We start from the raw sequence: 55,432 nt of genomic DNA, 5'->3' as shown, positions 1-55,432 counted from the left end.
CATATTCCACGTAGGCCCACAGCGCCTCGTCGGTCCAGCCCTTGAAGATACCGCGGCCGCGCAAGCCGGCGTAGGCGGCTGCGCGATCGGGCCACTGGCTGCGGCGCAGGCGCGCCTTCTTCGCCAGGCTGCCGCGCAATTGCAGGCCGAGGGTCTCGGAAAGTGCCATCACGCCGATCATCGCCGGGGTGAACAGTACCGGGTCGAGCAGCACGGCGCGGGCGAACAGGGTGGGATGGCGGGCCAGGACGAGGCTGCTGAGGACGCCGCCGAAGCTGTGCCCGCAGGCCAGTCGCTGGACATCTCCATAGGGACCGCGCCCGGCCTCGAAGGCCTCCACCGCCATCTCGGCGTTGCGGTTCCAGCCGTGGAAGCGGCCGCCGTGGTCGCTTTCGCCGTGGCCCTGGATGTCGCACAGCCAGAGGTCGAAATCCTCCGCCAACAGACGCAGCATCGGTTCGTAGGTGCGGCCGCAGAAGCCGTTGCCATGGAGGAAATGCAGCAACGGCTTGCCGCTCGGTTCGCTGCGCCAGCCGCGCAGGGTGAAACCGGCCGAGCAGGAATGGGACCAGGGGGATAGCGACATGGGCGGACTCCTCGTACGGCGCGCAGTGTAACCGGGCGCCGTGCTATCGTCGCCGCTTCCCGCCGCCGTTTCGATCCGCCGATGTCCTTGTCCCGTCCGCTGCGCCTGTTCCTGCTGTTGCTGCCGCTGCTCGGCGGCCTGCTGCTGTCCATGGACTGGGCGGGTCGCCAGGCGCGGCAGCAGGCGCTACGCGCCGAGGGCGAACAGGTGCGCAAGCAGCTGGACCTCTACGCCGGCTCGCTGCAGACCCTGATCGAACGCTTCCGCAGCCTGCCGGCGGTACTGGCGCTGGATCCGGACCTGCGCGCGGCGCTGGCCGGGCCGATCGACGGCGAGTTGCAGCAGCGCCTCAACCTCAAGCTGGAAAGCATCAACCTGGCCGCCCGCTCCTCCACCCTGGAGCTGCTCGACCGTACCGGGCTGGCCGTGGCGGCGAGCAACTGGAACCTGCCGACCAGCTACGTGGGCCACAACTACGGTTTCCGTCCCTATTTCCGCCAGACCATCGCCCAAGGCTCCGGACGTTTCTATGCGGTCGGGGTGATCAGCGGGATTCCCGGTTATTTCCTGTCCCACGCGGTGCGCGCCGAGGACGGCAGCTTCCTGGGCGCAATCGTGGTCAAGCTGGAGTTTCCCGATCTGGAACGGCAGTGGAACCAGACCCCCGACCTGGTCCTGGCCAGCGACGCCAAGGGCATCGTGTTCCTCGCCAACCACGCCGGTTGGCGCTACCGCGAACTGGAACCGCTGGATACCGTGGACCGCTTCGAACTGGCGGAGACCCGGCAATACGATCGCCAGCCCCTGACACCCCTGCGCCACCAGACCTTGCGCAGCTACGGCGAAGACCGCCGTCTGGCGCGGGTGGAAAGCGCCGACGGCGAGAAGGACTACCTCTGGCAATCGCTGGACCTGCCCAACGACGGCTGGACCCTCCACTTGCTGCGCGACACCGCGAGCATCCAGGACGACGTCGCCACCGCGCGCCTGGCCGCCGCCGGCACCTGGCTGGCGCTGGTCTTCCTCGGCTTGTTCCTGCACCAGCGCTGGCGTATCGCCCGCCTGCGGCAACGTAGCCGGGAGGAGCTGGAGCGCCTGGTCGAGCAGCGCACCGCCGACCTGCGTACCGCGCAGGACGGCCTGGTGCAGGCGGCCAAGCTGGCCGCCCTGGGGCAGATGTCGGCAGCCCTGGCCCATGAGATCAACCAGCCGCTCACCGCCCAGCGCATGCAACTGGCCAGCCTGCGCCTCCTGCTCGACGCCGGACGCCACGACGAGGCGCGCCAGGCGTTGCCGCGCATCGACCAGATGCTCGAACGCATGGCCGCGCTCACCGGCCACCTGAAGACCTTCGCGCGCAAGAGCGCCGGCGGCCTGCGCGAGCGTATCGAGTTGGGTCACGTGGTCGAACAGGCGCAGCAGTTGTTGCTGCCGCGAATCCGCGCCGAACGGGTGGAGATCGAGCAGGCGCTGCTCTGGCCGGCCTGGGTGATGGGTGACGCGATCCGCCTGGAACAGGTGCTGGTCAACCTGCTGCGCAACGCCCTGGATGCCGTTGCCGGCCAGGAGCGGCCATGGATCCGCCTGGCCCTGCAACGGCTTGGTGGCGACTGGGTGCTGAGCGTCGCCGACAACGGCGGCGGGATTCCCGCCGAGCACCTGGGCAGCGTCTTCGATCCGTTCTTCACCACCAAGCCGGTGGGAGAGGGACTCGGCCTCGGCCTGGCGGTATCCTATGGGATCGTCCACGAACTCGGCGGCCGCCTGCAGGTCGCCAATGCCGAAGCGGGAGCGGTGTTCAGCCTGATCCTGCCGGCGGCCCCCGATGACACGAGCGTAACGACATGAGCGACCAGGTGATCTTCGTCGACGACGAAGCGACGATCCGCGAAGCGGTGCAGCAATGGCTGGAGCTGTCCGGCTTCGAGGTGCGCCTGTGCCTGCGCGCCGAGGAGTGCCTGGGAGCGTTGGACAAGTCCTTCGCCGGGGTGGTCATCAGCGATGTGCGCATGCCCGGCATGGACGGCCTGCAACTGCTCGCCAACCTGCAGGCGGTCGATCGCGACCTGCCGGTGATCATGGTCACCGGGCACGGCGACGTGCCGATGGCGGTGGAGGCCATGCGCCAGGGTGCCTACGACTTCATCGAGAAACCCTTCACGCCCGAGCGCCTGCTCGGCAGTTTGCGGCGCGCGCTGGAAAAGCGCCGCCTGGTGCTGGAGAACCGGCGCCTGAAGGAGCAGGCCAGTCTCAAGGACCAGGTCGATGCGCGTCTGCTCGGCGTGTCCAAGCCGATGGAAGCGTTGCGCCGGCAGGTTCTGGCCCTGGCGCCGACCCCGGTGAACGTCCTGATCCGTGGCGAGACCGGCAGCGGCAAGGAACTGGTTGCCCGCTGCCTGCACGACTTCGGGCCGCGCGCCGACAAGCCGTTCGTGGCGCTGAACTGCGCGGCGATTCCCGAGCAACTGTTCGAGAGCGAGCTGTTCGGTCATGAGAGCGGCGCCTTCACCGGCGCGCAGGGCAAGCGCATCGGCAAGCTCGAGCATGCCCATGGCGGCACCCTGTTCCTCGACGAGATCGAAAGCATGCCGTTGGCGCAGCAGGTCAAGCTGCTGCGCGTCCTGCAGGAGCAGCAACTGGAGCGGCTCGGCTCGAACCAGAGCATCCACGTCGACCTGCGGGTGATTGCCGCGACCAAGCCCGACCTGCTGGCCGAAGCACGTGCCGGACGCTTCCGCGAGGACCTGGTGTATCGCCTGAACGTCGCCGAGCTGCGCCTGCCGCCGATCCGCGAGCGTCGCGAGGACATCCCGCTGCTCTTCGAACATTTCGCCAGCGTTGCCAGCCAGCGCCTCGGCCGCGAGCCGCAGCCCGCCGCGCCGGCGGAACTGGCGCGGCTGATGGCCCACGACTGGCCTGGCAATGTACGCGAGCTGGCCAACGCCGCCGAGCGTCATGTCCTCGGCCTGGAGCGTGGGGACGCGGAGGAAGGCGGCGGCCTTACCTCGGGGCTGGCGGAACGCATGGAAGCCTTCGAGGCGGAGTGCCTGCGCCAGGCGCTCGGCCAGTGCCGCGGGGATATCAAGGCGGTGATGGAGTTGCTGCAACTGCCGCGCCGGACACTCAACGAAAAGATGCTGCGGCATGGCCTCAGCCGCAGCGATTTCGTCGGCGAAGAGCCGGCTTGAACCAGCCCTCGCGAGGCGTCAGAGATCCTTCGCCAACTCCGTTGGCGCCTGGCGCCCGCCGCGTTGCAGCAACGCCAGGTAGACCAGCCCCACCGCGATCCAGGCCAGTCCGAGCAACTGTGCGTCGAGGCTCATGCTGTACAGCACGTAGGCGATGATCGCCAGGCCCACCAGCGGGAACAGTAGATGCCGCAACCACTGGCCGGAGCGCTGGCGGCGGTAGTAGTGGTTGATCACGCTCAGGTGCAGCAGGCAGAAGCCGGTGAGGGCACCGAAGTTCACCAGTGAGGTGAGCACGTCCGGTGCGTCGAGGAAGGCCCAGCCGATTCCCAGCGACAGCACCGCCACCAGGTACAGGCTGACGTGCGGCGTCTGGTAGCGCGGATGGACCCTGGCCAGCGCGCGCGGCAGTCTGCCGTCGCGGGCCATCGAGTAGAGCAGGCGCGAGACCGCTGCCTGCGAGGTGATCGACACCGTGACACCCCAGGCCAGCGCGGTGGCTACCGCGGTCAGCATCGACAGCCACTGGCCACCGGCCGCTTCGGCGATCTCGTAGAAGGCGGTGTCCGCCGACTTGAAGTTCATCCCGGCGGCGAGGTCGGTGGCCAGCCAGGTCTGCGCGATGAAGATGCCGCCCATGATGAACAGCGCGATCAGCGCGGCGCGGCCGATCTGCCGGGCGGGATCGCCCTTGACCTCCTCGGCGAGGGTGGAGATGGCGTCGAAGCCGAGGAACGACAGTACGGCGATCGAGGCGGCCTTCATTACCAGGCCGAGATCGAAGGCTTCCGGGCGATACAGCGGTTCGAGGGTCAGCCGGCCGTTGCCCAGGCCGCCTTCCAGCGCCTGGTAGCCGACCACCAGGAAGATCGCCAGCACCACCAGCTCTCCGATCAGGAACAACAGGTTGGCGCGGGCGGCGAAGGTGATGCCGCGCAGGTTGACCAGGGTCGCCGAGACCAGGAACAGCAGCATCCAGGCCAGCTTGGGGATCGCCGGGAACAAGTGGTTCAGCGCCAGCGCGCTGAACACGTAGAGCAGCGGCGGGATCAGCAGGTAGTCGAGCAGCAGCACCCAGCCGGCGATGAAGCCGACATGGGGGTGGATGCCGCGCTGGGCGTAGGAATACACCGAGCCGGCAATCGGAAAGGCCTTGGCCATGGCTCCGTAGCTGAGGGCGGTGAAGAGCATCGCCAGCATGCCCACCAGGTAGGCCATCGGCACCATGCCGTGGGCGTCGGCATGGACCCAGCCGTAGACCCCGAACGGGGCGATGGGGATCATGAAGATCATCCCGTAGATGATCAGGTCGCTCAGGGACAGGCTGCGGCGCAGCTGTTGCCGGTATCCGAACTGTTCGATGGCCATGACGGGCTCCTCGGGAAAAGGCAGCGTATTGTCGTTATCGGCGCCGCACGCGAAGCGGGCCTCTTTCTCGTTGTTGGCGACCGGCGGCGCCGGTCATCGCATCAGAGCCAGGGATACAGACGCTCGGCCCAGGCGTACACCGCATCCGGCGTGCGCAATCCATCGTTGCGGATCTCCAGCAGCACCGCTTCCAGACCGCGTGCGTCGCCATGCACCGGAACGGTAGTGTCTTCCGCCGGGTCGATCGCATAGGGCTGGTTGCCGGCGACTTCCAGGCCGTGTCGGCGCAAACCGTCGAGGATGCGCCTGGCGTAGGCGCCGGCGTTGCGATAAAGCACCCCGGCAACCAGCGGGCGGGGTCTGCCGTGGTACACCGGGGTAAAACTGTGCACGCCGACCACGCGGGTCGGCACGCCGGCGGCCTGGCGCTCGTCGAGCAGTTGCGTCAGGCGCTGGTGGAACGGATGGAACAGGCAATCCTGGCGATAGCGGCGCACCGTCTCGGACAGCTCGCGGTTGCCGGGAACGGGGTAGACCTCGCTGTGCGGCGGAATGCTGTCGGGCGCCTCCAGCGGTCGGTTCAGGTCGATCAGCAGACGCGAGTAGCCGGCCGCCAGCAATGGCGCGTCGAGTCGCCGGGAAAGCTCTTCGGCCAGCGCCAGGGCGCCGATATCCCAGGCGATGTGTTCTTCCGCCGCGGCCTGGTCCAGGCCGAGGCGCTGCAACTCCAGCGGAATGTGCCGGCTGGCATGCTCGCAGACCAGGACCACCGGGCTGCGCCCTTGGGGATTGAGCAGGTGGTAGGGCGGCAGCTGGTAGATGCCGAGTTCGGGGTTGTCAGTAGAGCTCGGCATAGTGGCGGCACAGGTCGTCGTCGGAAAGGCCCGCCGTCAGCGCCAGTTCGTGGCGCTTCATGGCGAGGTAGGTGTCCAGCAGCGGCTTTGGCAGCTCGGCACAGAGCGCCTCGTCGCGTTGCAGGCAGTCGAGCGCATCGCCGAGGGTCGCCGGCAGGGCCTGGATGCCGCGGGCCTGGCGCTCTTCGTCGCTGAGGCCGTGCGGATCGACATCGGCCAGGGCGCGCAGCGGCAGGCGTCGTTCGATGCCCAGGCGGCCGGCGATCAGCACCGCGGCCATCGCCAGGTGCGGACAGGCGGTGGCGTCCATCGGCCGGAATTCCAGGTTGTACTGCTTGCCCAGCGGCTTGCCGCCGACGCTCACCACCGGGCAGATGCGCAGCGCCGCTTCGCGGTTGCGCAGTCCCAGGCAGGCGTAGGCGGCGCTCCAGTGGTGGGGTTTCAGGCGCAGGTAGGAGGCGGCGGTAGGAGCGGTCAGCGCGCACAGCGCTGGCAGGTGCGCGAGCACGCCGGCGGCCCAGTGCTCGCCGAGTTCGGAGAGATCGTTGGGTCGACCGGGCTCGTACAGCAGCGGGCTGCCGTCGGCATGTTGCAGGCTCAGGTGCAGGTGCACCCCGTTGGTCACCGCGCCGGGTGCCGGCAGCGGTGCGAAGCAGGTACGCAGGCCCATCTGCCGCGCCACTTCGCGAGTGACCTCGCGGACGTTCACCGCGCGGTCGGCGGCGGCCACGCCCTGCGCCGGGCGGCAGGTGACCTCGTACTGGCGCTGGCCGTATTCGGGGAGGAACATCTCCGGCTCGGTGCCAGCCTGGGCCAGGGCGCTGACCAGCCAGCCGGGGAACTGCCCGGCGGCACGCTGGGCCTGCAGCGAAAACGCCGCGGCCGGACGCTCACCGGGCAGGCCGAGCAGGCTGAATTCGTGTTCGAACGCCGCGATGACCTGCAGGCCGCTGTCGCGATAGCGTTCCACCTCGGCCCGCAGCAGGCTGCGCGGGCAGGCCGGCCACGGCGTGCCGTCGGTTTCCACCAGGTTGCCGTGCAGGTAGTCGAGCGCCGGCGCAGCGGCGTCGGGACCCTGCTCGACGCGCACCCGGCTGTTCGGGTCGGGCAGCAGGCGCAGGTCGCCGTGGCTGCCCCAGGGGCTGCTCTCGTCGATCAGGTCCTGCGGGGTCAGCGAGCTGTTCGCCGGTACCCAGCCGCAACCGCTGGCCAATTGCTCCTCCAGGGTCGCCAGGGGCAGCGAACGCCCGCGGGTGATGCCGGCCAGGTCGGTGGTGACGAAGCTGACCAGGCGTACCGGCTGCAGGCGGTTCACAGGTTGCTCCGGCCGAGGGCGGCGATGCGTTGCAGGACGGTCTCGGTGTCGCTGATCCAGCAGTAGCCCTTGATCGCTTCCAGGCAGGCCTGGTGGCGTTCCGGGGTATGGGTGGCGCAGGCATCCTCGACCAGGGTGACCAGGTAACCGCGGTCGGCGGCATCGCGCACGGCCATGTCCACGCACTGGTCGGTGACCACCCCGCAGACGATCAGGTGGCGGGTGCCGAGGTTGCGCAGTACGTAGTCGATGGCGGTGGAGTTGAAAACGCCGGAAGAAGTCTTCGGCAGCACGATCTCGTTGGCGGTCGGCTCCAGGGCGTCGATCACCCTGGCGTCCGGGCTGCCCTTGGGCAGGTGCATCTCCGACAGCTTGTGATCCAGCGAGCGGTCGCGACCATCGGCGGTGAGGCTCTCGATGACGGTGTGCAGGACGTTCTCGTCCACTGCGCGCATGGCCCTGAGCAGGCGCTGCTGGTTGGGGATCACCTGGTTCTGCACGCGCTCGTAGAAGTAACCGGCTGCCTGCGGATCGACGTGCGGGTCGCGCCCCGGCTCGACCCAGGCACGCTGCATGTCGACGAACAGGATGGCGGTCTGCCGGCGGCCGAATGGCAGGTCGCGCGGCGAGTGGTGGGGCAGACTGAACATCGGGTCATTCCTCCAGAATATGACTGCTGAACGCGTTGCGGAGCTGGTCGATGCCCTCCAGGCGTTCGTCGAGCGGCGCGCCCATGCGCGCCACCAGGGTCGCTACCAGTGCCTCGACCTGGGCCATGGCCGGCACCAGCGAGTCGAAGGGCGAGGCGGATTCCACTGGCGAACTGACGATCAGGTCGGCGTGTTCGCGCAGCGGCGAGGCGTAGATGTCGGTGAACAGCACCAGCCGTGTGCCGCGTGCCTTGGCGGCTTGGGCCACGTGCTGGGCCTGGCTCTGGTAGCGGCGATAGTCGAACAGGACCAGCAGGTCCTGGCGGCCGAGGTCGTAGAGCTGGTCGGGGAGCAGGGCGCCGTCGTCGAGCAATCGGCACTGCGGGCGCAGCAGGCGCAGATGGGTGACCAGGTAGCCGGCGAGGAAACGGCTGAAGCGTCCGCCGTGGCAGTGCACGCGCAGGCGGCTGTCGAGCAGCCAGTCGGCGAGGCGCTGGATGTCATCGGGGCGGGTCAGGCCGAGGGTCTGTTGCAGGCTCTGGCCAGCCTGGTCGAGGTAGCGCGCCCAGGTGTCGTCGCGGCCCATCCGCTCGCGGCGTTCGGCGAGCAGGGTGCGCGGCGAGCGCAGGCGGTCGTCGACGTCGGCCAGCAGCGCTTCCTGGAAGTCGCCGTAGCCGGCGAAGCCGAGCTTTTTCACCAGGCGCATGATCGTCGGGTCGCTGACTCCGGCGTGCCGGGCCAGGCGCGTCATCGGACCGAGGCCGAGGCGCGGGTAGTCATCGAGCAGGGCACGCACCACCTTGCGCTCCGCGGGCGTCAGTTCGGCGGGCGGGGAGGCCAGGCGTTGTTTTAGTTCTTGCATGGGGCATCCTCGAAGGTGGGTCGATTGTGTAGTGAATTTTTCAGATTGTTCAATATGTGACGGAATGTTTTTTTCACTACATTTCCCGCAAACGGCCGAATGACCTCTGTTGTGGTACGGCAGGCAGACGTACGGCGGGGACGGAAACGAAAAAGCCCGGTCGAAGACCGGGCTTTTTCCAGGGGCGGTTACGCGGCTTGGCTCAGAACGCCGGTACCACCGCGCCTTTGTATTTCTCCTGGATGAACTGCTTGACCTCGGCGCTGTGCAGGGCCTTGGCCAGCTTCTGCATGGCGTCGCTGTCCTTGTTGTCCGGCCGCGCGACGAGGATGTTCACGTAGGGCGAGTCGCTGCCTTCGATGGCCAGCGCATCCTTGGTCGGGTTCAGCTTGGCTTCCAGGGCGTAGTTGGTATTGATCAGCGCCATGTCGACCTGGGTCAGCACGCGCGGCAGGGTCGCGGCTTCCAGTTCGCGGATCTTGATGTTCTTCGGATTGTCGACGATGTCCTTCGGCGTGGCGGTGATGCTCTTGTTGTCCTTGAGCTTGATCACCCCGGCCTTGTCCAGCAGGAGCAGGGCGCGGCCGCCGTTGGTGGCGTCGTTGGGGATCACCACGGTAGCGCCGGAAGGCAGTTCGTCGAGCTTCTTGTACTTGCTCGAGTAGGCGCCCAGCGGCTCGATGTGTACGCCGGTCACGGCGACCAGGTCGGTGCCCTTGGCCTTGTTGAACTCATCGAGGTACGGCTGGTGCTGGAAGAAGTTGGCGTCCAGGCGCTTTTCCGAGACCTGCACGTTCGGCTGCACGTAGTCGGTGAACTCCTTGATCTTCAGGTCCACGCCTTCCTTGGCCAGCAGCGGCTTGACCACGTTGAGGATCTCCGCGTGCGGCACCGGGGTGGCCGCGACGGTGAGGGACTCGGCGGCCTGGGCGGCGGTGAGGCCGAGCGCCGCGACAGCGGAGAAAGCAGCAAGCAGTTTTTTCATCTTCAACTCCTTTCGAGGTGTTCCTGGCGGCTGTGGATAACCGCGGCGCTCAGGGTTTTGGGCTTGGCCGGCAAGCTTACTTGCGCGAGAAGTGCACCACCAGCTTGTCGCCCACGGTTTGCAGAATCTGGACGAGGATCAGCAGCATCACCACGGTGACCACCATCACGTCGGTCTGGAAGCGCTGATAGCCGAAGCGGATCGCCAGGTCGCCCAGCCCGCCGGCGCCGACCACTCCGGCCATCGCGGTGTACGAGACCAGGGTGATGGCGGTGACGGTGATGGCGGCGATGATGCCCGGCCGGGCTTCCGGCAGCAGGGCGTTCCAGATGATCTGCCGGGTGCTGGCGCCCATCGCCTGGGTTGCCTCGATGATGCCCTTGTCGACCTCGCGCAGCGCGGTTTCCACCAGGCGCGCGAAGAACGGCGTGGCGCCCACCACCAGCGGCGGGATGGCCCCGGCGACGCCCAGCGAGGTACCGGTGATCAGTACGGTCAGCGGGATCATCACGATCAGCAGGATGATGAACGGCAACGAACGGAGGATGTTCACCACTAGCGAGAGCAGGGTGTAGACCGCCTTCTGCTCGAACATCTGCCGTGGCCCGGTAAGGAACAGCAGGACGCCGAGGGGCAGGCCGAGGACCACTGTGAACAGCAGCGAACCGCCGAGCATCCAGAAGGTGTCGACGCTGGCCAGCCAGATTTCGTACCAGTCGATGTTGGCGAAGCTCATGGTTTCGAAGAAGTCCATCAGCGCAGTACCTCCACATGTACGTCAGCGGCGTTCAACTGGCTCATGGCGGCTTCCAGGTCACCGCCGACCAGGGCCAGGGTCAACTGGCCGTAGGGCGTGTCCTTGATGCGGTCGATGCGTCCGGAAAGGATGCTGTAGTCGACCCCGGTCTGCCGCGCCACGGTGCCCAGCAGCGGCGCATAGGTGGCTTCGCCGCGGAAGGTCAGGCGCAGGATGAGACCCGGCACGTGGGCGAAATCGTCGTGGCGCTCGTCCTCGTCGACTCGTTCGGCCTCGAACACGAAGCGGCGGGTGGTCGGGTGCTGCGGATGGAGGAAGACATCGGCGACATCGCCCTGCTCGACGATGGCGCCGCCGTCCATGACCGCGACCTGGTCGCAGACACGGCGGATCACGTCCATCTCGTGGGTGATGAGGACGATGGTCAGCTTCAGCTCGCGATTGATTTCCGCCAGCAGTTGCAGGACCGAGGCGGTGGTCTGCGGATCGAGGGCGCTGGTGGCCTCGTCGCAGAGCAGGATGCTCGGCCGGCAGGCCAGGGCGCGAGCGATGCCGACGCGCTGTTTCTGTCCGCCGGAGAGCTGGGCCGGATACTTGCGCGCGTGGTCGGACAGGCCGACCCGCGCGAGCAGCTCGGAGACCCGCGCATCGACTTCGGCACGGCTGAAGCCGCCGGCCAGGCGCAGGGGCATGGCGATGTTGTCGGCGACGGTCTTCGAGGACAGCAGGTTGAAGTGCTGGAAGATCATCCCGACGCGCTGGCGGAAACGGCGCAGGCCTTCGGCGTCGAGGGCGGTGACGTCTTCGCCCTCGACCAGGATGCGGCCGCCGCTGGGCTCCTCGAGGCGGTTGATCAGGCGCAGCAGGGTGCTCTTGCCGGCACCGGAATGGCCGATCAGGCCGAAAATCTGCCCGGCCTGGATGTTCAGGCGGGTCGGTTGCAAGGCGGGGATTTCCCGACCGGCAACTCGATAGGTCTTGTGGACGTCGTGGAATTCGATCACTGGGCGAACCTTGTGGGTGCGGCGATGCTGTTACGGCTGGAGCACGGGCTTGGCGGGAAGCATGGGCGGTCAGCTAAACCGAGCATTTTACCTTGCTTTCTTATGCATTATTAATATTTATTGGTGATGAAAAATCATTGAAATGGAATAAGCGTCTGGTGCGCTCCCGACAAGCGCTTTCTGCTGCGGCCGGGGCAGGACCGGTCTCAATTCCGGGGGGTAAGTATCAATCGGGTTGGCTTGTCGGCCTGTACGACATGGCTGAGATGCAGGTCGAAATCGGGTGAGAGCTTCTTCACCCGCGCCAGGAGCTGGTCGGAAACCAGCGGATAGTCGCTGTCCCGGCGCACTTCGATATGCACCCTGCAACGGTAGGCGACGACATCCGCGGCCACCGCGTCGAGCACCGCACCGAGGCCGCCCTGGCCGGTGCCGTCGAGCATCGGCAGGGGCACGGCGCTGCTGGCCGCTTGCGGATCGATCAGGTGGGGAGCGCCGGGCAGCGGCTTCAGCTCGCCGCCGGGCGGCGTCTGGATGATCTGCTGCATCTGCTGCTGGGCCGCCTGCTGCATGCGTCGGGCCTGCTCGGCGCGGGCGGGATCGACCTTGGCGCGGTTGATCGCACCGTCCAGCCCGGCGGTCAGCGCCGGCGCTTTGGGCATCAGTCCGCGGGCATGGCCGAGGGCGCTGGTGGCGGTGTTGAGGTCTCCTTGACGCAGCGCGGTTTCCCCGCGCTGCATGTAGGCCTCGGCCAACTGGCGGCGGAACGCTTCGACGCGCTCGTCGCCGGCGGCTGCGCTGCGCAGGGCCAGCCATTGTTGCTCGGCCTGTTCGAGCTTGCCGGCGGCCAGGGTTTGCTGCAGTTCGGCATAGGGATCGGCGGGCTGCGCCTGGGGCGCGACCACCGGCGTCGGTTGCGACGACGCATTGCCCTGGCAGGCGCTGACCAGCAGCGCCGCCGCCAGGACGGACAGCAGGCGAAAGAAGGACGACATCATTCCTGCGGGTTCTCGTTTGGTCAAAAAATCGCCAGATTCTACACCGTGCGGCGGGGCAGGACAAAACTCAGCAGGAACAGGCCGGCGGCGCTGACCACGATTGAGGGGCCGGCGGGGGTATCCTTGAACCAGGACAGGGCCAGGCCGGCGCACACCGCGACCAGTCCCAGCAGGCTGGCGCCGACCGCCATCTGCTCGGGACTGCGGGCATGGCGCTGGGCGGCGGCGGCGGGAATGATCAGCAGCGAGGTGATCAGCAGTACGCCGACGATCTTCATCGCCACGGCGATGACGATGGCGATCAGCAACATCAGCGCCAGGCGGATCGCTCCGACCGGCAGGCCTTCCACCTTCGCCAGTTCCTCGTGCACGGTGATCGCCAGCAGCGGCCGCCAGAGGAAGCAGATCAGTGCCAGGACCAGCGCGCTGCCGGCGATTATCCACAGCAGGTCGCTGGCGCTTACCGCCAGCAGATCGCCGAACAGGTAAGCCATCAGGTCGACCCGCACTTCCTTCATGAAGCTCAGGGTGACCAGGCCCAGCGACAGGGTGCTGTGGGCGAGGATGCCCAGCAGGGTGTCGGCGGCCAGCGGCTGGCGCTGCTGCAGGGTCACCAGCAGCACTGCGAGCAGCACGCAGCCGACGGTCACAGCCAGGGTCGGGCTGACATCGAGGAGGAAACCCAGGGCTACCCCGAGCAGTGCGGCGTGGGACAGGGTATCGCCGAAATAGGCCATCCGCCGCCAGACCACGAAGGAGCCCAGGGGGCCAGCCACCAGGGCCAGGGCGAGGCCGGCGAGGAGGGCGTTGAGCAGGAAGTCAGCCATGGTTGCAGTCGGGGCCGTGCTTGTGGACAGGAGTGAAGCGGGTGCCTGGAGGCAAGGCGCCGGGACCGGCCTTGACCACCTCGCCGTGGAGGTCGTGGGCGTGGTCGTGATGGTGGTGGTAGATCGCCAGGCTGCGAGCGTCCTGGCCGAACAGCTCGACGAAGGCCGGGTCGCCGCTGACCTGCTCGGGGTGCCCTGAGCAGCAGACATGGCGGTTCAGGCAGACCACCTGGTCGGTGGCGCTCATCACCAGGTGCAGGTCGTGGGAGACCATCAGCACACCGCAGCCGTAGCGGTCGCGCAGTTTGCCGATGAGGCGGTAGAGTTCGGCCTGGCCGGCGACGTCGACGCCCTGCACCGGCTCGTCGAGCACCAGTAGCTCGGGCTTGCGCAGCAGAGCGCGGGCCAGCAGCACGCGTTGCAGTTCGCCACCGGAAATGCTTTGCAGCGGGCGCTCCAGCACGTGCGCCGCGCCGACCTCGCGCAACGCCGCCAGCGCCTGCTCGCGCCTGACCCCGGGTACCAGGCGGAGGAAGCGCAGTACGCTGAGCGGCAGGGTGGCGTCGACGTGGAGTTTCTGCGGCATGTAGCCGATGGTCAGCCGCGGCCGTCGCCAGACCTCGCCGACGTGCGGCTTGAGCAGGCCGAGCACGCTGCGTACCAGGGTGGTCTTGCCGGCGCCGTTGGGGCCGATCAGGGTGACGATCTGGCCGGGCTCGATGGCCAGGTCGACATCGCTCAGCACCGCCTGGCCGTTGAAGGACACGCCGACCTGGGTCAGCCGCACCAGCGCGTTGTCCATCAGGCGTCCTTCTGGTCCCGGCAGGTGCCGCAGAGGCCGACCACCTCGACGGTCTGGCTTTCAACGGCGAAGCCGACGCTGTTCGCTCCGGCGACGATGGCCCGGCTGATATCCGGCTGTTCCAGCTCGATCGCGGTGTGGCAGGTGCGGCAGATGAGGAACTGGCCCTGGTGGCTGTGCTCCGGGTTGTTGCAGCCGACGAACGCGTTGAGCGAGGCGATGCGGTGCACCAGGCCGTTCTCCTGGAGGAAGTCCAGCGCGCGGTAGACGGTCGGCGGCGCGGCGCGGCGGCCGTCGGTTTCGCTGAGCACCGCGAGGATATCGTAGGCCCCCAGCGGCTTGTGGCTCTGCCAGACCAGCTCCAGCACGCGCCGCCGCAATTCGGTCAGGCGTACGCCCTGGCGCGCGCACAGCGCATCGGCCTCGGCCAGCGCGGTGCTGACGCACTGGCTGTGGTCATGGGGCTGGCAGGCCAGCGGGGTCTTGGGCGCAATCTTGTACATGGGCTGCGACGCTCGAGGGTAGAGACGTTATTATATTACCCGCTAACCACCTTTCATGTGAGTGCCGCCGTGACCCTGCGTCCCTTTGCCCTGCTGTCCGCCTGCTTCGCCCTGTTCCTGCTGGCTTCGCCGGCGCGCGCCGAGGTCAGCGTGCTGACCAGCATCAAACCGCTGCAACTGGTCGCCGCGGCCATCCAGGACGGCGTCGGCCAGCCGGACGTACTGCTGCCGTCGGGCGCCTCGCCGCACCAGTACGCCCTGCGTCCTTCCGACGTACGGCGGCTGCGCGAGGTGCAATTGTTCTACTGGATCGGCCCGGACCTGGAGAACTTCCTGCCCAAGGTGCTCGCCGGCCGCCAGGGCGCCAGCGTCGCGGTGCAGGACCTGCCGGGCATGCACCTGCGCAAGTTCGTCAATTTCGAGGAAGAGGAGCATGCCGGGCACGACGAGCACGACCATGACCATCGTCCCGGCATGCTCGACGCCCACCTCTGGCTGTTGCCGGCCAACGCCCGCACCATCGCCGCGCGGATGGCCGAGGACCTGGCCCAGGTCGACCCGGCCAACGCCGGGCGCTACCGGGCCAACCTGAAGGCCTTCGAGGAGCGCCTCGGCGGGCTCGACGGCAAACTCCGCGAACGCCTGGGCAAGCTTGCCGGCAAGCCTTTCTTCGTCTTCCATGAAGCCTTCGACTATTTCGAGGAAGCCTACGGATTGCGCCATACCGGCGTGTTCGCGGTATCCGCGGAGGTCCAGCCGGGAGCACGCCATGTCGCCGCCATGCGCGCCCAGCTGAAGGCCGCCGGTCCGGCCTGCATCTTCAGCGAGCCGCCGCTTCGACCGCGGCTGGCCGACACCCTCAGCGAAGGCCTGCCGGTGCGCCTGGCCGAACTGGACGACCTGGGCGTGAACGTGAGCGTGGACGCCAACGGCTATGAGAATCTTCTGAACAACCTGGCAGGCGAATTTGCCGGCTGTCTGGAAAAGCTCTGAAAACCCGTGACCGATGGCCGCGCCCTCTTGCGCGCGGCGTCCCGATGACTAAGGTTGTCTGTTGCTGCCTGACACAAGATATTGATTCCCGTCAGGTACGGATAACTAGATGTTGCGTACGGTGGCCGGCTTCGGACGCCCCAACAACCATCGGGAGGTTAATCAGCGGATGGCCAAGACAGACGCACGCAGTCCCCGCACCGAACGCGGGACCATCGCCCTGCAGGACGCGTCGCAGGATATCTGGGACAAGAAGTACCGGCTCAAGAGCAAGGACGGTACGCCGGTGGATGCCAGCGTCGACGGTACCTGGCAACGCGTCGCCCGCGCCCTTGCCGATGTCGAGGAAAAGGCCTCCCGCGAACACTGGTACGGGCGCTTCCTCTGGGCCCTGCGCAACGGTGCCATCCCGGCCGGCCGGATCATCTCCAACGCCGGCGCCCTGGGGCACAAGCCGGCCACCTCGACTATCAACTGCACCGTGTCCGGAACCATCCAGGACTCCATGGACAACATCCTCGAGAAAGTCCACGAGGCCGGCCTGACGCTCAAGGCCGGCTGCGGCATCGGCTATGAGTTCAGCACCCTGCGCCCGCGCGGCGCCTACGTTTCCGGTGCCGGTGCCTACACCAGCGGGCCGCTGTCGTTCATGGACATCTACGACAAGATGTGCTTCACCGTCAGCTCCGCCGGCGGCCGCCGCGGCGCGCAGATGGGCACCTTCGATGTCAGCCACCCGGACGTCCGCGAATTCATCCGCGCCAAGCGCGAGGACGGGCGCTTGCGCCAGTTCAACCTGAGCCTGCTGATCACCGACCAGTTCATGCAGGCGGTGGAACAGGACGCCGACTGGCCGCTGGTATTCCCGGTGCACGTGAAGGAGCGCGACGAGATCGACCTCGACGACCCCAACGCGGTGGTCTGGCGCGAATGGCCGATCCAGGACGACTACGTCCAGCGCGCCGACGGGCTGGTCGCCTGCAAGGTCTACGGCCAGGTCCGCGCCCGCCACCTGTGGGACATGATCATGGTCTCCACCTACGACTATGCGGAGCCGGGCTTCATCCTCATCGACCGGGTCAACGAACTGAACAACAACTGGTGGTGCGAGGCGATCCGCGCCACCAACCCCTGCGGCGAGCAGCCTCTGCCGCCGTACGGCTCGTGTCTGCTCGGCTCGGTCAACCTCACCTGCTTCGTCGAGCAGCCATTTGGCGACGAGGCGCGCTTCGACTGGGACCGTTTCCGCGAAGTGGTGCGGGTGTTTACCCGGATGCTCGACAACGTGGTGGAAATCAACGGCCTGCCGCTGGAACAGCAACGCCAGGAAATCCTTGGCAAGCGCCGGCATGGCATGGGCTTCCTCGGCCTGGGCTCGACCCTGACCCTGCTCAAGCTGCGCTACGGCAGTCCCGAGGCCTGCGTATTCACCGAGGAAGTGGCGCGGGAAATGGCCCTGGTGGGCTGGGAAGTGGCCCTGGAGCTGGCCAGGGAGAAGGGCCCGGCGCCGATCCTGGCGCAGGACTACGAAGTCACTGCGGAAATGCTTCGCAAGCGTCCGGAAATGGCCGCCGATGGCTATAAGGCCGGCGACCGCATCCGCGGCAGCGTGCTTCACGCCAAGTATTCCCGCTACATGCAGCGGGTCGCCGAACATGCTCCGGAACTGATCGAGGCGTTGGCTGAAACCGGCGCGCGCTTCACCCACCACAGCTCCATCGCGCCGACCGGGACCATCAGCCTGAGCCTGGCCAACAATGCCTCCAACGGTATCGAGCCGAGCTTCGCCCACCATTATTCGCGCAACCTTATCCGCGAAGGCCGCAAGACCAAGGAAAAGGTCGAGGTCTACAGCTACGAGCTGCTGGCATACCGGACCCTGGTCAACGCCCAGGCCCTGCCGGACAGCGACGACCCGGCGCGACGCCTGCCGGACTACTTCATCACCGCCGACAGCGTCACCCCGGCGCAGCACGTGGACATCCAGGCGGCGGCGCAGAAGTGGGTCGATTCGTCGATCTCCAAGACCGCCAACGTGCCCACCGACTACCCGTTCGAGGACTTCAAGGACATCTACCGCTACGCCTGGCACCAGGGACTCAAGGGCTGCACCACCTTCCGCTTCAATCCCGAGGCGTTCCAGGGCGTGCTGGTCAAGGAGTCCGACCTGGAGAAGACCCGCTACCGCTTCGAACTGGAGGACGGCAGCGTGGTGGAGTTCAAGGGCAACGAGCAGGTCGAGTACGACGGTGAGATCCATACCGCCGCCAACCTCTTCGACGCCTTGAAAGAAGGCTATTACGGCAAGTACTGAGGCCGGGGGAATCGATATGTCAGCAGTCAAGATCACGCAGAAGATCAAGGGCTTCAAGGTCGTCAACGAAGCCGAGGAGCAGGCCCTTGCCGCCGCCGCGGAAGCCGCGTCGGTGGTGCAGATGGACGAGACCCTGGAGCGCCCGGATACCCTGATCGGCGCCACCTACAAGATCAAGTCGCCGCTGTTCGAGCACGCGCTCTACGTGACCATCAACGACATGGTCCTCAATGCGGGCACGGCGCACGAGCAGCGGCGTCCCTTCGAGATCTTCATCAACTCGAAGAACATGGATCATTTCCAGTGGATCGTCGCACTTACCCGCATCATGTCCGCGGTTTTCCGCAAGGGCGGCGACTGTACCTTCCTTGTCGAGGAGCTCAAGGCGGTATTCGACCCGCGCGGGGGCTACCTGAAGAAAGGCGGCATCTACATGCCTTCCATCGTCGCCGAGATCGGCGGCGTGCTGGAGCGCCACCTGACGGCCATCGGCTTGTTGCGTGGCCCTGAACTGGACGAGGAACAGCGCCTTTTCCTCGCGGAAAAACGCGCCGCCTACGAGGCCGCCCAGGGCACCAGCAAGGTCGAGCCGGGCGAAGGCTTCCCCGCCGGCGCGCAACTGTGCGGCAAGTGCAACAGCATGGCGGTGGTACAGATGGACGGCTGCGCCACCTGCCTCAACTGCGGACACTCGAAATGTGGGTGAGCACTTGAAAAACGCATGCGTTTTTCAATGCGAACGACCGGCCAGGATGGCCGGGCTGGGGGTGGGCTGAACGACGAAGCCTCGACAGGATGTCAGCTCGGCCTTACCCAAGACGCCGAACCGCATGCGTTTTGAAGGGCGAACGACCGGCCAGGATGGCCGGGCCGGGGGTGGGCTGAACGACGAGGCCTCGACAGGATGTCGGCTCGGCCTCACCCAAGACGCCGAACCGCATGCGTTTTGAAGGGCGAACGACCGGCCAGGATGGCCGGGCCGGGGTGGGCTGAACGACGAAGCCTCGACAGGATGTCGGCTCGGCTTCACCCCAGACGCCAAACCGCATGCGTTTTGAAGGGCGAACGACCGGCCAGGATGGCCGGGCCGGGGGTGGGCTGAACGACGAAGCCTCGACAGGATGTCGGCTCGGCCTCACTCCAAGACGCCGAACCGCATGGTTTTTGAAGGGCGAACGGCCGCAGGACGGCCGTGCTCCTGTGGTTCCTGCCTACAACGCAAACGGCAAATGAATCTCCACGTTCTGCCGTTGCGCCAGGCGCATCTCGAACTCCGCCGGATCATGGATCAGCACGTCCTGTCCGGCGAACGCCTCGGCGGCGATCAGTCGCGACAGCCAGAAGCGCACGCAGGCGACCCGCAGCATGCTCGGCCAGTGCTCGGCTTCCAGCGCGGTGAACGGCCGGCGGTTGGCGTAGGCGGCGAGCAGGGCGCGGGCGCGGGCCGGGTCCAGGCTGCCGTCGGTATTGGAGCACCAGTCGTTCAGGGTGATCGCCAGGTCGTAGAGCATCCAGCCGGAGCAGGCGTTGTAGAAGTCGATCAGGCCGGCCAGGTGCGGGCCGTCGAACAGCACGTTGTCGCGGAACAGGTCGGCATGCAGGTTGGCGCGCGGCAGCGCTGGACGCTCGGCATCCAGCGCGGCGATCTCCGCCAGGGCCGGGGCGAGCAGGGCGCGGGCCTGTTCCGGTAGTCGCGGGGCGAGGTTGGCACCTTGTTCCAGCATCCAGGGCAGGCCACGGTCGCTCGGGCGTTCGAGGATGCGCCCGCGGGTGGCGGCGTGAAGGTGGCCGAGCAGATCGCCCACTTCCTGGCAGTGGTGGGCGTTCGGCTGCCGCTCGTGGCGGCCGGCCAGGCGCGGTTGCAGCAGCGCCGGCTTGCCTTCGAGACGGCGCAGGGCCTCGCCGTCGCGGGTGCGCAGGGCGTAGGGCACCGGCAGGCCGTCCTCGTGGAGCACGTCGAGCAGTTCGATGAAGAACGGCAGGTCCTGCACCGGGCCGCGCTCGACCAGGGTCAGGACGAACTCGCCGTGTTCCAGGCTGACGAAGAAGTTGCTGTTCTCGGAGCCTTCGGCGATGCCACGGAAATCCCGCAGGCGGCCCAGGTCGTAGGGGGCGAGGAAGGCTTCCAGGGTCGAGCGTTCGAGTGGGGTGAACACCGACATGTCAGCGCGGCCTCGCCAGGTTGGAAATGCACATCACCAGCTGAAGATCTCCCATTGTGGAATCAGCTTGTCCGGCTGGTCGGAGCGAATGAAGTTGCCATCGCTGCCGTCGGCGCGGACCAGGAAATAGGGTTTGCCATGCTTGGGAACCACCTTGATGGCGTAGAGGAAGCCATTCACGCGGTATTCCTGGATGGTCTTGTCGCCCTCCTGGCGGATGGTTACGTCGGGCTCGCCGGAGGGCGCGTCGTCGTCCGCCGCCATCGCGACGAGCGGGGCGAACGCCAGCAGTCCGGCGAGCATCAAGCGGTTCAGCGTACGCATGGTAACCTTGCTCCTTTATCGAATCGTCCAGGGTTCATTCTACACGCCCTGGTCTCCGGAAAAGGTTGATTCCCCTCATGAGCCAAGCGCCCCTCGTCCTGGTGGACGGTTCCTCGTACCTGTACCGCGCCTTCCATGCCCTGCCGCCGCTGACCACCTCGACCGGCAAGCCCACCGGTGCGGTGAAGGGCGTGCTGAACATGCTCCTGAGCCTGCGCAAGCAGTACCCGGACAGCCCGTTCGCGGTGGTCTTCGACGCCAAGGGCCCGACCTTCCGCGACGAGCTGTTCGCCGAGTACAAGGCCAACCGGCCGTCGATGCCCGACGACCTGCGGGTCCAGGTCGAGCCGCTGCATGCCAGCGTCCGCGCCCTCGGCCTGCCGCTGCTGTGCGTGGAGGGGGTCGAGGCCGACGACGTGATCGGCACCCTGGCGCGCAGCAGCGCCGCGGCTGACCGCCCGGTGGTGATTTCCACCGGCGACAAGGACATGGCGCAACTGGTCGACGGGCACATTACGCTGGTCAACACCATGACCGGTAGCCGCCTCGACGTGGATGGCGTGAAAGAGAAATTCGGCGTCGGTCCTGAGCTGATCATCGATTTCCTCGCCCTGATGGGCGACAAGGTCGACAACATCCCCGGCGTTCCGGGTGTCGGCGAGAAAACCGCGCTGGGCCTGCTGACCGGTGTCGGTGGCGGCCTGGAGGTGCTCTACGCCAGCCTGGACAAGGTGCCCGAGCTACCGATCCGCGGCGCCAAGGGCTTGCCGGCGAAGCTCGAGGAAAATCGCGAGCAGGCGTTCCTGTCCTATCAACTGGCGACCATCAAGACCGACGTCGAACTGGACGTGGAGATCGACAAGCTGTATCCCGGCGAGCCGCAGCGCGAAGCGCTGATCGCCCTGTACCGCGAGCTGGAGTTCAAGAACTGGCTGGACGACCTCCTGCGCGAGGCCAAGGAGGCCGGCGAGAACGGCGAGGCGGAAACGCCTATCCAGGCCGAGGTCGACTACGACGTGGTGCTCGACCAGGCCGGATTCGACGCCTGGCTGAAGAAGCTGGAGGAGGCCGAGCTGATCGCCTTCGATACCGAGACCACCAGCATCGACGCCCAGCAGGCGCAGGTGGTGGGGGTGTCCTTCGCCGTGAAGGAGGGCGAGGCCGCCTACGTGCCGCTGGCCCACAGCTACATGGGCGTTCCCGAGCAACTGGACCGTGACGCGGTGCTGCGTGCGTTGAAACCGCTGCTGGAGGATCCGAAGAAGCTCAAGGTCGGCCAGCATGCCAAGTACGACATCAATGTCCTGGCCAATGCCAGCACCCCCATCGCGCTGCGGGGCGTAGCCTACGACACCATGCTCGAGTCCTATGTGCTGGACTCCACCGCCACTCGCCACGACATGGACAGCCTGGCCCTGAAGTACCTCGGCCACAGCACCATCCGTTTCGAGGACATCGCCGGCAAGGGCGCCAAGCAACTGACCTTCGACCAGATCGCCATCGAACAGGCCGGGCCCTATGCGGCGGAGGACGCCGACGTGACCCTGCGCCTGCACCAGGCCCTGTGGCAGAAGCTGGAGGCGATCCCGTCCCTGGCCAGGGTCCTGACCGACATCGAGATGCCGTTGGTACCGGTGCTGGCGCGGATCGAGCGCAACGGCGCGCTGGTCGACGCCAACCTGCTGGGCATCCAGAGCCGCGAACTGGGCGAGAAGATGGTCGCCCTGGAGCGCCAGGCATACGACCTGGCAGGGCAGGAATTCAACCTCGGCTCGCCCAAGCAGCTCGGCGCGATCCTCTACGACAAGCTCGGCCTGCCGGTTCTGAGCAAGACCGCGACCGGCCAGCCGTCCACCGCCGAGGCAGTGCTCGCCGAACTGGCCGAGCAGGACTTCGAGCTGCCCAAGGTGATCATGCAGTACCGCTCCATGAGCAAGCTCAAGAGCACCTACACCGACCGCCTGCCCGAGCAGATCAACCCGCGTACCGGACGCATCCATACCTCATACCACCAGGCGGTGGCGGCTACCGGGCGGCTGTCGTCGAGCGACCCGAACCTGCAGAACATCCCGATCCGTACCGCGGAGGGCCGGCGCATCCGCCAGGCGTTCGTCGCGCCGCAGGGCTACAAGCTATTGGCCGCGGACTACTCGCAGATCGAGCTGCGGATCATGGCCCACCTGGCCAAGGACGATGGCCTGCTGGATGCCTTCCGCCACGACCTGGACGTACACCGCGCCACCGCGGCGGAAGTCTTCGGCGTGCCGCTGGAAGACGTCAGCGGCGACCAGCGACGCAGCGCCAAGGCGATCAACTTCGGATTGATCTACGGCATGAGCGCCTTCGGCCTGGCCAAGCAGATCGGTGTCGAGCGCAAGGAGGCCCAGGCCTACATCGACCGTTACTTCGCCCGCTACCCCGGCGTCCTGGCGTACATGGAACGGACCCGCGCCCAGGCCGCGGAGCAGGGCTTCGTCGAAACCCTGTTCGGCCGTCGCCTGTACCTGCCGGAGATCCATTCGAAGAACGGCGCCATGCGCAAGGCCGCCGAGCGCACCGCGATCAACGCGCCGATGCAGGGCACGGCGGCGGACATCATGAAGCGCGCCATGGTCGCTGTGGATAACTGGCTGCAGGAAAGCGGCCTCGATGCCCGGGTGATCCTCCAGGTGCACGACGAACTGGTGCTGGAAGTGCGCGAGGAGCTGGTCGAGCAGGTGTGCGAGGGAATCCGCCCGCTGATGAGCGGAGCGGCGACCCTGGACGTACCGCTGGTGGTCGAGGCGGGTGTCGGTTCGAACTGGGACGAAGCCCACTGATGAACGGTTGCGAGGCCCGTGTGGCGGGCCTTGCGAGCAGGTCCGGAGTGCCCGGTGAGGGTGCCGTGGAAAAGTTTTTCGCGGTGCGCTGAACTTTCCCGTTTTGCCGACAGTCAGAACACACGAATGGCTTCTTGAGCCCTTCGATGCTCCTTTGCAGTGTTTAGTGTTGGCAGATTCCTGGACCCCGCCCTAGCGGTCCGGACTTGAACCCCGAACTTCCCCCTCCCCATACGAAGCTCGGGGTTTTTTTTGCCTGGAATTCAGGCTTCCTCGAACGCCTCTTGTTCCTCGTCCAGCAGGCCCAGCCATTGCGCCAGGACCATTTGCGCCTCGTCGATGCCCTGGCGCTTGGGCGCGGAGAACAGTTGCAGGGTGGCGACGTCGCCCCAGCCTTGCTGGACTTCCCGGCGTACCTTGAGCAGGGCGTTCTTGGCCGCGCCGAAGGCCAGCTTGTCGGCCTTGGTCATCAGCACATGGATCGGCAGCTGGCTGGCCTGTGCCCAATCCAGCATCAGTCGGTCGAAGTCGGTGAGCGGGTGGCGGATGTCCATCATCAGGAACACCCCGGCCAGGCTTGCGCGGCTGCTCAGGTAGGCTTCCAGGTGGCGCTGCCAGTGCTGCTTCAGGGGGATCGGCACCTTCGCGTAGCCGTAGCCGGGCAGGTCCACCAGGCGCCGCGAGTCGTCCAGGGCGAAGAAATTGAGCAGTTGGGTACGTCCCGGGGTTTTCGAGGTGCGCGCCAGGTTGGCGTGGGTGAGGGTGTTCAGCGCGCTCGACTTGCCGGCATTGGAGCGCCCGGCGAAAGCGACTTCCAGGCCCTCGTCGGGGGGGCACTGGTCGACCTGGGCGGCACTGATGAGAAAGCTGGCCTTCTGGCACAGGCCGACGATGGGGTTCTTCTCTGACATGGGTTATCCACAGGGGTGCGACTCGGTGTCGCGGGGGGCTGTTTCGTTTCCGTTTCGGTATCGGAAGTATATAATGCCGCGGATTTTGTGTGCGCTTTATCCCCCAGGGTCGAGCGCGCGCGGGAACGGACAGAGCATTTTCCGCGCGGTAGAACGCGGGCGTTCCCCCTGATGAGGACGATCATGAAGAAACTGCTGCTCGCAGCGACAGTCGTTGCGGTGGCCGTTACGGCGCAGGCGGCGCAGGACCCGGAAGCAGTGTTCAACCGGACCTGTGGCGCGTGTCACGACGGCCAGCTGCCGATGGCGCCGAAAAAGGGCGACCATGCCGCCTGGGAGCCGCGGCTGGCCAAGGGCATGCCGACCCTGGTCCAGCATGTGACCAACGGATTCAACGCCATGCCGCCCCGCGGCCTGTGCACCGACTGCAGTGCCGAAGACTACCAGGCAACCATCCAGTGGATGGTGAAGAAGTAGCCGAAGCCCACTATCTTTCACCCTTAGCCGTAATTGGATTAGCTGATGAACAAACTTCTCGTGAGTCTGCTGTTGACCCTGGGTCTGACCGGCCTTGCCCATGCCGCTGGCGATGCCGCCGCGGGCCAGGCGAAAGCCGCGGTGTGCGGCGCCTGTCACGGTGCGGATGGCAACAGCCCGGCGCCGAACTTCCCGAAACTGGCCGGCCAGGGCGAGCGTTACCTGCTCAAGCAGATGCATGACATCAAGGACGGCAAGCGTACCGTGCTGGAAATGACCGGGCTGCTGACCAACCTCAGCGACCAGGACCTGGCCGACATCGCCGCCTACTTCGCCAGCCAGAAGATGAGCGTCGGCATGGCCGATCCGAACCTGGTGGCCCAGGGCGAAGCGCTGTTCCGCGGCGGCAAGATCGCCGAAGGCATGCCGGCCTGCACCGGTTGCCATTCCCCGAGCGGCGTCGGCATCGCAACCGCCGGTTTCCCGCACCTGGGCGGCCAGCACGCGACCTACGTGGCCAAGCAGCTGACCGACTTCCGCGAAGGTACCCGCACCAACGACGGCGACACCAAGATCATGCAGTCCATCGCCGCCAAGCTGTCGAACAAGGACATCGCCGCGATTTCCAGCTACATCCAGGGTCTGCACTGATCGCTGCGTAGCACGGCAAAAAAGATGTATGAAAAAGGGTGGCCTCGGCTGCCCTTTTTTGCGTCCGCCATCGCTACAATGCTGGAACCCGTGACCGCTCCCCCCGGTCGAACTGACCGGGCCGAACCCGGCCGGAGAGCGGCACTGACCTCGCCTAGGAGTGAACGATGCGTAACCTGATTCTCACCGCCATGCTGGCCATGGCCAGCCTGTTCGGCATGGCCGCCCAGGCCGACGACTATACCGCCGGCAAGGAATACGTCGAGCTGAGCAGCCCGGTGCCGGTGTCCCAGCCGGGCAAGATCGAAGTGGTGGAACTGTTCTGGTATGGCTGCCCGCATTGCTACGCGTTCGAGCCGACCATCGTGCCGTGGAGCGAGAAGCTGCCGGCAGATGTCCATTTCGTGCGCCTGCCTGCCCTGTTCGGCGGTATCTGGAACGTCCATGGGCAGATGTTCCTGACCCTGGAAAGCATGGGTGTCGAGCATGACGTACACAACGCCGTGTTCGAGGCGATCCACAAGGAGCACAAGAAGCTCGCCACTCCGGAAGAAATGGCCGATTTCCTCGCCGGCAAGGGCGTGGACAAGGAAAAATTCCTGAGCACCTATAATTCCTTTGCCATCAAGGGCCAGATGGAAAAGGCCAAGAAGCTGGCGATGGCCTACCAGGTCACCGGCGTACCGACCATGGTGGTCAATGGCAAATACCGCTTCGACATCGGCTCCGCCGGTGGTCCGGAGGAAACCCTCAAGCTGGCCGACTACCTGATCGAGAAAGAGCGCGCAGCGGCCAAGAAGTAGGCAAGGTGATTCGGCATGTTGCGCCGCTGGCAGCGTGAACCTCGGGTCGCAGGTAGCTGCGACCCGCGAGTGAACCCCTCCTGTGACGATTCGCGGGAGCTGCCCGACGACGGCCGCCTGCGCCTTCTCAGCTTCAACATCCAGGTCGGTATCAGCACCGAGCGCTACCGCCACTACCTGACCCGCGGTTGGCAGCACCTGCTGCCCCACGCGGGGCGGGCGACCAACCTGAAGCGGATCGGCGAACTGCTCGCCGACTACGACCTCGTCGCCCTCCAGGAAGCCGACGGCGGCAGCCTGCGTTCCGGCTACGTCAATCAGGTCGAGCACTTGGCCCAGTTGGGGGCGTTCCCCTACTGGTACCAGCAGCTCAACCGCAACCTCGGGCGTATCGCCCAGCACAGCAACGGCCTGCTCAGCCGCTGGCGGCCGACCCTGCTGGAAGATCATCCGTTGCCCGGTCCGCCGGGACGCGGCGCGATCTTCGTGCGCTTTGGCGAAGGCGCCGACGCGCTGGTGGTAGTGATGATGCATCTCGCTCTCGGCGCTCGCACCCGCACCCGCCAGCTCGCCTATATCCGCGAGCTGATCGGCGACTACCGCCACCAGGTGCTGATGGGCGACATGAACACCCACGCCGTCGATCTTCTGGAAAACTCGCCCCTGCGCGACCTCGGCCTGATGGCGCCGCAGGTCGAGGCGACGTTTCCCAGCTGGCGGCCGCAGCGCAATCTCGATCACATCCTGCTCAGTTCCGATCTCGCTCTCGAGCGGGTCGACGTACTCGACCAGCCGATCTCCGACCATCTGCCGGTATCGGTGGAGATTCGCCTGCCGGACAACCTGCGCGACAAGGCCTTGGTCGTGCGCGGGGATGCCGGGAGTCCGCCATGAGTCGCGACGACGTCCAGCGCTGGAAAGACAAGTACCTGGAGAACATCGAGCAGCAGGAGCGCCTGCAACGGCGCTGGGGTGCCCGGATCGACCTGCTGCGTCGCGGCCTGGTGCGTAGCAGTCTGGCGGCCGAAGGCAGCGACAAGGCGGTCGACCAGTGCATGAAGGAGCTGCGCGAGATCCTCCGTCGCGACGACATGGACGCCGGCCTGTCGGGCCTGATTCCGCGCCTGGAAAAGGCCGTGCTCGACTCCGAACAGCGCCGCCAGCAACGCACCCAGCAGAACATCGATGCTCTCGGCGAACTGGCCCAGCAGTTGCTGGCCCTGGACCTGCCGCGGGAACTGCGCAAGCCGCTGAAGCAGTTCGCCCGCGATATCGAGGAGCGCGCCCGGCAGTCGCGCGAGATTCCGATCCTGCTCAGCGAGCTGAGCAGGCTGCAACGCCAGGCGCTGGCCGAGCGCAAGGGCGGCGATGCCGAAGACGGTCGCCCGAGCCTGTTGCAACGCCTGTTCGGCGGCAAGGAGTCGGAAACCACCGCGGAGCCGAGCGCATCGGTGCCGTCCGTTGTGGCGGCAAGCAATACACCGATCCAACCGGCGGCGGCCGCGCCGTCCCTGCCGGTCGCCGAGCACGACGAGGCGCCAGGCGGTCCGCCGCAGCCGTTGCCCGCCCGCACGGTCGCCGCCATCGAAAGCGCGCCAGCGGGTTGGGTCGGGGTCGCCGAGCGTGGCGAGCCGAACCAGATCCTGCTGGATGAGCCCCGGGAAATCTGGCTCGACAGCCTGCCGCTACCGGCCGGCCTGAGCTTTAGCGAGACGCTGGAAGAAGCGGGTGCGGAGCCGTCGCCCGCAATGCCGGCGGACGTTGAAAGCGCGCCCGAAGCTCCGGCCACCCCTGTGGATAACCTCGACGGGCAGGCGGTAGACGAGGCCTATGAACTGCCGCCGCCGATACCGGAGCCCGGCTACAGCGCGGTGGCGCCGCACATCGAGGCCAGCCTGCTGCGGCTGCTCGACGGCCTGTCCCTGCCGAGCAGCCACCAGCCCCAGGCCGAGGCGCTGCGGGAGCGGATCGATGGCAGCCTGAACTGGTATGAGCTGGTGCCGGTACTCGACGACCTGGCGGTGCTGGTGCTGTCCCTGGCGGACAGTGGCCAGCGCGACTTCGAGGAATACCTGCGGCAACTCAACGAGCGCCTGGAAAGCTTCCTCGGCCACCTGGGCGACGCCCACGCCGGCTATACCGACGTGCTGGACAACGCGCGCGGCTTCGACCAATCGCTGCGTGAGCAGGTCAGTGGCCTGCAGGCCAGCGTGCAGCAGGCGACCGACCTGAACAGCCTCAAGCTGGCGGTGGACAGCCGGCTGAACGGCCTGCTTGCCTCCATGGACGAACACCAGCGCGAACAGGCCGAGCACGAACAGGAGGTGTCCGGCCGCCTGCAGGCGCTGATGGAGCGGGTCAACAGCATGGAGCAGGATGCCAAGGCGTTCCACAGCCACCTGGAGGACCAGCGACAGAAAGCCCTGACCGATCCGCTGACCGGCCTGCCCAACCGCGCGGCGCTCAGCGAGCGCCTGGAACAGGAAGTGGCGCGCCGGCACCGGGACGGCGGCGATCTGCTGCTGGCGGTGCTGGACATCGACCACTTCAAGCGGATCAACGACGACTTCGGCCACCTGGCCGGGGACAAGGTGCTGAAGATCATTGCCGGCGAATTGCGCAAACGGTTGCGCCAGGCCGATTTCATCGCCCGTTTCGGCGGCGAGGAGTTCGTCGTCCTGCTCCCGGCCACGTCCCTGGAAGCCGGCCGGCAACTGCTCGAACGGCTGCGCGCGGCGATCGCCGCCTGTCCGTTCCATTTCAAGGGCGAGCCCCTGAGCATCACCTGTTCCGCCGGCATCACCGCGTTCGAAGGCAACGAGGCCGGCGAAGCGGTTTTCGAGCGTGCCGACCAGGCGCTGTATCGAGCCAAGCGCGCCGGCCGGGACCGCCTGGAAGTGGCCTGAAGGGCGACCAGCGCACATTCCGACGACTCGGGACGGGCTCGCCTGCAGGTGTTGCCGCGGCTCGCTAGAATGGTCCCGCCCGGTAGAATGACCGGCTGTCCCGCTCTGGAAACTCCCATGGATATGTTCGGCGTCGCCGTCCTGATCTTTCTGGTCACCGACCCCTTCGGCAACATCGCCGTGTTCCTCGCCGCGCTGAAAGGCGTCGCACCTGGGCGCCGCCTGCGCGTGGCGTTTCGCGAGCTGGCCTTCGCCCTGGGTCTGCTGCTGCTCTTCCTCACCCTCGGCGAGCACATCCTCAGCGGCCTCGGCCTGTCCCGCGAGGCGACCGGGATCGCGGGTGGCATCATCCTGTTCGTGATCGCCATGCGCCTGATCTTCCCGTCGCCCCAAGGGCTGCTCGGCGAAGTGCCCGACGGCGAGCCGCTGCTGGTACCCCTGGCCACCCCGGCGGTGGCCGGGCCCTCGGCGCTGGCGATGCTGATCACCCTGCGCACCACCTTCGACGGTCCGCTGTGGGAGCTTTACCTGGCGGTGGTGCTGGCCTGGGCCGCTACTGCGCTGATCCTGCTGCAGGCGGCGTTCCTCCAGCGTTTCCTCGGCCCGCGCGGGCTGACCGCCATCGAGCGGCTGGCCGGCATGCTGCTGATCATGCTCAGCGTCGATATGCTGTTGGACAACCTGCGCAGCGTGTTGCACATCGCCGCCTGACCGCGCTGCCCATTTTTTTCGGAGTCATCATGCGTTCGTTCGTTCTACTGGCTTTCACCCTGTCGCTGCTGGCCGGCTGCTCCAGCGGCCCGCGCCTGAACACCGACTACACCTCGGCGAACCAGGACAGCCGCGTCCAGTTCATCGTCCTCCACTACACCTCCACCGATCTGCCGCATTCGCTGGGCATCCTCACCCACGGCGGCGTCAGCGCGCACTACCTGATCGGCGACGACGAGCCGGCCACCGTCTACCGCCTGGTGGATGAGAACCGCCGCGCCTGGCACGCCGGGGTCAGTGAATGGCAGGGCCGGACCTGGCTGAACGCCACCTCGATCGGCATCGAGATCGTCAACCAGGGCTATCGCGATACACCCCAGGGGCGGGTCTGGTATCCGTTCAGCGAAGCGCAGATCCAGGCGCTGATCCCCCTGCTGAAGGACATCGCCAAGCGCCACGGCATCACCCCGGACCGGATCATCGGACACAGCGATATCGCGCCGGGCCGCAAGGTCGATCCGGGTCCGCTGTTCCCCTGGAAGCGCCTCGCCGACGCCGGCCTGGTGCCCTGGCCGAAGCCCGGCGAATTGGCGCGCCGGCTCGCCGAACTGAACGGCCAGCTGCCGGATGTGCGCTGGTTCCAGCAGCAGTTGGCGCGGCACGGTTACCTGGTGCCGCAGACCGGCGAGCTGGAGAAGGACACCCGCGACGTCATCGGCGCTTTCCAGATGAAATACCGTCCGGCCCGCTTCGATGGCGAGCCGGACCTGGAAACCGCCGCCCTGCTGCTGGCGGTGCCGACTTCCTGAGGCCTGTGGAAAAGCCTGCCGGGAGCGGCCCCGGTCACACCGGCAGCAGCATGTAGAAGCGCGCGCCCTGGCCCGGTTGCGAGCGCACCGCGATGCGCCCGCCATGCAGCTGGATGATTTCCTTGCACAGCGCCAGGCCGAGGCCGGCGCCGCCCTTCTTGCGTCCGACCTGGACGAAAGGCTCGAAGATCCGTCCTTGCTGGCTGAAGGGAATGCCTTCGCCATTGTCTTCCACCGCGATCAGCACCCGGTCGCCCTGGCGCCGGGCCTGCAGGTGGATCTGCCCGCCTTCGCTGCTATGGCGCAGGGCGTTTTCCAGCAGGTTGTCGATCACCCGCTCGATCTGCAGGCGATCGAGCTGCAGGCGCGGCAGCTCATCGCCCAGCTCCAGTTGCAGCGAGACCCGGCGGGCCTCGCCCTTGGGAATGAAACGCTGCTGCGCCTGGGTGAGCAGGTCGACGAGGTCGCAGGAAGCCAGTTCGAGCTTCTGCATGCCGGTCTGGTAGCGCGAGAAGTTCAACAGGTCGTTGATCAGCAGGACCAGCCGCGACATCTCTTCGTCCACCGTCTGGATCAGGTCCGCTTCCCGTGACTCCGCGGGGAAGTCCAGGCGTTCGCGGAGCAGGCTGAAGGCCATCTGCATGCCGGTCACCGGCGTACGCAGTTCGTGGGAGGCACGCAGGACGAATTCGCTGCGGACCCGTTCGAAGGCGCGCTGCTCGGTCACGTCGCGGACCACCAGCACCGCGCCGACGCTATGCCCGCCGGGATGGGTGACCGGATACAGCGACCAGGCCAGCAGGCGCGACTCGCCGGCGACGTCCACCACCAGGTCGGGCATCGCCTCGTCCTGGACTTCGCCGAGCAGGGCCTTTTCCACCGCCTCCTGGACATCGACATCGCTGAGTATTTCGTCGATCCGCTTGCCATGGGGGTCGTTGGAGACGAACAGCTGGCGGATCGCGACCGGGTTGGCGTGTTCGATGCGTCCCTGGTTGTCGAAGATCACCAGGCCGTCGTCGATGCTGTCGAGTACCGCCTGCAGGCGCCGCTCGCCGGAAAGCACCTCTTCGACGCTGGTCTTGCGATACTGCCGCAGGGCCTCGGCCATCAGGCCGAAACGCCGGGTCAACTGGCCGACCTCGGCGACGTTGGTCATCGGCAGGGTCACGTCGAAATCGCCTTCGCCGATCCTGTCCGCCGCCCGCGCCAGGGTTTCGATCGGCGCGCCGAAGCGCCGGGCGATGCTGTGGGCGGTGACGAAACCGATCAGCAGGATGGCGACGCCCACCAGGCCAAGCAGGCCGGCGACCAGGTAGGCACGATGGCGGGCGCTGGTCTCGGCTTCGCTGATGCCGGCCAGCGCCAGTTGCTGCAGGTCCTGCAGGCGCAGGCGCAGGCCATTGAAGGCTTCGCTGAAGCCGTCGTTGTCGGCCATGGGCGCTTCGAGCAGGGCCGGGGTGTGCGCCTGCAGTTGCAGGTAGGCGTTGCGGACGCCATCCAGGGCGGCCTGCTCGGCGCTGTCGACGGTATTCGCCCGGCCCTGTTCCAGGACTCGTCGGAAGTCGTTTTGCGAGCGCTCCAGGGCCTGCCCGTCGGGGGTTTCGCGGAGCAGTATGACCAACTGGTCGCCGAGCAACTGGCGCAGTTGCTGGCTCACCTCGATGGTCGCGTAGTGGTGCGACATCCGTTGTTCCTGGGCGCGGCCGAGCTGCATCACGCTGAACAGCCCGAGCAGCAGGCCGAACAGCGAGACGGTGATCAGCGCGGAAATGCTGAGGAACAACCGGGTCCGGAGCTTCATCGGCAGCGGCATGCTCATAGGCCGTACTGCTTGCGCTTCCGGTACAGGGTCGAGGCATCGATACCGAGGGTCTTGGCGGCCTGGTCGAGGGTCGCGCTGGAGGCCATCACCGCCGTGATATGGGCTTTCTCCAGGTCTTCCAGGCTCAGCGATTCGCCGATCCGCGGCGCGCTGCTGGCAGATTGCGCAGCGCTGAAACCGAGGTGGTCGACATCCACCAGTTCCTGGTTGCAGATGATGCTGGCGCGTTCGATCACGTTGCGTAGCTCGCGTACGTTGCCCGGCCAGGGGTATTGCCGCATGGCCTCGCGGGCGGCTTCGCTGAAGCCGCGGGCGGGGCGGCCGTAGTCCTTGACGAAGCGGGCGAGGAAACGTTCGGCCAGGCCGAGGATATCCTCGGCGCGTTCGCGCAGGGGAGGCAGGTTGAGCACGATCACGTTGAGGCGGTAGAGCAGGTCCTCGCGGAACTGGCCCTGGGCGACCATCGCGCCCAGGTCGCGGTTGGTCGCGGCAAGGATGCGTACGTCGGCGCGGCGGGTCACCGGATCGCCGACGCGTTCGTATTCCTTGTCCTGGATGAAGCGCAGCAGCTTGGGTTGCAAGGTCAGCGGGAAGTCGCCGATCTCGTCGAGGAACAGGGTGCCGCCGTCAGCCTGGCTGACCCTGCCCAGGGTGCTTTCGGTGGCACCGGTGAAGGCGCCGCGACTGTGCCCGAACAGTTCGCTTTCCATCAGTTCGGCGGTCAGCGACGGGCAGTTGATGGTGACCTGGGGCTTCTTCGCGCGTTTGCTCCAGGTGTGGATGGCGCGTGCCAGTTCGCCCTTGCCGGAGCCGGATTCGCCGAGGATGAGGATGTTGGCGTCGGTCGCCGCTACCTGGCGCGCGGTCTCCAGTACCGCGGCCATGGCCGGGCTGTGCGATTCCAGGCCGTCGCCCTGGCGGCGCACTTCGTCCTCCAGGGCCTCCAGGCGCGCGGTCAGTTGGCGCACCTCCAGTTGCTTGGCGGCGGCCAGGCGCAGTTGGTCCGGGCTGCAGGGCTTGACCAGGTAATCCACCGCGCCGGCCTGCATGGCGTCGACCGCGGTATCCACCGCCGAATGCGCGGTGACGATCACCACGCGCATCCATGGCGCCTGGACGCGCATCTGGGCGAGAACGTCGAGCCCGTTGTCTTCGCCCAGGCGCAGGTCGAGGAAGCACAGGTCGAATACCTGGCGCTGCAACAGGGCCTCCGCCTGCGGCGCGCTGCTGGCGGTGGCCACGCTGTAGCCTTCGTCTTCGAGGCAATAACGGAAAGTGCGCAGGATCGCCGACTCGTCATCGACCAGCAGGATGCGCCCCTGTTTTTCGGAAGTGGTTTCCATCGTTGCTTTTTATCCTCTAGGGAATTCACTGCCATTCGGCTTCTGGGTTAGTCCCCGGAAAGCCCATGCAAGTTGCAGAGCGCCCCGCCGCCCATCCGGGCGGCCAGGGCGGCGTGCAACCTGCCGATGTCTGTTCTTGGGTTTTCGGGAAGCCGTGGCGGCTCCACGGATGGCTCCGGGTAGCAGGTGCCGGGTCGCTTCCCTGTTGCATGTGACAGCGTACCGCGCCGATCGTGCAAAACGCCCGGAATAATTTGTCGCGTCGTGCAGGATGAACTGCGCAGACTACCTGGGTTGTTTTATAACTTATTGAATTAAAAGTGTTTTTATTTTTCAGAAAGGCTGGCATGCGGCGTGCAATGAGGTAGTCACGGTCTCCCTGAAGAAAAAATGGACACAGGCCGGTTCGCTACCCCGATGGGCCTGGCCCCGAGGCGGTACCGACAGTTCCGAAGGCACACAGGAGAAAACATCATGCTTAGTTGGGCTATCACCTTTCTGATCATCGCCATCATCGCTGCCGTCCTCGGGTTTGGTGGCATCGCAGGTGCCGCCACCGGAATCGCGAAGATCCTCTTCGTGCTGTTCCTGGTGCTCTTCGTGGTCTCGTTCTTCTTCGGACGCCGTCGCGGCTAGCCGGATGCCAAGGAGAAAGCGATGCGACTCATGCGTAACCTGATGAACGCACTGCTGCTCGGTGCCGCCGCCAGTTCGCTGGCGGTGGCGGCCGACAGGGACGGCGAATACCGCTTGAACGAACTGCAGAGCACCGATGCCGGATACCGCAAGGCCTGGCAGAACCTGGTGGAAGACGAGAGCCGCTTGCCCGACTGGGTGATGAATCTCTCGGGAACCGCTACGCCGATGCATGCCGTCGACGACCAGGGCGACAAGTATCTGGTTGGCGGTCTCTGCGAGAAGTCCGATTGCAAGGGCCATCGCCTGCTGGTCGCCTTCGATTGGGACAAGAGTCATGCCTACGGGCTCTACGTGCAGGTGCCCGAAGGGCTGCCGCAGGACAAGTCGCCGAGCAAGCACGCCAGCTTCCGCTGGCTGGGCAAGCCGGAACCGGCGGTACAGAAGATCCTCGACGAACAACTCAAGGCCGATCCGAACTGGTACTGAGGCGGAACGGGCTTGCGTGACACCGCCCCGCCCGCAGCGGGGCATGGCCAGGGGACCGGGATGCGCTGGGTGAGGTCGATCCGGCGGGTTCCAGGGGTACAGGGAGTACCTCCTTCGGGGTCGGGCCAGGCGAAAACGCGCCGGAGGGGAGCCACCGTTGTCTCGCTGCCTTCCGGCGCGCTTCTATATATAGAAGGGGTACGACGCTCCGCCGTCCGGCGGAGCGTCGGCTTCCGCACCGATACTCCGCGAACTTCCCTGATATCGATCAATGCCTGTGGATGGCGGAGTCGTTTTACAATCGACCGCCCGCGCGTTCCGAGGCGCCCTCCCAGAAGGGCTTTACCGCGCGGTTATCCACAGAATGCCGCTTATCCACAGCCGGCGATGGCGTGCCGGACGGCGTTGCGTGTCCTGCGACCATCCATCGCAGCGATGATGAGCGACTTTCAACTTCCCAGGATGGGCACGTGGCTCCCGGGCCTTGCACGGAGTGCCTTCCGCTCCCTGTTCTTGTACGAAAATCAAGGGCAATTTCCTGTGGGACGGACGTTTCATTAGTGATTTCTCATGCCGATTCGGCATGGGGCAGTCACTTACGGCATTAGACGGGGTAGGGGAGCGCATGAATCATTGCGCCCTTTCGCCTGTCGGGAGCGACTCTCCCGTTGGAGCGACTCCCGACTTCCACAAGAATTAAGGGTGACGAAACATGGGTAAAGCCAAGCTAAGCCTCGCCTGGCAGATCGTGATCGGTCTGGCACTCGGTATCGCCGTCGGCGCAGTGCTCAACCATTTCAGCGCCGAAAAGGCCTGGTGGATCGCCAACGTGCTGCAACCGGCCGGCGACATCTTCATCCGTCTGATCAAGATGATCGTGGTGCCGATCGTGATTTCCTCGCTGGTGGTCGGCATCGCCGGCGTCGGCGACGCGAAGAAGCTTGGCCGCATCGGCCTGAAGACCATCATCTACTTCGAGATCGTCACCACCGTCGCCATCGTCGTCGGCCTGCTGCTGGCCAACCTGTTCCAGCCCGGCACCGGCATCGACATGAGCACCCTGGGTACCGTGGACATTTCCCAGTACCAGAAGACCACCCAGGAAGTGCAGCATGACCATGCGTTCATCGCGACCATCCTCAACCTGATTCCCTCCAACGTCTTCGCCGCCATCGCCCGTGGCGAGATGCTGCCGATCATCTTCTTCTCGGTGATGTTCGGCCTCGGCCTGTCGAGCCTGCCCAACGACCTGCGCGAGCCGCTGGTGAAGGTGTTCCAGGGCGTTTCCGAGACCATGTTCAAGGTCACCCACATGATCATGAAGTACGCCCCTATCGGTGTCTTCGCCCTGATCGCGGTGACCGTCGCCAACTTCGGCTTCGCCTCGCTGCTGCCGCTGGCCAAGCTGGTGATCCTGGTCTACGTGGCCATCGTCTTCTTCGCCCTGGTGGTGCTGGGCCTGATCGCGCGGATGTTCGGCTTCTCGATCATGCGCCTGATCCGCATCTTCAAGGACGACCTGGTCCTCGCCTATTCCACCGCCAGCTCGGAAACCGTGCTGCCGCGCATCATCGAGAAAATGGAAGCCTACGGCGCGCCGAAGGCGATCAGCAGCTTCGTGGTGCCCACCGGCTACTCCTTCAACCTCGATGGCTCGACCCTGTACCAGAGCATCGCGGCGATCTTCATCGCGCAGCTTTACGGCATCGACCTGTCCATCGGCCAGCAGATCATGCTGGTGCTGACCCTGATGGTGACCTCCAAGGGTATCGCCGGCGTGCCGGGCGTATCCTTCGTGGTGCTGCTCGCCACCCTGGGCAGCGTCGGCATCCCGCTCGAGGGCCTGGCCTTCATCGCCGGCGTGGACCGCATCATGGACATGGCGCGCACCGCCCTCAACGTGATCGGCAATGCCCTCGCGGTGCTGGTCATCTCCAAGTGGGAAGGCATGTACGACGCGGCCAAGGGCCAGCGCTACTGGGATTCGCTGCCGCACCTGCGGCAGGCGGTCGGCGAAGCCAAGGGCAAGCAGGCCACCCTCGAATAAGGCGGCTTCCCGCCCAGGAGGCCCCGGCATCGTCCGGGGCCTCGGCGTTTCTGGCGCCGGCACCGCCTGCGCCGCTATCATCCGCGCAACGCGGGGGATTCTGAATGCTGAACGGCTTGTGGTTGGGTTTTTTCCTGGTGGCGGCGGCGAGTGCGCTGGCGCGCTGGTTGATCGGCGGCGATGCGACGGTGTTCGCGGCGATGGTGGAGAGCCTGTTCGCCATGGCCAAGCTGGCGGTCGAGGTGATGGTCCTGCTGTTCGGCACCCTGACGCTCTGGCTCGGCTTCCTGCGCATCGCCGAGAAGGCCGGGCTGGTGGAGCGCCTGGCGGTGCTGCTCGGTCCGTTGTTCCGCCGGCTGATGCCGGAAGTGCCGCCGGGGCATCCGGCGATCGGCCTGATCACCCTGAACTTCGCCGCCAATGGCCTGGGTCTGGACAACGCCGCCACGCCGATCGGCCTGAAGGCGATGAAGGCGTTGCAGGAGCTCAATCCCAGCAGCACCACCGCGAGCAATGCGCAGATCCTCTTCCTGGTGCTCAACGCCTCGTCCCTGACCCTGCTGCCGGTGACTATCTTCATGTACCGCGCGCAGCAGGGCGCGGCCGATCCGACCCTGGTATTCCTGCCGATCCTCCTGGCCACCAGCGCCTCGACCCTGGCCGGCCTGCTGTCGGTGGCGCTGATGCAGCGCCTGCGCCTGTGGGACCCGGTGGTGCTGGCCTACCTGATCCCCGGCGCGTTGCTGCTGGCCGGCTTCATGGCGGTGCTCGGCACGCTCTCGGCCACCGCGCTGGCGCAGCTGTCCTCGCTGCTGGGCAACCTGACGCTGTTCAGCCTGATCGTGCTGTTCCTGATCGTCGGCGCGCTGAAGAAGGTGCCGGTCTACGAGAGCTTCGTGGAGGGGGCGAAGGAAGGTTTCGACGTCGCCAGGAACCTGTTGCCCTACCTGGTCGCGATGCTTTGCGCGGTTGGCGTGCTGCGCGCCTCCGGGGCGCTGGAAGTGGTACTCGGCGGGATACGCTGGGCGGTCGAGGGGCTGGGCTGGGACAGCCGCTTCGTCGAGGCGCTGCCCACCGCGCTGGTCAAGCCGTTCTCCGGCAGCGCGGCGCGGGCGATGCTGCTGGAGACCATGCAGACCCACGGCGTCGACAGTTTCCCGGCGCTGGTCGCCGCCACCGTGCAGGGCAGTACCGAGACCACCTTCTACGTGCTCGCCGTCTATTTCGGCTCGGTCGGCCTGCAGCGCGCGCGCCACGCGGTGGGCTGCGCGCTGACCGCGGACCTGGCCGGGGTCATCGCCTCCATCGGCGTGTGCTACTGGTTCTTCGCCTGAGGTCGCCAGGCTTCGACGTCACTGGGTGACGTCGAAGCGCAGGGTGCCGATCATCTGTCCGGCCTCGGTGAGTACCTTCACCTGCCAGTGGCCGACCGGGTCGCCGGGGAAGTTCTGCTTGTGGGTCCAGGCCCGGTAGCCCTCCTTGCGGCCGCCGTGGATATCCAGGGCGATGCGGTCGAACTCCTTCCCGTTGAACATCCACACGTGATAGATGCGCTCGTCGAGGCCGCGCGGCGCGTTGATCGCGGTATAGGCGAACAGGCCCTGGCTGCGCAACTGGCTGGCGCCGATCTGCTCCAGGCTGTCGCCGGGCGTGCGGCTCTGGTCGTCGAACTGGCTGCTCACCGCCACTTCGGTCAGCCACAGGGTGGCCGGCGGTACCCAGGTGCGGCCGAACCATCCGGCCAGGCCCACCGCCAGGGTCAGGCCGAGAAGCAGGAAGCCGCGCCACCAGTGCTGTAGCGGGAAGGTCACGAGCAGGCTGGGGAAGGACAGCACGACGGCGATGCCCAGCGACAACCGGTAGCTTTCCGGGGTGGTCAGGTGCAGCAGGATCGGCAGCGAGGTCAGCAACACCGCGAACAGGGTCAGGGTGTGGTAGGCGAGGAACACCCAGCGACGCCTGGACAGCCAGCGATAGTAGAGCGGATCGGTGATGGAGATCAGCGCCGCGGCGGCCAGCGTCCCTGTGAACAGCGCCTGACCGCTGTTCCAGGTGGTGGTGATGAGAAAGAACGGGAGGACGAAGAACAGGCTTTCCTGGTGGATCAGTTGGGTCGCGTAGCGCAGCAGCGGCGCCGGGATCTCCCAGCCGAAGCGGCGGGCGAAGGTCTCCCGCAGGAGGTTCTCGAGGATCAACCAGACCCAGCTGACCAGCATGATGATCGCCAGCACCTGGGCGAAGCCCTTCTGCCGGTCGACCATGATGAAACTGAACACGCCCGAACAGAAGCCGAACAGGGCGATGGTGCGCGGATAGCGGGCCATCAGGCCGCCGACCAGGGCGATCAGTTGCTCCAGGCGGGCCTTGAGGACGGGGCGTTGTTGGTTGGGCATGGGGACCAGCGGGTTCTCGATCGGAGCTGCTCGGCCAGCCGGCCGGGGCGCGCAGCATAACCCCGGCCGGGTTTCCTGGGTATGAACGAAGGACAGCTGCCGCGTGGCGAATGTTTCCTTCGCCCGACAGAGGCTCCGCTCTCCTTTCTGGAGGTCGACCAGGGAAAAAGGCGTCGCTTTCCCGACCGATGGTCGCGAAGCTTTCGACAGTCTTTCAAACCCCTTCAATTCGCACCTTTCGGGCAATTTTAGATTGTTCGACAGGAGTTTTTACACATATGGTTACAACTCGGTCGATGGATGACGTACCCGCCTGCGTGGCCATCGACGCCGCCATGGACCGCTTCCCCGTGTCTGCCTGAGTGTGTGTCCCATGGCCTCTAATAAATCCAAAGGTGTCGCCATTTTCCGTGTGGTCAGTGGCAACTTCCTCGAGATGTACGACTTCATGGTGTATGGCTTCTACGCCACCGCCATCGCCAAGACCTTCTTCCTCGGCGACAACCCGTTCGCCTCCCTGATGCTGTCCCTCGCCACCTTTGGCGCCGGCTTCCTGATGCGGCCGCTGGGTGCGGTGTTCCTGGGCGCCTACATCGATCGCCACGGCCGCCGCCAGGGCCTGATCATCACCCTCGGCCTGATGGCCATGGGCACCCTGCTGATCGCCTTCGTTCCCGGCTATGCCACGCTGGGCGTGGCGGCGCCGTTGCTGGTGCTGTTCGGCCGGCTCCTGCAGGGTTTTTCCGCCGGCGTCGAGCTGGGAGGGGTTTCGGTCTACCTGTCGGAGATCGCCACGCCAGGACGCAAAGGCTTCTTCGTCAGTTGGCAGTCGGCCAGCCAGCAGGTCGCGGTGGTTTTCGCCGGCCTGCTCGGCGTGCTCCTCAACCAGTGGCTGAGCCCGCAGGACATGGGCGAATGGGGCTGGCGCGTGCCGTTCTTCATCGGCTGCCTGATCGTTCCGGCGCTGTTCGTCATCCGTCGCTCGCTGGAGGAAACGCCGGAGTTCGAGGCGCGCACCCACCGACCGTCGCTGTCGCAGGTGCTGCGCTCCATCGGGCAGAACTTCGGCGTAGTGCTGGCCGGTACCGCGATGGTGGTGATGACCACCGTATCGTTCTACCTGATCACCGCCTACACGCCGACCTTCGGCAAGAACGAACTGCAACTGTCGGACCTCGACAGCCTGCTGGTGACCATGTGCATCGGCCTGTCCAACTTCATCTGGCTGCCGGTGATGGGCGCGTTCTCCGACCGCATCGGGCGCAAGCCATTGTTGCTGGGTGCCTCCTCGCTGGCACTGCTGACCGCCTACCCGGCGCTGTCCTGGCTGGTCCGCGAGCCGAGTTTCGCCGGCCTGCTCGGCGTCGAGTTGTGGCTGTCGTTCCTCTACAGCAGCTACAACGGCGCGATGGTGGTGGCGTTGACCGAGGTGATGCCGGCGGACGTGCGCACTACCGGTTTCTCCCTCGCCTACAGCCTGGCTACGGCGACCTTCGGTGGTTTCACCCCGGCGGTCTGCACCTGGCTGATCCACACCCTGGACAACCGCGCGGCCCCGGGCATCTGGCTCAGTGGCGCGGCGCTGCTGGGGCTGCTCGCCACCCTGGTACTGTTCCGCCGGCGCGGCAAGGAGATCGCCGAGGCCGAGCTGGCCAACGCCTGAGGCGTTTCGCCGCATGCCGTGCGTCGGCTCCCGCCGGGGCTGCGGCGGCGGCGTTGATGTCGATCAACCGGAGCTGCGCCAAACCGCGTAGACAGGAAGGAAGTGGTTGTACCGACTTCCTTCCCTTCCTGGAGATCGCATCATGTCCAATGTACAAAATGCCAGCCGGTCTTCCGCGTTCGCGGCGGTAGAGGGCGACCATTGGGTCGAGTCCCTCGACGATGGCCGCCACGTGCTGATCCGTCCCCTGCGCGAGGAGGACCGGGAGCGCGAACGCCAGTTCATCAACCGGCTGTCCCCGGCGACCCGCCACTTCCGCTTCCTCGGCGAGATCAAGGAAGCCAGCCCGGCGCTGCTCGATCAACTGATGGACATCGACTACCAGCAGAGTATGGCCTTCGTTGCCCTGGTGCACGAGGACGGTGAGCTGCGCGAGGTCGGGATCAGCCGCTACGCCGCCTGCTGCGAGGAAGGGCAGTGCGAATGCGCGGTAACCATCGCCGACGACTACCAGGGTCTGGGCCTCGACGCCGTGCTGATGCGCCATCTGATCGACGTGGCGCGGCGCAACGGCTTCCGCCAGATGTATTCGGTGGACTCGGCGGCCAACCGGGCGATGCGCGACCTTTGTTGCGCACTGGGCTTCGTCGGCCAGCGCGACCCGGACGACTCGACCCAGGTCATCCACCGCCTGGCCCTGTAGCCCGGTCAGGCGCGCCGGCGGCGCAGGCCGAACCAGAGCAGGCCGCTGGCCAGGAGACCGGCGGCGAGCAGCAATGGGTAGAGCATGTCGTCGTCGAATAGCGGCTTTTCGATGCGCAGGTAGCCTTCGCCGTCGAACAGCCGCTTCGCCAGCGCGTTCGCCTGTTGCAGGCTGACCTTCGCCAGGCGGCGCTCCTCATTGGGGAAATGGCCGTCCTCGTAGTCGGCCAGCGAGCCCCAGTAATAGTCCGCCAGCGCCGCGTTGCCCTGGGTGCTCCAGGCCAGCCTGGCGCGCTCGGCGAATTGCACCCGCTTGAAACGCCCCGGGTCCAGGCCATGCTGGCGGATGCCGCCGAGCAACTCGCGCAGGGCGGCCTCGGTGGCGGGTAGGTCGCTGCGCTCGACATCCGCGTCGAGGCTGAAGAAGCCCTGGTTGGCGAACACCTGGCGATCGGTCGATGGCCCGTAGGTGAGTCCGCGACGCACACGCAGGTCGGCGTACAGCGCGTCGTTCATATAGGCCTGGAGCAGGACCATGGCGTCCGGGTCGGCGTCGTCCGGCTCCGGATAGACCCAGTGCAGCATCGCACCCTCGCCGAATGGCCGGGTGATCAGGGTGCGCCTGGCCTCGGCATGCCCGTTGGCCGCCGGCAGCTCGCGGCGCTCGGGGAGCTCGTGGTCTTCCAGGGTGCCGAAGGTCCGGGTCAGATAGGCCGGCAGGCGCGGATCGAGGTCACCGACCAGAATCAGGGTCATGTTGCCCGGTACGTACCAGTCGCTGCGCAGCCGCTCCAGCTGCTCCGCGCCAAGCGGCGCCAGCGGCGCGCGCTGGGAGCAGGCCAGGCCCAGTTCCACCGCCAGTTGGTCCATGGCGCCACGGCCCAGGTTCTCGCGGTCGAGCCAGCGCTGCAGGTGCGAGTAATGGCCGCCGCCTTCGCGCTCGATCACTCGCTTGGCGGCGGCGATGCGCGGCTCGTCCAGTTCGGTGCGGGTGATGGTGTCCAGCAGCAGGTCGAGGACCTGCCGCTGGGTGGCGGCAGGTGCCTCGATGACGAAGGTGGTGTCGCCTTCGCTGGTGTAGGCGTTCCATTGTCCGCCGAGGGCCTGCATGCGGGCTTCCAGGTCGGCCTCGTCGCCGCCGTCCAGGCCGCTGAAGAACAGGTGCTCGAGCAGGTGCGGCAGCTGCTTTTCACGGCACGAGAAGTCGGCGAAACCGACCCCCACCACCAGCCGGATCGAGACGTGTCGGTGCTGCTCGGTGGGCTTGAGCAGCACGCCCATGCCGTTTTCCAGCTGGAAGGCTTCGACCTCGCTGCGCTGGTCGGCGTACGACCAGGGGCAGAGCAGGCAGAACAGCAGCAGGGTGGACAACGAACGCATGGGCCGAGCCTGGAACTAAAAATACCGAGAATAGCGGATGCTTCATGACGAACCTACCCGCAGAACGGCTAATGTCGCGAACGGCGCGTTTCCGCTCGCTCCTCGGCGAGCGCTGGCTCGGCCAGCGGCGCCGAGGTCATGTCGTCGACTTCGTCGGCCCAGTCGTCCTCGTCCCGCCGAGTGCCCTCGTCGGCCGCGCTGCTCGGCGCGTCTGGATTGTCCAGCACGGCGTAGGCGATGGCGCAGAACAGCGAGTTGAGACGCTTCATGTCGCTGATCAGGTCCAGGTGCAGCGAGCTGGTCTCGATGCTCTGTACCACCTGCTGGTGCAGGCGGTCGACATGGGCATGGGCGTAGCGCCGTTCCTGCAGACGGAAGCGCTGCTTGGCCCGGCGCAGGCGCTTGGCGCTGTCGAGGTCGCCGTTGAGGAACACCGAGAGACCCAGGCGCAGGTTGGAGACCAACTGCTGGTACAAGGTGCCGATCTCTTCCAGGCCGGTGTCGGAGAACGAGCGGCTGCGCGAGGTCTTCTTGTCCTGCACGGCGGCGAGCATGTGCTCGATGATGTCGCCGGCCTGCTCCAGGTTGATCGCCAGCTCGATGATCTCCGCCCAGCGCCGGCTGTCGCGTTCGGACAGGTCCTCGCGCGGCATCCTTGCCAGATACAGCTTGATCGCGGTGTAGAGGGCGTCGACGTCGTCGTCGAGCTTGCGGATGTCCTTGCCGAGCAGCGGATCGCCGCCGCGGATGATCTGCATCAGATTGTTCAGCATCTGCTCGACGGTGTCGCCCATGCGCAGGGTCTCGCGCACCGCGTTGGCCAGCGCCAGGCTCGGCGTGTCGAGGGCGGCGGGGTCGAGATGGCGCGGCCGGGCGACGTCGTCGGGAAGGGCACGGTCGGGCATCACACGGGTGCAGAAGCTGGCCATGGCGTTGGTCAGCGGCAGGCAGGCGAGGCAGCGCGCGGCGTTGTAGAGCACGTGGAAGGCGATCACCAGTTCGGCTGTGCTGAACTGCCAATGATCCATCCAGTCCGCCAGCGGCCCCACCAGGGGCAGCACCAGCAGGCAGCCGGCGACCTTGAACAACAGGCTGCCGAGGGCCACCCGGCGACCGGCGGCGTTTTGCGCGGTGGCGCTGAGCATGGCCAGGATGCCGCTGCCGAGGTTGGCGCCGACCACCAGGCACAGCGCGACTTTCAGCGAGATCACCTTGGACGCGGCGAGGGTCGCGGTAAGCAGCACGGCGGCCAGGCTGGAATAGGAAATCATGGCGAACAACGCGCCGGTCAGCGCGTCGAGCATGATGTCGCCGGTCAGGCTGGAAAACAGTACCTTGACGCCCTTGGCTTGGGTCATCGGCTCGGCGGCGGCGACGATCAGCTGGAGCGCCAGGATGATCAGGCCGAGGCCGATGAATACCCGGCCGAGCTGGCCGAGGCGGGTCTGTTTGCGGCTGAGGAAGAAAATCACGCCGAAGAAGATCAGCAATGGCGAAAGCCACGACAGGTCGAGGGTCAGCACCCGCGCCATCAGCGCGGTGCCGACATCGGCGCCGAGCATGATCGCCAGGGCCGGCGCCAGTGCCATCAGGCCCTGGGCGACGAAGGAGGTGGCCAGCAGGGCGGTGGCGTTGCTGCTTTGCACCAGGGCGGTGACGCCGATGCCGGCGGCGAACGCCAGCGGGCGTTTTTCCACGCTGCGACTGAGGATGCGCCGCAGGTCGGCGCCGTAGACCCGGAGGATTCCGGTGCGGACGATATGCGTGCCCCACACCAGCAGGGCGACGGCAGAGAGCAGGTCGAGCAGTTTCAGCATGGCGTGGCCCCCCTGGCACTACGACGAATGGCCAACCTCGCGCCAGGTTCCGCGTGCGTTGCGCCGCGGAGCCCGGACAACGGCGCCAACGGCCACGATGGAAAGGCAGCGTTCAGGCGAGTTGTAACACGAACGTCATATTTGGACAGGCGCCCCCCGCGGGAGTTCGTCTCGGCAGCCCGAGCGGCAGGGCGCCTACCCTTCATTCAAGCGTGCGCGCCGCGAAACGGCGAGGATTTTTTCGCCTTCCGTTCGATGCATGCGTTTGCGCCACAGGCCATGGAATTAGCCGACAGGAAGGGTATCCTTTGCACCTTTTAAAAAGCCCCGGTCTAGAGGGATACAGAGGAGTGGTGCGGATGCGATTTTCGGGGATCAGTGGCTGCCTCTCGGCAGCGGTGTTGGCGCTCGGGGTAGGGGGAGCGCCGGTGGTTCAGGCCGATGCGCTGGGCGATAGCCTGGAGCAGGCGCACATCCGCAAGGCGACCTTCGCCGCGCCGGCCTGGGAAGGCTATACCAACGCCGACGGCAGCGGTCTGTACTGGGACCTGCTGAAGCAGGTCTATGCGCCCTACGGGCTCGACGTGAAATTCATCAACATGCCCTGGAACCGCGCCAACAAGCTGATGACCGCGGGCTCCATGGTCGATGGCGTGCCGGGCGAGATCCCCGGCGTTGAGGGCAAGCTGTACGCCCAGTTGCCGATCGACATCGAGTACCACGGCGTGATGCATGCGGCGAAGACGCCCTTTTCCGGCCGCGCCAGCCTCACCGGCAAGCGCGTCGGCTGGCGCCACAGCTACAACCTGATCCCCGCGGAGCAGCGCGACTTCACCCTGGTCGAGTGCGTCCGCCCCGAGCGTTGCACCGAGCAGGTCCAGAACGGCGAGCTGGATTTCTTCCTCGACGAGCCGGACGAACTGGAAAAGCAGCGCAGCGAAGCGCATCTGCCGGCCGACGCCTACCCGATCGCGCAACTGCCGCCCGGCAAGGAGTCCTTCATGACCTTCGCCGACAGCGCCAGCGGCCGGCTCCTGCGCGAGGTCTACGACGCGCGGGTACGGCAGATGGCGGCGTCCGGCGAGCTGCGGGCGCTCTACCAGCGCTGGAACAGCGAGGTGCCCGGCGCCGTGCAGGCTCTTTCGGCGCAGTGATGCGCCGCTCATTTCCATCGCGAAGCCTTTCCGGGGCTTGCGCGGTGGGAATGAAACGCCTAGGATTCGCCCTTCATTTCCCCCACTTACGCACCGCAAAGGAGGTTACATCGATGATTCAGTTCTCTACCCTTTGCAGGCTGCGCCTGGCCTAACGGCCACCGAAACCTACCGCTCGACCCCCTGCACCGCTGAACGATTCCCGCCCTTGCGTCCGCGCAAGCTTCCGGCGAGAGGTCATCGGCTGCCGCGGTCACCGCTCCCCAGGTTTTCACTTCTCCGTTAGACGCCCTTCGCCCTTCCGCGAGTGCCCGCTCGGCTTCGGTCTGCCCCCCGGATCTACCGTTTCAATCACATGGATTGGATTATGGGCAACTACATCAAGCCTTTGTCCGCGGGCGTCGCACTGATCGCCTCGGACAGCACCTGGATCGAAGGCAAGGCGATCCAGCAACTGCAAACCACCGCCGAACTGGACGGCATGTGCCGCGTCGTCGGTCTCCCGGACCTGCATCCCGGCCGCGGCTATCCGGTCGGCGCGGCGTTCTTCTCCGTCGGTCGCTTCTATCCGGCGCTGGTCGGCAACGACATCGGCTGTGGCATGGCCCTGTGGGAAACCGGCCTGGCCCCCGGCAAGCTGTCGGCGGACAAACTGGAAAAGCGCCTGGGCAATCTCGACCTGCCGCTGGACGAGACCTGGAGCGACTGCATCGAAGCCCTGGAGCTGCCGGCCCGCGAGCACTGGCGCGCGCTCGGCACGATCGGTGGCGGCAATCACTTCGCCGAACTACAGCAGGTCGAGACGGTGTTCGACCAGGCTGCCCTGCACGCCCTCGGCCTCGATGCCGATCGCCTGCAACTGCTGGTGCACAGCGGCTCGCGCGGGCTCGGCCAGGCGATCCTGCAAGAGCATGTCAGCCTGCACGGCCACGCCGGCCTGCTCGACGGCAGCCTGGAAGCTTCCGCCTACCTGGCGCGCCACGCCGATGCGCTGCGCTTCGCCGAGGGTAACCGCCAGCTCATCGCCCGGCGCATTCTCGAACGCTTGCGCTGCGACGGCCTGGAACTGCTCGACATCAACCACAACCTGGTGGTGCCGGCACAGGTCGATGGCGTCGACGGCTGGCTGCACCGCAAGGGCGCCACCCCGGCCGACCAGGGCGTGCTGGTGATCCCCGGTTCGCGCGGCGACTACAGCTACCTGGTGGAGCCTGTGCCGAGCGCGCAGAGCCTGTTCTCCCTGGCCCACGGCGCCGGTCGCAAATGGCAGCGCGGCGAGTGTCGGGAGCGTCTGGCGGCGCGCTTCAGCGTCGACCAGTTGGGCCGTACGCGCCTTGGCAGCAGGGTGATCTGTGGCGACCGCCAACTGATCTACGAGGAAGCGCCGGAAGCCTACAAGGGTATCGACTCGGTGGTCGGCGCGCTGCTCGAAGCCGGCCTGCTGCGCCTGGTCGCCCGCCTGAAGCCGGTGCTGACCTACAAGACCCGTGGGGAGTGCTGCCGATGATCCTGCTGCAACTCTCCGCGGCCCAGGGGCCGGCGGAATGCTGCCTGGCGGTGGCGAAGGCGTTCGAGCGGCTGTGCCTCGAGGCGGCGCAAGCCGGCGTCGAGGTCGAGGTAATCGAGGAGGTGGCCGGCGAGCGTCCGCGCACCTGGCGTTCGCTGCTCCTGGGGCTGCGCGGCACTGCCGCCGAAGCGCTCGCCGAGCGCTGGTGCGGCGGTATCCAATGGATCTGCCCCAGCCCCTACCGGGCAAGGAATGCGCGCAAGAACTGGTTCATCGGCGCGGAGCGCTTCGCCGCGCCGCCGGCCAGTCTGGAGGGCGAGATCCGTTTCGAGACCCTGCGCTCTTCCGGCCCCGGCGGCCAGCATGTCAACACCACCGACTCGGCGGTGCGCGCCACCCACCTGGCCAGCGGCATCAGCGTCAGGGTGCAGAGCCAGCGTAGCCAGCACGCCAACAAACGCCTGGCGATCCTGCTGATCGCCCGGCGCCTCGCGGACCAGGCGAGCAGCGCGGCCGACGCGCTGCGCGCGGAGCGCCGCCAGGCCCACGGTCGGATCAGTCGCGGCGCGGCTCGCCGGGTATTCCGCGGCGAGCGTTTCGAGCCGGCCTGAGCGGCTCAGTCGCCGAGCACTTCCTTGCGCAGCTTCACTGGCTCTTCGCCCCGCTTGCGCGCGGCGGCGCCGCGCATGCGGATGTTCAGCGCCTCCACGGCCAGGGAGAAGGCCATGGCGAAGTAGACGTAGCCCTTCGGCACATGGACTTCGAAGGCTTCGGCGATCAGCACCGTGCCGACCACGATGAGGAACGACAGGGCGAGCATCTTCAGCGACGGGTGCTTGTCGATGAAGTCGCTGATGGCGCCGGCGCAGAGCATCATCACCAGTACCGCGACGATGATCGCCGCGACCATCACCGGCACGTGGGAGACCATGCCGACGGCGGTGATCACCGAGTCCAGGGAAAAGACGATGTCGATGATCGCGATCTGGATGATGGTGCCGATGAAGCCGCCCGCCGACCCCTTCGGTTCATCGCCGCTTTCTTCCTCGCCTTCCAGGCCCTGGTAGATCTCCGAGCTGCTTTTCCAGAGCAGGAACAGGCCGCCGAAGAACAGGATCAGGTCGCGTCCGGAGATGCCCTGGCCGAACAGGTGGAAGAGGTCGGCGGTCAGGCGCATGACCCAGGTGATCGACAGCAACAGCAGGATCCGCGTCACCATCGCCAGGGCCAGGCCGAAGAAGCGGGTGCGTGGCTGCAGGTGCTTCGGCATGCGCCCGACCAGGATCGAGATCATGATGATGTTGTCGATGCCGAGGACGATCTCCAGGGCGGTCAGGGTGAAGAACGCAATCCAGATTTCCGGGCTGGTCAGCCATTCCATGAAGCGGTCACTCGTCTCGGTCAGTTACTGAACAGGGGGAACAGGCCCAGCAGCAGGGCCATGGCGAGGATTGCCAGGCACACCAGCACGGCCCATTTCAGGGTGAAGCGCTGGTGGTCGCCGAAGTCGATCTTGGCCAGCCCCACCAGCAGGTAGGTGGAGGGCACCAGCGGGCTGAGCAGGTGCACCGGCTGGCCGACGATCGAGGCGCGGGCCATTTCCACCGGGGTGATGCCGTATTCGGCGGCGGCCTGGGTGAGGATCGGCAGGACGCCGTAGTAGAAGGCGTCGTTGGACATGAAGAAGGTGAACGGCATGCTCACCAGCGCGGTGATGGTCGCCAGGTATGGGCCCAGCGCCGGCGGGATCACCGCCAGCAGGCTCTTGGACATGGCGTCGACCATCCCGGTGCCGGAGAGGATGCCGGTGAACACCCCGGCGGCGAAGATCAGCGAGACCACTGCGAGAATGTTCTCGGCGTGTGCGCCGATGCGCTTCTTCTGCTCCTGGATGCACGGGTAGTTGACGATCATGGCGATGCCGAAGGCGATCATGAACAGCACCGGCATCGGCAGCAGGCCGGCGATCAGGGTCGCCATCAGGACCACGGTGAGAATAGCGTTGAACCACAGCAGCTTGGGCCGGCGCGCCTCCGGATACTGCGACACGCTGATCTCCGCCAGGTCCTCATGGTCGGTGGGCAGGTGCAGCTCGCCGAGACGGGCGCGCTCGCGCTTGCCGTAGATCCAGGCGATGGCGAAGATCGCCAGCAGCCCGGCGATCATCGCCGGGATCATCGGCACGAAGATATCCGCCGGGTCGACGTGCAGGGCACTCGCCGCGCGGGCGGTGGGGCCACCCCAGGGGGTCATGTTGAGCACGCCGCTGGAGAGCATGATCAGGCAGGCCATCACCAGCGGGCTCATGCCCAGGCGGCTGTACAACGGCAGTACGGCGGCCACGCAGATCATGTAGGTGGTCGAGCCGTCGCCGTCGAGGGAGACGATCATCGCCAGCGCCGCGGTGCCCAGCGAGACCTTCAGCGGGTCGCCCTTGACCAGCCGGAGGATCTTGCGCACCGCCGGGTCGAACAGCCCGGAGTCGATCATGATGGCGAAGTAGAGGATCGCGAACATCAGCATCACGCCGGTCGGCGCCAGGGTGCGGATGCCGTCGAGCATCATCGGGCCGAGGCCGGCGGCGAAACCGCCGATCAGGGCGAAGGCGATCGGGACCAGGATCAGCGCGATCAGCGCGGACAGGCGCTTGGTCATGATCAGGAACATGAAGGTCGCCACCATGGCGAAGGCGAGCAGGGTCAGCATGGGTTCACTCCGGGGAAGACGGCGGACGGGCGTGCGGCGTGCGGTCAGCAGGCGGCGGGCGGGTGGCGTCGCGCGGACGGAGTGCGGCTGTAGGCGTGTGCGGAACGGGGCATGGCAATCACCATTGTTGTTTTTGTACGGGTAAGCGGGCGTCTCGTGGGCGCGCCGTCGTGTCCGGTCTTCTGCCGGTGGTGGGCGGATGCTACGGCGGGAAGCTTTCAGGCAGCTTTCGCTGGATAACGGCGGGAAACGTGCGGGTAATTTCGGATATGTGGTCGATCAGGGCTGCCGCGCGAGGAGCGCCGCGGCCAGTTGCAGGTCGCTGTACCCGGCGTATTCCGGGGCCTGGCGCAGGACCTGCAAGGCTGCCTGGAGGTACGCGCCACGGATCGCACCGTCGCTGGCGACGAAGCTGGCGGCGTCGTCCCGCGCCTGGACGAGCTTGTCGCCCTCGTCAGCGCTGGACTCCTGTGCGCTGACGGTGCTGCCGATGAACGGGCCGACGGTGGTGACGGCCGCCCAGAAGAAGGTGGCGGCGCCGGGTTCGTCGTCGAATTCGGGAAACACCTTGATGAAACCGAAGGCCGGTTGGCAGAGCAGGCAGAGCGCCGTGAGGGCGGCGGCGACGCGTCCTGTCGTCATGGGCTTCCTTGCAGCACGAGGAGTACGCCGACCAGAGTGGCGCCGGAAAGCAGCGTTTGCAAGGTAATGATGCCCGCCATCAGGTGGCCGTCGCCGCCCAGTTGGCGGGTCAGCACATAGGCGGTGGGCGCCGTCGGCAGGGCGAAGAACAGTACCAGCACGGCGCTTTCCATGCTCGGCAGGCCCAGCCCGCGAGCGATGGCGAAGGCCAGCAGGGGCATCGCCAGCAGCCGCGCCGCGCAGTTCCAGCCAAGGGCCGCGACTTCGCCGCCGAGTTCCTGGGGTTTCAGCGCCGCGCCGACGCACAGCAGGCCCAGCGGCAGGCTGGCCACCGCCAGCAGGTTGAGCAGGCGATCGCTGCCGCCGGGCAGGCCGACGCCGGCCAGGTTGACCAGTGCGCCGGCGAGGCAGGCGAGGATCAGCGGGTTCTTCAGGATCGGCAGCAGCAGCGCGCGCAGGCTGATGCCGCGCTCGGCGGTCAGCGCCCAGACCGACATCACGTTCACCGTCGGCACCATCAGCGCCAGCATCAGCGCGGCCAGGGTCAGGCCCGGCTTGCCGTACAGGCTGCCGACCGCGGCCAGGCCGAGATAGGTGTTGAAGCGCAATACGCCCTGGGCGATGGCGCCGAAGCGCCCGGCGTCCCAGCCGCGCCAGCGCTTGCAGAGCAGCAGGGCGAGCCAGGCGACGCCGAGCCCGAGCAGTACGGCCAGGGCCTGGCGGGCCAGGCCGGGGTCGTCCAGCGGCGCGGTCGCCAGGTTGCTGAACAGCAGCGCGGGAAACAGGATGAAGTAGTTCAGGCGTTCTGCGGCAGGCCAGAAGGCTTCGCCGGGAAAGTCCCAGCGGCGCAGGGCGTAACCGCCGACGATGAGGGCGAACAGCGGCCAGAGGGAGTAGAGCAGAGCGGTCACGGGCACCCCCGGATAGTGGAATCCGCTCATCTTGCGAGGTGGCTGCGGCACAGGGCAAGTCCGGCTTATGCTGGCACTCCCGCGAGGAGGATTCGCCATGCCCGAGACCCATACCGGCGGTTGCCATTGCGGCTATCTGCGCTACGCCGTCGCCGCGCCGCTGGACGATGTCGCTCACTGCCACTGCTCGATCTGCCGGCGCACCACAGGCGGCATCGTCACCACCTGGGCCACGGTGCCGCGCGCGGCGTTCCGCTGGCTGGCGGGCGAACCGGCGGAATATGCCTCGTCGGCCAGCTGCACGCGCTACTTCTGCCCGCGTTGCGGGGCCAACCTGGCGTTGTTCACCCGGCTCAGCGCCGATACCCTGGACTTCACCGTGGCCAGCCTCGACCATCCCGAGCGCGCCCCCGCCAACCGGCACATCTGGGTCGGCAGCCGCCTGCCATGGCTACACCTCGACCCGCAGTTGCCCGAAGAGGACGAGGAGTTCATCGCCGGAGCGGACGACCCGTGAGCGAAGACCGGAGGTGGCACCTGTAGGGCGAATAACGCAGAGCGTTATCCGCCGTCTGCGAGGCGCTGAAAGAGCGCTCGGGACCATGCGTCCTGCAGGCGCCTCCCTCAGGGCAGCATCAGCCCGCCGGCCGCCTTGTGCAGCTCGCGCAGGTGCGCGCCGACCTCCTTGATGTTGGCCTCGTTGGCTTCCAGCTCGGCGCGGCGCTCGGGATCGAGCAGGGCGCGGACCTCGCGGTCGAGGTCGTCGCTGAGCCGGCGCAGGCGCGCCTGGCGTTCGCGGGTCTGCTCTTCCAGGTGCTTCCACTCGGCGGCCTGCGGCAGGCCGTAGCCGCCCTCCAGGAGTTCCGCCGGACGACTGAGGAAGCCGCTGTCGTCGAGGATCTGCTGGAAGGTCTTGCCGGCCACTTCCAGGCGCTGGTCGCCGGCCGGCTTGTCCAGGTGGCCGAGGTACAGGCGCTTCAACTCGTCCTGGGCGAGCAGCAGCTGGCGCCGCAGCGAGGCCTGCTCGAGCAGCAGCAGCGCCGCGCTGGCGCGCAGGTCGGCCTTGGCGAACCAGGGCTGGCGCTCCCTGGCCGGCAGCGCCAGCCAGTCCTCGACCTTGTCCTGGGGAATGTGCAGGCGCTGCTTGAGCACGTCGAACATCGCCTGGTAGCGGTCGCGGAAGGAGTCGAAGCGGTAGCCCAGGCGCAGGGCTTCCTTGGGGTCGTCGAGCACACTGGGATCGGCCAGCTTGCGGTTCTCCAGCATCTCGAGCACGCCGTAGGGGGTGATGCTGTCCAGGCTTTGCAGCGGTCGCCGGGGGATGCCGCTGCGCAGAAGCTTGAGGGTTTCCACCGCGCAATTGTTGGAGATGAAGTAGTACTGGCCGTCGTAGCTCCAGTGACTCTGCGCGGCGCGCTCGACCAGGCTGGCGACCTCCTCGCGGTCCAGCTTCAGCGGCACCGAGGCGAGGCTGCGCAGCTCGACCTTGGTGTATTCCTCGATCACCTGCGACAGCGGCAGGACGAACAGGCGCGACGGATAGGCGCCGGTCAGGCCGTCCCAGCTGGACAATTGCAGGTCGCCGACGAAGGCGCGGTAGGACAGCACCAGATGCTGGTCGAGGTCCAGCCGGCAGTCCGGACCACGCGGCCGGCCGGGGGCGCAGATCACCAGGCGGAGCATGGTGTGGCCCCAGCGGCTGACCAGGTTGTCGTTGGCCTCGGCCAGCAGGTAGTCGACCTCGTAGACCCGCTCGGGGTCGAGCTGGCCCAGCGGCTGCTGGCCGAAGTCGCGGCCGGCGTTGAGGTAGGCGAAGCTCTGCGCACAGGCACTGTGTTCCGGCGCCCAGCCGAAGCGTTGCTGGTAGTAGCGGTAGAGCGCCGGGCGGCGGCAGGCGTAGCTGGGATCGAGGAGGAAGTACTCCATGTTCACCGCGACGAACTCGCGCGGATTGCTCAGCTCGTAGACGTCCGGGCTGCGCAGTACGAAGCCATTGTGCGCCTCGCGCCGCCCGCGCTGGCCGGCGCGCTGCGGCCAGCCGGCGAGATCGAGCAGGCGCGGGTCGTCGGAGAGCGTGAAGCGGCGACCGCTCTGCCCGCGGCAATCGGTGGGCTGGGCGATCCGGCCGAGGGTTTCTTCCTGGCGCGTGCAGCGGCGGATCTCGCGTTTTTCCTCCGCCGACCACAGGCGCGCGCGATCGTAGACGTGGGTCAGCTCGTGCAGCAGGGTCGCCAGCAGCTCGCGCCGCTCGGTGCCGTGCACGCGCCCGGTCTGGCGGCTGGCGGCGCTGCCGTCGGTGAGATCGGCCAGGTACTTGCGGTTCAGCGCGATGCGCTGCGGGCCACGGGCCTGGCCCATGCCGTTGGCGGGCAGGTCGTCGCGCCACTCGACCTCGATCTCGCGGTCCAGGCGTTCGCGGAAGGCCGGCGGCAACTTGTCCGCGGCTTCGTCCAAGAGTTGCTGGCTGGCCTCGCGCTGCGCAGGGTCCAGTTCAGGCGCGTCGAGTTTCAGGCGCAGGGCCGCCGTCGCGTTGCCGGCTCCGCAGAGGGCCAGCGCCAGCAGCCAGGCGCAGGCCTTCCTCACAGGGCGAGAATGGCTTCGGCAAGTACCTGGTCGGAGGCTTCCCGGGCTTCCGGCAGACGGCTGCGCAGGGTCCGCATCGCGGCTTCCAGCTGGGCGCCGCGAATGGCGCCGTCGCTGGCGACGAAACTGGCGGCGTCGTCGCGCGCCTCGGTGACCACTTTCATGTCGCGCACGGAAGTGGTGGTGTCGGAAGTGAAGTCGATGCTGCGGTCGAGGGCGCGGACGATGATATTGCTGGTCGCGACCACCGAGCGTGCTTCCGCGGCCGTGGCGCAGAGCGCCAGCAGCAGGGCGGCGAACAGGGGGCTATGACGCATGGAGCTACGGCGCATGGAGGTTCTCCGGAACGGTGGTGATCGCCTATTGGGCAAGAATTGCTTCGGCCAGTTCCTGATCGCTGGCCGCCAGCTCGGGGTGCGCGACACGCAACCAGCGCAGCGCCGCTTCCAGGCGCGCACCACGGATGCTGCCATCGCTGGCGACGAAGCTGGCCGCATCGCCCCGGGCATCGCGTAACAATTTGTTCTCGAACGGCGTGCTGGTCAGCTTGCTGGTGACGTAAAGGGACTTCGCGGTGAACGCCGTCGTGGTATCGAAGGCGTGCGCAGCGGGCGCCAGCAGGCAACAGAAGAGCAACGAGAACCGGTAACGCATGGGGTTGGGCGGAATAGGACTGGAACAGCCGCCAAGGCTAACGGAATGTGCGGCGCGGAGCCAGTGTGGCCGGTCGGCCAGGTCATCGCCGCAGCCGGGCGGCTGCGGCGGCGGGGCGGGCGACTCAGATGGTCAGGATCGCCTGGGCCAGTTGCATGTCGTTGGCGGCCAGGCTCGGCAGCTTGCCACGGATGTGGCGCAGTGCGGCTTCCAGGTGCGAACCGCGGATGTCGCCCTGGCTGGCGACGAAGCTGGCGGCGTCGTCGCGCGCTTCGAGGACGATCTTGTCGTCGCGGAAGGAATTGGTGATGTCCGAAGTGGCATTGGAGGTCATGCCGGTGGCGCGGACCAGAGTATCCGTGGTGACCACGAAGCTGCTGGCGAACGCGCTGGAGGCGCAG

Annotated in this window: 52 protein-coding genes (2 of these 52 running past the window's edge); 23 read left to right on the top strand and 29 right to left on the bottom strand. The window is 66.8% G+C overall.

Annotation, left to right across the window (positions count from 1 at the left end; translation table 11 throughout):
- A protein-coding gene (gene poxA, locus LJF27_RS15295) for an alpha/beta hydrolase PoxA (RefSeq protein ID WP_003099708.1) crosses the window boundary here: on the bottom strand, positions 1-586 show its 5' portion. 293 nt of this gene lie to the left of the window's left edge; 586 of the gene's 879 nt are visible here — the first part of the coding sequence; it begins with the start codon at positions 584-586; the stop codon falls past the left edge of the window.
- Positions 587-667: 81 nt separating this feature from the next.
- Here poxA and LJF27_RS15290 point away from each other — a divergent pair, with 81 nt between their 5' ends.
- Positions 668-2,434 carry a sensor histidine kinase gene (locus LJF27_RS15290; RefSeq protein ID WP_003114131.1) on the top strand — a complete coding sequence of 589 codons (1,767 nt, stop codon included), beginning with the start codon at positions 668-670 and terminating at the stop codon, positions 2,432-2,434.
- Positions 2,431-3,774, top strand: a complete 1,344-nt coding sequence (locus tag LJF27_RS15285) for a sigma-54-dependent transcriptional regulator (RefSeq protein WP_003099712.1) — start codon at positions 2,431-2,433, stop codon at positions 3,772-3,774. Before LJF27_RS15290 ends, LJF27_RS15285 begins: the two co-directional genes overlap by 4 nt.
- Before the next feature lie 18 nt (positions 3,775-3,792).
- Here LJF27_RS15285 and LJF27_RS15280 read toward each other — a convergent pair whose 3' ends face one another.
- From LJF27_RS15280 to zur, 12 genes are all read right to left on the bottom strand, one after another.
- Positions 3,793-5,142 carry an APC family permease gene (locus LJF27_RS15280; RefSeq protein ID WP_003099715.1) on the bottom strand — a complete coding sequence of 450 codons (1,350 nt, stop codon included), beginning with the start codon at positions 5,140-5,142 and terminating at the stop codon, positions 3,793-3,795.
- A 101-nt stretch (positions 5,143-5,243) separates the two neighbouring features.
- On the bottom strand, positions 5,244-5,912 hold the full coding sequence (locus LJF27_RS15275; protein WP_003122323.1) for an N-formylglutamate amidohydrolase: 669 nt from the start codon (positions 5,910-5,912) through the stop codon (positions 5,244-5,246).
- A 67-nt stretch (positions 5,913-5,979) separates the two neighbouring features.
- Entirely contained in the window at positions 5,980-7,311 is a 1,332-nt protein-coding gene (locus tag LJF27_RS15270) for a glutamine synthetase family protein (RefSeq protein ID WP_003099720.1), read from the bottom strand.
- Complete coding sequence (locus LJF27_RS15265) at positions 7,308-7,961, bottom strand: isochorismatase family cysteine hydrolase (RefSeq protein ID WP_003099724.1); 654 nt, start codon at positions 7,959-7,961, stop codon at positions 7,308-7,310. Before LJF27_RS15265 ends, LJF27_RS15270 begins: the two co-directional genes overlap by 4 nt.
- Positions 7,962-7,965: 4 nt before the next feature.
- Complete coding sequence (gene qapR / locus LJF27_RS15260) at positions 7,966-8,823, bottom strand: transcriptional repressor QapR (protein ID WP_003099726.1); 858 nt, start codon at positions 8,821-8,823, stop codon at positions 7,966-7,968.
- Positions 8,824-9,025: 202 nt separating this feature from the next.
- Positions 9,026-9,808 (bottom strand): MetQ/NlpA family ABC transporter substrate-binding protein, encoded by a 783-nt coding sequence (locus tag LJF27_RS15255; protein WP_003097007.1) that lies wholly within the window; start codon positions 9,806-9,808, stop codon positions 9,026-9,028.
- Between the two features lie 76 nt (positions 9,809-9,884).
- The gene (locus tag LJF27_RS15250; RefSeq protein WP_003097004.1) at positions 9,885-10,562 is read right to left on the bottom strand and encodes a methionine ABC transporter permease; all 678 of its coding nucleotides are present in this window, start codon (positions 10,560-10,562) and stop codon (positions 9,885-9,887) included.
- Positions 10,562-11,569: a methionine ABC transporter ATP-binding protein gene (locus LJF27_RS15245; protein WP_003097002.1), complete on the bottom strand. Its 1,008-nt coding sequence runs from the start codon at positions 11,567-11,569 to the stop codon at positions 10,562-10,564. The genes LJF27_RS15250 and LJF27_RS15245 overlap by 1 nt, the downstream gene beginning before the upstream one ends.
- A 206-nt stretch (positions 11,570-11,775) precedes the next feature.
- Positions 11,776-12,564 carry a PA5502 family lipoprotein gene (locus LJF27_RS15240; protein ID WP_003122325.1) on the bottom strand — a complete coding sequence of 263 codons (789 nt, stop codon included), beginning with the start codon at positions 12,562-12,564 and terminating at the stop codon, positions 11,776-11,778.
- A 41-nt stretch (positions 12,565-12,605) separates the two neighbouring features.
- Positions 12,606-13,394, bottom strand: a complete 789-nt coding sequence (gene znuB / locus LJF27_RS15235; protein ID WP_003096998.1) for a zinc ABC transporter permease subunit ZnuB — start codon at positions 13,392-13,394, stop codon at positions 12,606-12,608.
- The gene (znuC, locus tag LJF27_RS15230) at positions 13,387-14,196 is read right to left on the bottom strand and encodes a zinc ABC transporter ATP-binding protein ZnuC (protein WP_003099732.1); all 810 of its coding nucleotides are present in this window, start codon (positions 14,194-14,196) and stop codon (positions 13,387-13,389) included. The genes znuB and znuC overlap by 8 nt, the downstream gene beginning before the upstream one ends.
- On the bottom strand, positions 14,196-14,699 hold the full coding sequence (gene zur / locus LJF27_RS15225) for a zinc uptake transcriptional repressor Zur (protein WP_003096992.1): 504 nt from the start codon (positions 14,697-14,699) through the stop codon (positions 14,196-14,198). The genes znuC and zur overlap by 1 nt, the downstream gene beginning before the upstream one ends.
- A 69-nt stretch (positions 14,700-14,768) precedes the next feature.
- Between zur and LJF27_RS15220 the strand changes: the two genes are divergently transcribed.
- The 3 genes from LJF27_RS15220 (at position 14,769) to LJF27_RS15210 (ending at position 18,712) form a co-directional block, all read left to right on the top strand.
- Positions 14,769-15,692 carry a zinc ABC transporter substrate-binding protein gene (locus LJF27_RS15220; protein ID WP_023116848.1) on the top strand — a complete coding sequence of 308 codons (924 nt, stop codon included), beginning with the start codon at positions 14,769-14,771 and terminating at the stop codon, positions 15,690-15,692.
- Positions 15,693-15,801: 109 nt separating this feature from the next.
- On the top strand, positions 15,802-18,006 hold the full coding sequence (locus tag LJF27_RS15215) for an adenosylcobalamin-dependent ribonucleoside-diphosphate reductase (protein WP_003146829.1): 2,205 nt from the start codon (positions 15,802-15,804) through the stop codon (positions 18,004-18,006).
- 16 nt (positions 18,007-18,022) lie between these two features.
- On the top strand, positions 18,023-18,712 hold the full coding sequence (locus LJF27_RS15210) for a hypothetical protein (RefSeq protein WP_003096987.1): 690 nt from the start codon (positions 18,023-18,025) through the stop codon (positions 18,710-18,712).
- Between the two features lie 505 nt (positions 18,713-19,217).
- Here the strand turns inward: LJF27_RS15210 and LJF27_RS15205 are convergent.
- Positions 19,218-20,168, bottom strand: a complete 951-nt coding sequence (locus LJF27_RS15205) for a homoserine kinase (RefSeq protein ID WP_003102827.1) — start codon at positions 20,166-20,168, stop codon at positions 19,218-19,220.
- A 33-nt stretch (positions 20,169-20,201) separates the two neighbouring features.
- Entirely contained in the window at positions 20,202-20,492 is a 291-nt protein-coding gene (locus LJF27_RS15200; RefSeq protein ID WP_003096984.1) for a DUF2782 domain-containing protein, read from the bottom strand.
- Positions 20,493-20,569: 77 nt separating this feature from the next.
- Between LJF27_RS15200 and polA the strand changes: the two genes are divergently transcribed.
- Positions 20,570-23,311: a DNA polymerase I gene (gene polA, locus LJF27_RS15195; protein ID WP_003118455.1), complete on the top strand. Its 2,742-nt coding sequence runs from the start codon at positions 20,570-20,572 to the stop codon at positions 23,309-23,311.
- A gap of 263 nt (positions 23,312-23,574) precedes the next feature.
- Here the strand turns inward: polA and yihA are convergent, their stop codons facing one another.
- A complete protein-coding gene (gene yihA / locus LJF27_RS15190; protein ID WP_003161102.1) occupies positions 23,575-24,222 on the bottom strand; it encodes a ribosome biogenesis GTP-binding protein YihA/YsxC in 648 nt (215 codons plus the stop codon).
- Positions 24,223-24,405: 183 nt separating this feature from the next.
- Here yihA and LJF27_RS15185 point away from each other — a divergent pair, with 183 nt between their 5' ends.
- From LJF27_RS15185 to ampDh2, 7 genes are all read left to right on the top strand, one after another.
- The gene (locus LJF27_RS15185; RefSeq protein ID WP_003096979.1) at positions 24,406-24,699 is read left to right on the top strand and encodes a c-type cytochrome; all 294 of its coding nucleotides are present in this window, start codon (positions 24,406-24,408) and stop codon (positions 24,697-24,699) included.
- A gap of 45 nt (positions 24,700-24,744) precedes the next feature.
- A complete protein-coding gene (locus tag LJF27_RS15180) occupies positions 24,745-25,350 on the top strand; it encodes a c-type cytochrome (RefSeq protein WP_003102831.1) in 606 nt (201 codons plus the stop codon).
- A gap of 167 nt (positions 25,351-25,517) precedes the next feature.
- A complete protein-coding gene (gene dsbA, locus LJF27_RS15175) occupies positions 25,518-26,153 on the top strand; it encodes a thiol:disulfide interchange protein DsbA (protein ID WP_003096976.1) in 636 nt (211 codons plus the stop codon).
- Positions 26,154-26,168: 15 nt separating this feature from the next.
- Positions 26,169-27,047, top strand: coding sequence for an endonuclease/exonuclease/phosphatase family protein (locus LJF27_RS15170; protein WP_003096975.1), 879 nt, complete (start codon positions 26,169-26,171; stop codon positions 27,045-27,047).
- Positions 27,044-29,059 (top strand): diguanylate cyclase DgcP, encoded by a 2,016-nt coding sequence (dgcP, locus tag LJF27_RS15165; RefSeq protein ID WP_023116847.1) that lies wholly within the window; start codon positions 27,044-27,046, stop codon positions 29,057-29,059. Before LJF27_RS15170 ends, dgcP begins: the two co-directional genes overlap by 4 nt.
- Before the next feature lie 117 nt (positions 29,060-29,176).
- The gene (locus LJF27_RS15160; RefSeq protein ID WP_003102836.1) at positions 29,177-29,770 is read left to right on the top strand and encodes a MarC family protein; all 594 of its coding nucleotides are present in this window, start codon (positions 29,177-29,179) and stop codon (positions 29,768-29,770) included.
- 29 nt (positions 29,771-29,799) lie between these two features.
- Positions 29,800-30,579 (top strand): N-acetylmuramoyl-L-alanine amidase AmpDh2, encoded by a 780-nt coding sequence (gene ampDh2 / locus LJF27_RS15155; protein ID WP_003096970.1) that lies wholly within the window; start codon positions 29,800-29,802, stop codon positions 30,577-30,579.
- 34 nt (positions 30,580-30,613) lie between these two features.
- Here the strand turns inward: ampDh2 and LJF27_RS15150 are convergent, their stop codons facing one another.
- Together LJF27_RS15150 and algB are read right to left on the bottom strand one after the other, a co-directional pair.
- Complete coding sequence (locus tag LJF27_RS15150) at positions 30,614-32,401, bottom strand: KinB sensor domain-containing domain (RefSeq protein ID WP_003458303.1); 1,788 nt, start codon at positions 32,399-32,401, stop codon at positions 30,614-30,616.
- Positions 32,398-33,747: a sigma-54-dependent response regulator transcription factor AlgB gene (algB, locus tag LJF27_RS15145; protein ID WP_003102840.1), complete on the bottom strand. Its 1,350-nt coding sequence runs from the start codon at positions 33,745-33,747 to the stop codon at positions 32,398-32,400. Before algB ends, LJF27_RS15150 begins: the two co-directional genes overlap by 4 nt.
- Positions 33,748-34,221: 474 nt before the next feature.
- Between algB and LJF27_RS15140 the strand changes: the two genes are divergently transcribed.
- The 4 genes from LJF27_RS15140 to LJF27_RS15125 all read left to right on the top strand — a co-directional run bounded on the left by LJF27_RS15140 (position 34,222) and on the right by LJF27_RS15125 (position 38,253).
- Positions 34,222-34,383, top strand: a complete 162-nt coding sequence (locus LJF27_RS15140) for a DUF1328 domain-containing protein (protein WP_003096961.1) — start codon at positions 34,222-34,224, stop codon at positions 34,381-34,383.
- A 21-nt stretch (positions 34,384-34,404) separates the two neighbouring features.
- On the top strand, positions 34,405-34,872 hold the full coding sequence (locus LJF27_RS15135) for an inhibitor of vertebrate lysozyme family protein (protein ID WP_003102842.1): 468 nt from the start codon (positions 34,405-34,407) through the stop codon (positions 34,870-34,872).
- Between the two features lie 712 nt (positions 34,873-35,584).
- A complete protein-coding gene (gene gltP, locus LJF27_RS15130; protein ID WP_003096956.1) occupies positions 35,585-36,919 on the top strand; it encodes a glutamate/aspartate:proton symporter GltP in 1,335 nt (444 codons plus the stop codon).
- A 104-nt stretch (positions 36,920-37,023) separates the two neighbouring features.
- The gene (locus tag LJF27_RS15125; protein WP_003096953.1) at positions 37,024-38,253 is read left to right on the top strand and encodes a nucleoside recognition domain-containing protein; all 1,230 of its coding nucleotides are present in this window, start codon (positions 37,024-37,026) and stop codon (positions 38,251-38,253) included.
- Positions 38,254-38,271: 18 nt separating this feature from the next.
- Here LJF27_RS15125 and LJF27_RS15120 read toward each other — a convergent pair whose 3' ends face one another.
- Positions 38,272-39,312 carry a DUF5924 family protein gene (locus tag LJF27_RS15120; RefSeq protein WP_023116846.1) on the bottom strand — a complete coding sequence of 347 codons (1,041 nt, stop codon included), beginning with the start codon at positions 39,310-39,312 and terminating at the stop codon, positions 38,272-38,274.
- 373 nt (positions 39,313-39,685) lie between these two features.
- Between LJF27_RS15120 and LJF27_RS15115 the strand changes: the two genes are divergently transcribed.
- Together LJF27_RS15115 and LJF27_RS15110 are read left to right on the top strand one after the other, a co-directional pair.
- Complete coding sequence (locus LJF27_RS15115) at positions 39,686-40,975, top strand: MFS transporter (protein WP_023116845.1); 1,290 nt, start codon at positions 39,686-39,688, stop codon at positions 40,973-40,975.
- 142 nt (positions 40,976-41,117) lie between these two features.
- Positions 41,118-41,678, top strand: coding sequence for a GNAT family N-acetyltransferase (locus tag LJF27_RS15110; RefSeq protein ID WP_003096934.1), 561 nt, complete (start codon positions 41,118-41,120; stop codon positions 41,676-41,678).
- A 5-nt stretch (positions 41,679-41,683) separates the two neighbouring features.
- On the opposite strand, the gene LJF27_RS15105 is transcribed toward LJF27_RS15110, so the two are convergent.
- Positions 41,684-43,057: a M16 family metallopeptidase gene (locus LJF27_RS15105; protein WP_023116844.1), complete on the bottom strand. Its 1,374-nt coding sequence runs from the start codon at positions 43,055-43,057 to the stop codon at positions 41,684-41,686.
- 68 nt (positions 43,058-43,125) lie between these two features.
- On the bottom strand, positions 43,126-44,874 hold the full coding sequence (locus LJF27_RS15100; RefSeq protein WP_003096931.1) for a Na/Pi cotransporter family protein: 1,749 nt from the start codon (positions 44,872-44,874) through the stop codon (positions 43,126-43,128).
- A gap of 353 nt (positions 44,875-45,227) precedes the next feature.
- On the opposite strand from LJF27_RS15100, the gene LJF27_RS15095 reads away from it, so the two are divergent.
- From LJF27_RS15095 to prfH, 3 genes are all read left to right on the top strand, one after another.
- Complete coding sequence (locus LJF27_RS15095) at positions 45,228-46,028, top strand: substrate-binding periplasmic protein (RefSeq protein ID WP_003121370.1); 801 nt, start codon at positions 45,228-45,230, stop codon at positions 46,026-46,028.
- A 367-nt stretch (positions 46,029-46,395) separates the two neighbouring features.
- Positions 46,396-47,535, top strand: a complete 1,140-nt coding sequence (locus LJF27_RS15090; protein WP_017002424.1) for an RNA ligase RtcB family protein — start codon at positions 46,396-46,398, stop codon at positions 47,533-47,535.
- Positions 47,532-48,146, top strand: a complete 615-nt coding sequence (gene prfH, locus LJF27_RS15085) for a peptide chain release factor H (RefSeq protein ID WP_023090994.1) — start codon at positions 47,532-47,534, stop codon at positions 48,144-48,146. The genes LJF27_RS15090 and prfH overlap by 4 nt, the downstream gene beginning before the upstream one ends.
- Before the next feature lie 5 nt (positions 48,147-48,151).
- On the opposite strand, the gene LJF27_RS15080 is transcribed toward prfH, so the two are convergent.
- The 4 genes from LJF27_RS15080 to LJF27_RS15065 all read right to left on the bottom strand — a co-directional run bounded on the left by LJF27_RS15080 (position 48,152) and on the right by LJF27_RS15065 (position 51,824).
- Positions 48,152-48,916 carry a TerC family protein gene (locus LJF27_RS15080; RefSeq protein WP_003096920.1) on the bottom strand — a complete coding sequence of 255 codons (765 nt, stop codon included), beginning with the start codon at positions 48,914-48,916 and terminating at the stop codon, positions 48,152-48,154.
- Positions 48,917-48,936: 20 nt separating this feature from the next.
- On the bottom strand, positions 48,937-50,241 hold the full coding sequence (locus LJF27_RS15075; protein ID WP_003096918.1) for a CitMHS family transporter: 1,305 nt from the start codon (positions 50,239-50,241) through the stop codon (positions 48,937-48,939).
- Positions 50,242-50,520: 279 nt separating this feature from the next.
- Entirely contained in the window at positions 50,521-50,883 is a 363-nt protein-coding gene (locus tag LJF27_RS15070; protein ID WP_003102543.1) for a DUF2388 domain-containing protein, read from the bottom strand.
- Positions 50,880-51,824 carry an AEC family transporter gene (locus tag LJF27_RS15065; protein WP_003096914.1) on the bottom strand — a complete coding sequence of 315 codons (945 nt, stop codon included), beginning with the start codon at positions 51,822-51,824 and terminating at the stop codon, positions 50,880-50,882. The genes LJF27_RS15070 and LJF27_RS15065 overlap by 4 nt, the downstream gene beginning before the upstream one ends.
- Before the next feature lie 67 nt (positions 51,825-51,891).
- Between LJF27_RS15065 and LJF27_RS15060 the strand changes: the two genes are divergently transcribed.
- Entirely contained in the window at positions 51,892-52,311 is a 420-nt protein-coding gene (locus LJF27_RS15060) for a GFA family protein (protein ID WP_003102545.1), read from the top strand.
- Positions 52,312-52,418: 107 nt separating this feature from the next.
- Here the strand turns inward: LJF27_RS15060 and LJF27_RS15055 are convergent, their stop codons facing one another.
- From LJF27_RS15055 to LJF27_RS15040, 4 genes are all read right to left on the bottom strand, one after another.
- A complete protein-coding gene (locus tag LJF27_RS15055) occupies positions 52,419-54,377 on the bottom strand; it encodes a DUF4105 domain-containing protein (protein WP_003102547.1) in 1,959 nt (652 codons plus the stop codon).
- Positions 54,374-54,694: a DUF2388 domain-containing protein gene (locus LJF27_RS15050; RefSeq protein WP_003114112.1), complete on the bottom strand. Its 321-nt coding sequence runs from the start codon at positions 54,692-54,694 to the stop codon at positions 54,374-54,376. Before LJF27_RS15050 ends, LJF27_RS15055 begins: the two co-directional genes overlap by 4 nt.
- A 43-nt stretch (positions 54,695-54,737) precedes the next feature.
- Positions 54,738-55,031 carry a DUF2388 domain-containing protein gene (locus LJF27_RS15045; RefSeq protein ID WP_003096909.1) on the bottom strand — a complete coding sequence of 98 codons (294 nt, stop codon included), beginning with the start codon at positions 55,029-55,031 and terminating at the stop codon, positions 54,738-54,740.
- A 124-nt stretch (positions 55,032-55,155) separates the two neighbouring features.
- Positions 55,156-55,432, bottom strand: the 3' portion of a protein-coding gene (locus LJF27_RS15040) for a DUF2388 domain-containing protein (protein WP_003096907.1). 41 nt of this gene lie beyond the right edge of the window; only the last 277 of its 318 coding nucleotides appear in the window; its start codon lies off the right edge, out of view; its stop codon occupies positions 55,156-55,158.

The sequence above is a fragment of the Pseudomonas sp. 203-8 genome (assembly GCF_020708595.1).
GTDB lineage: Bacteria > Pseudomonadota > Gammaproteobacteria > Pseudomonadales > Pseudomonadaceae > Pseudomonas > Pseudomonas aeruginosa.
The sequence above is the reverse complement of the archived record's forward strand: the minus strand, read 5'-3'. Positions and strand labels throughout refer to the sequence as shown.

What these genes read in the sequence shown, in the direction of transcription:
- LJF27_RS15290 (WP_003114131.1), top strand. Translation starts at nt 668, where the DNA reads ATGTCCTTGTCCCGTCCGCTGCGCCTGTTCCTGCTGTTGCTGCCGCTG.
- LJF27_RS15285 (WP_003099712.1), top strand. Translation starts at nt 2,431, where the DNA reads ATGAGCGACCAGGTGATCTTCGTCGACGACGAAGCGACGATCCGCGAA.
- LJF27_RS15280 (WP_003099715.1), bottom strand. Translation starts at nt 5,142, where the DNA reads ATGGCCATCGAACAGTTCGGATACCGGCAACAGCTGCGCCGCAGCCTG.
- LJF27_RS15265 (WP_003099724.1), bottom strand. Translation starts at nt 7,961, where the DNA reads ATGTTCAGTCTGCCCCACCACTCGCCGCGCGACCTGCCATTCGGCCGC.
- qapR (WP_003099726.1), bottom strand. Translation starts at nt 8,823, where the DNA reads ATGCAAGAACTAAAACAACGCCTGGCCTCCCCGCCCGCCGAACTGACG.
- LJF27_RS15255 (WP_003097007.1), bottom strand. Translation starts at nt 9,808, where the DNA reads ATGAAAAAACTGCTTGCTGCTTTCTCCGCTGTCGCGGCGCTCGGCCTC.
- LJF27_RS15250 (WP_003097004.1), bottom strand. Translation starts at nt 10,562, where the DNA reads ATGGACTTCTTCGAAACCATGAGCTTCGCCAACATCGACTGGTACGAA.
- LJF27_RS15240 (WP_003122325.1), bottom strand. Translation starts at nt 12,564, where the DNA reads ATGTCGTCCTTCTTTCGCCTGCTGTCCGTCCTGGCGGCGGCGCTGCTG.
- znuB (WP_003096998.1), bottom strand. Translation starts at nt 13,394, where the DNA reads ATGGCTGACTTCCTGCTCAACGCCCTCCTCGCCGGCCTCGCCCTGGCC.
- znuC (WP_003099732.1), bottom strand. Translation starts at nt 14,196, where the DNA reads ATGGACAACGCGCTGGTGCGGCTGACCCAGGTCGGCGTGTCCTTCAAC.
- zur (WP_003096992.1), bottom strand. Translation starts at nt 14,699, where the DNA reads ATGTACAAGATTGCGCCCAAGACCCCGCTGGCCTGCCAGCCCCATGAC.
- LJF27_RS15215 (WP_003146829.1), top strand. Translation starts at nt 15,802, where the DNA reads ATGTTGCGTACGGTGGCCGGCTTCGGACGCCCCAACAACCATCGGGAG.
- LJF27_RS15210 (WP_003096987.1), top strand. Translation starts at nt 18,023, where the DNA reads ATGTCAGCAGTCAAGATCACGCAGAAGATCAAGGGCTTCAAGGTCGTC.
- LJF27_RS15205 (WP_003102827.1), bottom strand. Translation starts at nt 20,168, where the DNA reads ATGTCGGTGTTCACCCCACTCGAACGCTCGACCCTGGAAGCCTTCCTC.
- LJF27_RS15200 (WP_003096984.1), bottom strand. Translation starts at nt 20,492, where the DNA reads ATGCGTACGCTGAACCGCTTGATGCTCGCCGGACTGCTGGCGTTCGCC.
- polA (WP_003118455.1), top strand. Translation starts at nt 20,570, where the DNA reads ATGAGCCAAGCGCCCCTCGTCCTGGTGGACGGTTCCTCGTACCTGTAC.
- yihA (WP_003161102.1), bottom strand. Translation starts at nt 24,222, where the DNA reads ATGTCAGAGAAGAACCCCATCGTCGGCCTGTGCCAGAAGGCCAGCTTT.
- LJF27_RS15185 (WP_003096979.1), top strand. Translation starts at nt 24,406, where the DNA reads ATGAAGAAACTGCTGCTCGCAGCGACAGTCGTTGCGGTGGCCGTTACG.
- LJF27_RS15180 (WP_003102831.1), top strand. Translation starts at nt 24,745, where the DNA reads ATGAACAAACTTCTCGTGAGTCTGCTGTTGACCCTGGGTCTGACCGGC.
- dsbA (WP_003096976.1), top strand. Translation starts at nt 25,518, where the DNA reads ATGCGTAACCTGATTCTCACCGCCATGCTGGCCATGGCCAGCCTGTTC.
- LJF27_RS15170 (WP_003096975.1), top strand. Translation starts at nt 26,169, where the DNA reads ATGTTGCGCCGCTGGCAGCGTGAACCTCGGGTCGCAGGTAGCTGCGAC.
- dgcP (WP_023116847.1), top strand. Translation starts at nt 27,044, where the DNA reads ATGAGTCGCGACGACGTCCAGCGCTGGAAAGACAAGTACCTGGAGAAC.
- LJF27_RS15160 (WP_003102836.1), top strand. Translation starts at nt 29,177, where the DNA reads ATGGATATGTTCGGCGTCGCCGTCCTGATCTTTCTGGTCACCGACCCC.
- ampDh2 (WP_003096970.1), top strand. Translation starts at nt 29,800, where the DNA reads ATGCGTTCGTTCGTTCTACTGGCTTTCACCCTGTCGCTGCTGGCCGGC.
- LJF27_RS15150 (WP_003458303.1), bottom strand. Translation starts at nt 32,401, where the DNA reads ATGAGCATGCCGCTGCCGATGAAGCTCCGGACCCGGTTGTTCCTCAGC.
- algB (WP_003102840.1), bottom strand. Translation starts at nt 33,747, where the DNA reads ATGGAAACCACTTCCGAAAAACAGGGGCGCATCCTGCTGGTCGATGAC.
- LJF27_RS15140 (WP_003096961.1), top strand. Translation starts at nt 34,222, where the DNA reads ATGCTTAGTTGGGCTATCACCTTTCTGATCATCGCCATCATCGCTGCC.
- LJF27_RS15135 (WP_003102842.1), top strand. Translation starts at nt 34,405, where the DNA reads ATGCGACTCATGCGTAACCTGATGAACGCACTGCTGCTCGGTGCCGCC.
- gltP (WP_003096956.1), top strand. Translation starts at nt 35,585, where the DNA reads ATGGGTAAAGCCAAGCTAAGCCTCGCCTGGCAGATCGTGATCGGTCTG.
- LJF27_RS15125 (WP_003096953.1), top strand. Translation starts at nt 37,024, where the DNA reads ATGCTGAACGGCTTGTGGTTGGGTTTTTTCCTGGTGGCGGCGGCGAGT.
- LJF27_RS15120 (WP_023116846.1), bottom strand. Translation starts at nt 39,312, where the DNA reads ATGCCCAACCAACAACGCCCCGTCCTCAAGGCCCGCCTGGAGCAACTG.
- LJF27_RS15115 (WP_023116845.1), top strand. Translation starts at nt 39,686, where the DNA reads ATGGCCTCTAATAAATCCAAAGGTGTCGCCATTTTCCGTGTGGTCAGT.
- LJF27_RS15110 (WP_003096934.1), top strand. Translation starts at nt 41,118, where the DNA reads ATGTCCAATGTACAAAATGCCAGCCGGTCTTCCGCGTTCGCGGCGGTA.
- LJF27_RS15105 (WP_023116844.1), bottom strand. Translation starts at nt 43,057, where the DNA reads ATGCGTTCGTTGTCCACCCTGCTGCTGTTCTGCCTGCTCTGCCCCTGG.
- LJF27_RS15100 (WP_003096931.1), bottom strand. Translation starts at nt 44,874, where the DNA reads ATGCTGAAACTGCTCGACCTGCTCTCTGCCGTCGCCCTGCTGGTGTGG.
- LJF27_RS15090 (WP_017002424.1), top strand. Translation starts at nt 46,396, where the DNA reads ATGGGCAACTACATCAAGCCTTTGTCCGCGGGCGTCGCACTGATCGCC.
- prfH (WP_023090994.1), top strand. Translation starts at nt 47,532, where the DNA reads ATGATCCTGCTGCAACTCTCCGCGGCCCAGGGGCCGGCGGAATGCTGC.
- LJF27_RS15080 (WP_003096920.1), bottom strand. Translation starts at nt 48,916, where the DNA reads ATGGAATGGCTGACCAGCCCGGAAATCTGGATTGCGTTCTTCACCCTG.
- LJF27_RS15075 (WP_003096918.1), bottom strand. Translation starts at nt 50,241, where the DNA reads ATGCTGACCCTGCTCGCCTTCGCCATGGTGGCGACCTTCATGTTCCTG.
- LJF27_RS15070 (WP_003102543.1), bottom strand. Translation starts at nt 50,883, where the DNA reads ATGACGACAGGACGCGTCGCCGCCGCCCTCACGGCGCTCTGCCTGCTC.
- LJF27_RS15065 (WP_003096914.1), bottom strand. Translation starts at nt 51,824, where the DNA reads ATGAGCGGATTCCACTATCCGGGGGTGCCCGTGACCGCTCTGCTCTAC.
- LJF27_RS15060 (WP_003102545.1), top strand. Translation starts at nt 51,892, where the DNA reads ATGCCCGAGACCCATACCGGCGGTTGCCATTGCGGCTATCTGCGCTAC.
- LJF27_RS15050 (WP_003114112.1), bottom strand. Translation starts at nt 54,694, where the DNA reads ATGCGTCATAGCCCCCTGTTCGCCGCCCTGCTGCTGGCGCTCTGCGCC.
- LJF27_RS15045 (WP_003096909.1), bottom strand. Translation starts at nt 55,031, where the DNA reads ATGCGTTACCGGTTCTCGTTGCTCTTCTGTTGCCTGCTGGCGCCCGCT.